52 protein-coding genes (2 of these 52 only partly in view) are annotated in these 56887 nt (G+C 61.2%); 36 read left to right on the top strand and 16 right to left on the bottom strand.

The features are described from left to right. The 4 genes from ACYQ1Z_RS14480 to ACYQ1Z_RS14465 form a co-directional block, all read left to right on the top strand. Positions 1–279: the final stretch of a CPBP family intramembrane glutamic endopeptidase gene (locus ACYQ1Z_RS14480; RefSeq protein ID WP_459793239.1), read on the top strand. It extends 534 nt beyond the left edge of the window; only the last 279 of its 813 coding nucleotides appear in the window; the start codon falls outside the window, past its left edge; the stop codon is at positions 277–279. Between the two features lie 276 nt (positions 280–555). Continuing rightward, positions 556–870, top strand: coding sequence for a hypothetical protein (locus ACYQ1Z_RS14475; protein ID WP_459793238.1), 315 nt, complete (start codon positions 556–558; stop codon positions 868–870). Between the two features lie 333 nt (positions 871–1203). Beyond that, the gene (locus ACYQ1Z_RS14470; RefSeq protein WP_459793237.1) at positions 1204–1806 is read left to right on the top strand and encodes a thermonuclease family protein; all 603 of its coding nucleotides are present in this window, start codon (positions 1204–1206) and stop codon (positions 1804–1806) included. A 34-nt stretch (positions 1807–1840) separates the two neighbouring features. Further along, complete coding sequence (locus ACYQ1Z_RS14465; protein ID WP_459793236.1) at positions 1841–2119, top strand: hypothetical protein; 279 nt, start codon at positions 1841–1843, stop codon at positions 2117–2119. 342 nt (positions 2120–2461) lie between these two features. On the opposite strand, the gene ACYQ1Z_RS14460 is transcribed toward ACYQ1Z_RS14465, so the two are convergent. After that, complete coding sequence (locus ACYQ1Z_RS14460; RefSeq protein WP_459793235.1) at positions 2462–2863, bottom strand: hypothetical protein; 402 nt, start codon at positions 2861–2863, stop codon at positions 2462–2464. An 854-nt stretch (positions 2864–3717) separates the two neighbouring features. On the opposite strand from ACYQ1Z_RS14460, the gene ACYQ1Z_RS14455 reads away from it, so the two are divergent. From ACYQ1Z_RS14455 to ACYQ1Z_RS14430, 6 genes are all read left to right on the top strand, one after another. Continuing rightward, positions 3718–5472 carry a DNA primase family protein gene (locus ACYQ1Z_RS14455; RefSeq protein WP_459793234.1) on the top strand — a complete coding sequence of 585 codons (1755 nt, stop codon included), beginning with the start codon at positions 3718–3720 and terminating at the stop codon, positions 5470–5472. Positions 5473–5512: 40 nt separating this feature from the next. Next, the gene (locus ACYQ1Z_RS14450) at positions 5513–8806 is read left to right on the top strand and encodes a hypothetical protein (RefSeq protein ID WP_459793233.1); all 3294 of its coding nucleotides are present in this window, start codon (positions 5513–5515) and stop codon (positions 8804–8806) included. Positions 8807–8949: 143 nt separating this feature from the next. Then, positions 8950–9252, top strand: coding sequence for a PDDEXK family nuclease (locus tag ACYQ1Z_RS14445; protein WP_459793232.1), 303 nt, complete (start codon positions 8950–8952; stop codon positions 9250–9252). A 68-nt stretch (positions 9253–9320) separates the two neighbouring features. Then, a complete protein-coding gene (locus tag ACYQ1Z_RS14440; RefSeq protein WP_459793231.1) occupies positions 9321–10025 on the top strand; it encodes an SOS response-associated peptidase in 705 nt (234 codons plus the stop codon). A gap of 50 nt (positions 10026–10075) precedes the next feature. Then, positions 10076–10417 carry a hypothetical protein gene (locus ACYQ1Z_RS14435; protein ID WP_459793230.1) on the top strand — a complete coding sequence of 114 codons (342 nt, stop codon included), beginning with the start codon at positions 10076–10078 and terminating at the stop codon, positions 10415–10417. Beyond that, the gene (locus ACYQ1Z_RS14430; RefSeq protein WP_459793229.1) at positions 10414–11028 is read left to right on the top strand and encodes a suppressor of fused domain protein; all 615 of its coding nucleotides are present in this window, start codon (positions 10414–10416) and stop codon (positions 11026–11028) included. Before ACYQ1Z_RS14435 ends, ACYQ1Z_RS14430 begins: the two co-directional genes overlap by 4 nt. A 37-nt stretch (positions 11029–11065) precedes the next feature. Here ACYQ1Z_RS14430 and ACYQ1Z_RS14425 read toward each other — a convergent pair whose 3' ends face one another. Both ACYQ1Z_RS14425 and ACYQ1Z_RS14420 read right to left on the bottom strand, forming a co-directional pair. Further along, the gene (locus ACYQ1Z_RS14425) at positions 11066–11374 is read right to left on the bottom strand and encodes a hypothetical protein (protein ID WP_459793228.1); all 309 of its coding nucleotides are present in this window, start codon (positions 11372–11374) and stop codon (positions 11066–11068) included. A gap of 665 nt (positions 11375–12039) precedes the next feature. Further along, positions 12040–12267: a DUF2188 domain-containing protein gene (locus ACYQ1Z_RS14420; protein WP_459793227.1), complete on the bottom strand. Its 228-nt coding sequence runs from the start codon at positions 12265–12267 to the stop codon at positions 12040–12042. Between the two features lie 404 nt (positions 12268–12671). Between ACYQ1Z_RS14420 and ACYQ1Z_RS14415 the strand changes: the two genes are divergently transcribed. From ACYQ1Z_RS14415 to ACYQ1Z_RS14400, 4 genes are all read left to right on the top strand, one after another. Beyond that, positions 12672–13100 (top strand): hypothetical protein, encoded by a 429-nt coding sequence (locus tag ACYQ1Z_RS14415; RefSeq protein ID WP_459793226.1) that lies wholly within the window; start codon positions 12672–12674, stop codon positions 13098–13100. After that, a complete protein-coding gene (locus ACYQ1Z_RS14410; RefSeq protein WP_459793225.1) occupies positions 13097–13405 on the top strand; it encodes a hypothetical protein in 309 nt (102 codons plus the stop codon). The genes ACYQ1Z_RS14415 and ACYQ1Z_RS14410 overlap by 4 nt, the downstream gene beginning before the upstream one ends. Then, complete coding sequence (locus tag ACYQ1Z_RS14405) at positions 13402–13791, top strand: glutaredoxin family protein (RefSeq protein WP_459793224.1); 390 nt, start codon at positions 13402–13404, stop codon at positions 13789–13791. The genes ACYQ1Z_RS14410 and ACYQ1Z_RS14405 overlap by 4 nt, the downstream gene beginning before the upstream one ends. A gap of 103 nt (positions 13792–13894) precedes the next feature. Continuing rightward, the gene (locus ACYQ1Z_RS14400; RefSeq protein ID WP_459793223.1) at positions 13895–15406 is read left to right on the top strand and encodes an SNF2-related protein; all 1512 of its coding nucleotides are present in this window, start codon (positions 13895–13897) and stop codon (positions 15404–15406) included. 51 nt (positions 15407–15457) lie between these two features. On the opposite strand, the gene ACYQ1Z_RS14395 is transcribed toward ACYQ1Z_RS14400, so the two are convergent. Together ACYQ1Z_RS14395 and ACYQ1Z_RS14390 are read right to left on the bottom strand one after the other, a co-directional pair. Further along, the gene (locus tag ACYQ1Z_RS14395) at positions 15458–16837 is read right to left on the bottom strand and encodes a hypothetical protein (protein WP_459793222.1); all 1380 of its coding nucleotides are present in this window, start codon (positions 16835–16837) and stop codon (positions 15458–15460) included. Between the two features lie 163 nt (positions 16838–17000). Then, the gene (locus ACYQ1Z_RS14390; protein ID WP_459793220.1) at positions 17001–17474 is read right to left on the bottom strand and encodes a LysM peptidoglycan-binding domain-containing protein; all 474 of its coding nucleotides are present in this window, start codon (positions 17472–17474) and stop codon (positions 17001–17003) included. Between the two features lie 200 nt (positions 17475–17674). Here ACYQ1Z_RS14390 and ACYQ1Z_RS14385 point away from each other — a divergent pair, with 200 nt between their 5' ends. The 5 genes from ACYQ1Z_RS14385 (at position 17675) to ACYQ1Z_RS14365 (ending at position 21120) form a co-directional block, all read left to right on the top strand. Continuing rightward, positions 17675–18574: a hypothetical protein gene (locus ACYQ1Z_RS14385; protein ID WP_459793219.1), complete on the top strand. Its 900-nt coding sequence runs from the start codon at positions 17675–17677 to the stop codon at positions 18572–18574. Positions 18575–18753: 179 nt separating this feature from the next. Then, a complete protein-coding gene (locus ACYQ1Z_RS14380; protein ID WP_459793218.1) occupies positions 18754–19755 on the top strand; it encodes a hypothetical protein in 1002 nt (333 codons plus the stop codon). Between the two features lie 2 nt (positions 19756–19757). After that, entirely contained in the window at positions 19758–20045 is a 288-nt protein-coding gene (gene nrdH / locus ACYQ1Z_RS14375) for a glutaredoxin-like protein NrdH (RefSeq protein WP_459793216.1), read from the top strand. Positions 20046–20099: 54 nt separating this feature from the next. Then, positions 20100–20645 (top strand): single-stranded DNA-binding protein, encoded by a 546-nt coding sequence (locus tag ACYQ1Z_RS14370; protein WP_459793215.1) that lies wholly within the window; start codon positions 20100–20102, stop codon positions 20643–20645. 124 nt (positions 20646–20769) lie between these two features. Next, positions 20770–21120 carry a hypothetical protein gene (locus ACYQ1Z_RS14365; protein WP_459793214.1) on the top strand — a complete coding sequence of 117 codons (351 nt, stop codon included), beginning with the start codon at positions 20770–20772 and terminating at the stop codon, positions 21118–21120. Positions 21121–21168: 48 nt separating this feature from the next. Here the strand turns inward: ACYQ1Z_RS14365 and ACYQ1Z_RS14360 are convergent, their stop codons facing one another. The 4 genes from ACYQ1Z_RS14360 to ACYQ1Z_RS14345 form a co-directional block, all read right to left on the bottom strand. Further along, positions 21169–21621: a hypothetical protein gene (locus tag ACYQ1Z_RS14360; RefSeq protein WP_459793213.1), complete on the bottom strand. Its 453-nt coding sequence runs from the start codon at positions 21619–21621 to the stop codon at positions 21169–21171. 78 nt (positions 21622–21699) lie between these two features. Further along, on the bottom strand, positions 21700–22878 hold the full coding sequence (locus ACYQ1Z_RS14355; RefSeq protein WP_459793212.1) for an alpha/beta hydrolase: 1179 nt from the start codon (positions 22876–22878) through the stop codon (positions 21700–21702). Then, complete coding sequence (locus ACYQ1Z_RS14350) at positions 22875–23837, bottom strand: hypothetical protein (protein ID WP_459793211.1); 963 nt, start codon at positions 23835–23837, stop codon at positions 22875–22877. Before ACYQ1Z_RS14350 ends, ACYQ1Z_RS14355 begins: the two co-directional genes overlap by 4 nt. Beyond that, on the bottom strand, positions 23834–24388 hold the full coding sequence (locus ACYQ1Z_RS14345) for a hypothetical protein (protein ID WP_459793209.1): 555 nt from the start codon (positions 24386–24388) through the stop codon (positions 23834–23836). Before ACYQ1Z_RS14345 ends, ACYQ1Z_RS14350 begins: the two co-directional genes overlap by 4 nt. Positions 24389–24760: 372 nt before the next feature. Between ACYQ1Z_RS14345 and ACYQ1Z_RS14340 the strand changes: the two genes are divergently transcribed. From ACYQ1Z_RS14340 to ACYQ1Z_RS14305, 8 genes are all read left to right on the top strand, one after another. Further along, positions 24761–24994 carry a hypothetical protein gene (locus tag ACYQ1Z_RS14340; RefSeq protein WP_459793208.1) on the top strand — a complete coding sequence of 78 codons (234 nt, stop codon included), beginning with the start codon at positions 24761–24763 and terminating at the stop codon, positions 24992–24994. Continuing rightward, positions 24991–25323: a hypothetical protein gene (locus ACYQ1Z_RS14335; protein WP_459793207.1), complete on the top strand. Its 333-nt coding sequence runs from the start codon at positions 24991–24993 to the stop codon at positions 25321–25323. The genes ACYQ1Z_RS14340 and ACYQ1Z_RS14335 overlap by 4 nt, the downstream gene beginning before the upstream one ends. Positions 25324–25444: 121 nt before the next feature. Continuing rightward, the gene (locus ACYQ1Z_RS14330) at positions 25445–26677 is read left to right on the top strand and encodes an AAA family ATPase (protein ID WP_459793205.1); all 1233 of its coding nucleotides are present in this window, start codon (positions 25445–25447) and stop codon (positions 26675–26677) included. Between the two features lie 155 nt (positions 26678–26832). Further along, positions 26833–28527 (top strand): hypothetical protein, encoded by a 1695-nt coding sequence (locus ACYQ1Z_RS14325; protein WP_459793204.1) that lies wholly within the window; start codon positions 26833–26835, stop codon positions 28525–28527. A gap of 153 nt (positions 28528–28680) precedes the next feature. Beyond that, positions 28681–30687: an AAA family ATPase gene (locus ACYQ1Z_RS14320; protein WP_459793203.1), complete on the top strand. Its 2007-nt coding sequence runs from the start codon at positions 28681–28683 to the stop codon at positions 30685–30687. 118 nt (positions 30688–30805) lie between these two features. Next, positions 30806–33703, top strand: a complete 2898-nt coding sequence (locus ACYQ1Z_RS14315) for a UvrD-helicase domain-containing protein (protein WP_459793202.1) — start codon at positions 30806–30808, stop codon at positions 33701–33703. Positions 33704–33909: 206 nt separating this feature from the next. Continuing rightward, a complete protein-coding gene (locus ACYQ1Z_RS14310; protein ID WP_459793201.1) occupies positions 33910–34467 on the top strand; it encodes a hypothetical protein in 558 nt (185 codons plus the stop codon). A gap of 98 nt (positions 34468–34565) precedes the next feature. Further along, positions 34566–35348, top strand: coding sequence for a type II toxin-antitoxin system PemK/MazF family toxin (locus tag ACYQ1Z_RS14305; RefSeq protein WP_459793200.1), 783 nt, complete (start codon positions 34566–34568; stop codon positions 35346–35348). Between the two features lie 358 nt (positions 35349–35706). Here the strand turns inward: ACYQ1Z_RS14305 and ACYQ1Z_RS14300 are convergent, their stop codons facing one another. Then, on the bottom strand, positions 35707–36438 hold the full coding sequence (locus tag ACYQ1Z_RS14300; RefSeq protein WP_459793199.1) for a hypothetical protein: 732 nt from the start codon (positions 36436–36438) through the stop codon (positions 35707–35709). Between the two features lie 847 nt (positions 36439–37285). Here ACYQ1Z_RS14300 and ACYQ1Z_RS14295 point away from each other — a divergent pair. The 9 genes from ACYQ1Z_RS14295 (at position 37286) to ACYQ1Z_RS14255 (ending at position 43469) form a co-directional block, all read left to right on the top strand. After that, a complete protein-coding gene (locus ACYQ1Z_RS14295; RefSeq protein WP_459793198.1) occupies positions 37286–37513 on the top strand; it encodes a hypothetical protein in 228 nt (75 codons plus the stop codon). Between the two features lie 289 nt (positions 37514–37802). Beyond that, positions 37803–39581: a hypothetical protein gene (locus tag ACYQ1Z_RS14290; protein ID WP_459793197.1), complete on the top strand. Its 1779-nt coding sequence runs from the start codon at positions 37803–37805 to the stop codon at positions 39579–39581. A gap of 197 nt (positions 39582–39778) precedes the next feature. Then, positions 39779–40351 (top strand): hypothetical protein, encoded by a 573-nt coding sequence (locus ACYQ1Z_RS14285; protein ID WP_459793196.1) that lies wholly within the window; start codon positions 39779–39781, stop codon positions 40349–40351. A 63-nt stretch (positions 40352–40414) separates the two neighbouring features. Next, complete coding sequence (locus ACYQ1Z_RS14280; protein WP_459793194.1) at positions 40415–40723, top strand: hypothetical protein; 309 nt, start codon at positions 40415–40417, stop codon at positions 40721–40723. A gap of 149 nt (positions 40724–40872) precedes the next feature. Beyond that, the gene (locus ACYQ1Z_RS14275) at positions 40873–41538 is read left to right on the top strand and encodes a hypothetical protein (RefSeq protein ID WP_459793193.1); all 666 of its coding nucleotides are present in this window, start codon (positions 40873–40875) and stop codon (positions 41536–41538) included. Further along, on the top strand, positions 41535–42017 hold the full coding sequence (locus ACYQ1Z_RS14270; protein ID WP_459793192.1) for a hypothetical protein: 483 nt from the start codon (positions 41535–41537) through the stop codon (positions 42015–42017). The genes ACYQ1Z_RS14275 and ACYQ1Z_RS14270 overlap by 4 nt, the downstream gene beginning before the upstream one ends. A gap of 94 nt (positions 42018–42111) precedes the next feature. Then, positions 42112–42435, top strand: coding sequence for a hypothetical protein (locus ACYQ1Z_RS14265; RefSeq protein WP_459793191.1), 324 nt, complete (start codon positions 42112–42114; stop codon positions 42433–42435). A gap of 201 nt (positions 42436–42636) precedes the next feature. Continuing rightward, on the top strand, positions 42637–43143 hold the full coding sequence (locus ACYQ1Z_RS14260) for a hypothetical protein (RefSeq protein WP_459793190.1): 507 nt from the start codon (positions 42637–42639) through the stop codon (positions 43141–43143). A 65-nt stretch (positions 43144–43208) separates the two neighbouring features. Next, positions 43209–43469, top strand: a complete 261-nt coding sequence (locus ACYQ1Z_RS14255) for a hypothetical protein (protein ID WP_459793189.1) — start codon at positions 43209–43211, stop codon at positions 43467–43469. Between the two features lie 77 nt (positions 43470–43546). Here ACYQ1Z_RS14255 and ACYQ1Z_RS14250 read toward each other — a convergent pair whose 3' ends face one another. The 6 genes from ACYQ1Z_RS14250 to ACYQ1Z_RS14225 all read right to left on the bottom strand — a co-directional run. Next, the gene (locus tag ACYQ1Z_RS14250; protein ID WP_459793188.1) at positions 43547–44140 is read right to left on the bottom strand and encodes an HU family DNA-binding protein; all 594 of its coding nucleotides are present in this window, start codon (positions 44138–44140) and stop codon (positions 43547–43549) included. Positions 44141–44245: 105 nt separating this feature from the next. Further along, positions 44246–44572: a hypothetical protein gene (locus tag ACYQ1Z_RS14245; protein WP_459793187.1), complete on the bottom strand. Its 327-nt coding sequence runs from the start codon at positions 44570–44572 to the stop codon at positions 44246–44248. A gap of 131 nt (positions 44573–44703) precedes the next feature. After that, positions 44704–46494 carry a hypothetical protein gene (locus ACYQ1Z_RS14240; RefSeq protein ID WP_459793185.1) on the bottom strand — a complete coding sequence of 597 codons (1791 nt, stop codon included), beginning with the start codon at positions 46492–46494 and terminating at the stop codon, positions 44704–44706. Positions 46495–46593: 99 nt separating this feature from the next. Beyond that, the gene (locus ACYQ1Z_RS14235) at positions 46594–52200 is read right to left on the bottom strand and encodes a hypothetical protein (protein WP_459793184.1); all 5607 of its coding nucleotides are present in this window, start codon (positions 52198–52200) and stop codon (positions 46594–46596) included. 163 nt (positions 52201–52363) lie between these two features. Further along, positions 52364–56413: a type IV secretory system conjugative DNA transfer family protein gene (locus ACYQ1Z_RS14230; protein WP_459793183.1), complete on the bottom strand. Its 4050-nt coding sequence runs from the start codon at positions 56411–56413 to the stop codon at positions 52364–52366. A 153-nt stretch (positions 56414–56566) separates the two neighbouring features. Beyond that, positions 56567–56887: the end of a hypothetical protein gene (locus ACYQ1Z_RS14225; RefSeq protein ID WP_459793182.1), read on the bottom strand. The gene runs 1821 nt beyond the window's last position; only the last 321 of its 2142 coding nucleotides appear in the window; its start codon lies beyond the right edge, outside the window — the gene reads right to left on this strand; it ends in the stop codon at positions 56567–56569.

The following is a 56887-nucleotide window of genomic DNA, read 5'->3' as shown; positions in this document are numbered from 1 at the left end:
GCGGCCACGGTGCCGCTGGGGTTCCTGCTGGCGGCGGTCTATGAACAGACCGGCCGGCTGACCCCCGGGGTCTTGATGCATGCCGCCTTCAACGTGGTGTCAATGGTCGTTCCGCCGGCCTTCGTGTCCGGGTTCAGCTCACTGACCTTTGTGATGTTGGGAGGCGCGGTGCTGGTTTTGCTCCTGATCCGCCTGTACACGCCCCTTGGAGGGGCCGGTACGGCGATCATGACGTCCGGTGCTGCGGGATCCGGTTCTGGATCCCTGGCGGGTAAATAAGCATGTGCTGTCACAGCACAGGGCCTGAGTGCGTTCCGACGCACTCAGGCCCTCTTTTTTTGGGCTCGAAAAGCAGCCTGGGGGAGTGCCAAATGGCTGATGGCTCAAATACCCGGCCAGGGTGTTGGCTTCGGGTATTTGAGCATCAAAAAAGCAGGGGATGCCGGGGTGGTGACCTGATCCAGGTCACCGGGGGTGGGATTGAACAGTTCCTGGTCAATGCCGGGACAACAAGAGCTGCCGAAACACGAGGCCCCAAACAAGGAGGTGAGAGCTATGCGAGTCAGCCACACCAGGTACAACAACGACGGCCAGCTGCTGGCTCCGCGGACCTCTGACCTGAGGGGCGCGCAGCTCCACGTCGGCGGCCAACCGACCACCGAGGCCGGCTTCTACCATCGGTTCAAGTTCGAGGCCTATGACACTGCCGGACTGCTTCGTAAGACAAGGCGTTTCTTCGACCTCATGTCCGAGGTGCCGGGGTTCAGCACCCTGAGCCTCCGGCCGTACGAGGTTCGCTTCGGCGCCTACTACCGGGCCGGGCTGGAGATCGTCTACGTCGTCGAGTCGCCCTGTGTCGGCGTGCGGTAACACCAAACACTCCCGAGTCTCCAGACTGTGAGACTGGTTCACTACAATTTGGGCCGTCGCGGCTTCTCGACTGCACCGGCAGCGAAGTCGCGGCGGCCCATATTTTTTAATCCCGACCGCAAATGACCCTTACCGACCACTGCCGGACGGACATTAAAAGGTCGGAGGGTCTCCCTCCCACAGGAAACCCTCCGACAAAGATTGCTATGCAATCCCACACTCACACATACACTGGCCCGAAAGCAGCGTGAACCCCAGAATAGCTGGTGTAATGAAACCGATGCAACACTGGAGTAGCCATAAACCAACGAATTACACAGGAGAACAACCCGCATGAAGAAGCTTCTTGAGAACGAAGGCACGACGAGGTTCATCGGGGTCAGTATCCTGGCCGGATCGCTGCTTTTGGGACTGGCCGGCTGCGGCTCCGGTGAAGCCGAGGACGCGTCGCCGCAAACGACGACGAGCACCGCTGAAGCCTCCGCAGAGCCCGAGGTCAAGGAGTTCCCCGCGCGGTTCGTGCGTGCCGTCGATGGAGACACCGCCGAGGTCCAGCCTGTGAGTGAAAAAACCGGCGATCCTGAGGGAGAACCTGTCACCGTGCGTCTGCTGGGCATCGACGCTCCCGAGATGGATCAGTGCGGTGGCCCGGAAGCCAAGGCCGAGTTTGAGCGGATTATCAGCCCTGATGCGGCTGTGGTGGTCAGGTACGACGAGAAGGCCGACCGCAAAGACCAGCATGACCGCACGCTGGCCTACATGTACTTCGGTCCCTCGGATCTGGGCACCAGGCTGGTCAGTGCGGGATTCGCCGGAGCCTGGTACCCCAGCGGCGAACCCGAGCCAAAGGCCTTCGCCACCTACAAGACGTCCGCTGACGCCGCCAAGGCACAGGGCAAGGCGTCATGGGCCGCGTGTGGCACCCTGGGGCGCTGATAGCCCCTATTGGCACACCCTGTACCGTTTCTTAGTGAAAAACGGTACAACCCGAAAAACCCGTCCTGACATGGGAAAACAGCCGTTTCGACCGGCCCTCACCAATAGCCTGTACCGTTTTTTTCCTGGAAACGGTACAGGCTTTTTTGTTGCTAAACCAGGGGAATCGACACCCAAAACAACCATGTACCGCGTGTACCGGATTTTTTTCGGTTCAATGCGTGTGCGCGCATGCGTGCGCATGTACGTGGAAAAGTACGAGTTTGGCGGTACAAACGGTACAACCCAGTACTCAAGGGCCGATATTGCTTGAAATGGCGGGCTTTTTGGCCTGTACCGTATTTTTTTGAAGTTGATCTTAAATAAATACACATACCACCCCTGCGAACCCATGATTCCCGGCCTGAACAACGCTTTGCCAGCTGTACCGTATTTTTTTCCTGAAAACGGTACAAGCGGTACAAGTGTTGTTGTTGCCCGCGCAGTCCGGCCGCCCCAATCCCCGGAGACATCGGTCGCTTTCATCAGGACCAATCGTCTGAGCCCGGGCGTCCCACATCGCGTCGAAGCGCAACTGCACCTGCTCACGACCATGCGCCCTAACTACGTGAAGAATTTCGCCGCGCGTTAGCTGGCCGGTATTGCGCCGGAGACCCTACCGGAACATTTCCAGGCCAGGGTGATCCTCGAAATCCGGATCCAGAGTGCCCGTGCCTTCGATGTCGGTGATCTCCCTCGCCTCAGTGACGGAGTAGACGTATCCGATGCCCTCTTCCCGTCCGGACCAGCCGAGTTCATCCTCGTAACGGGCAACGATGAGATTTTCCGGCGCGTCAAGGCTCTCATTCCCGATCCGTTCACCGTCCTTGTCCAGCAGTACTGCAACATAGGCCCGGGGTCTGTCCAGGTTCGCAAAGGCGGGGGGCTTGTCAAAGTTCAAAAACATGTCGGGATCGAGGACGTGCCATTGGAACACCGAGGCGTCCGGGAACTTTTCCAGAATCTCGTCGGACATCTTGCGCATGATGGGGGCGTGCTCGGGCGACGGCTGCGGCATGGGTTTCCTTCCGGTGTGAGACCAATTGAAGGCAATCTAACAGGGGCCAGGCAGCGGCGCCTTGCCGCCGCACACACCTGAGCATGAGCACTTCCACTACACGCCAGCGCGGTCCAGCGACCGGCAGAGGAGCTTTGGTTTGCCTACACGGGCTGGAGGCGACCCTCCAGAAAACCGCACGAGGCTTTAGCTGCGCCTCCCCGGGAAGCTGGCGGGTCCTGCTGACGGGGCTGGTCCCGGTGGGCTCTGAGGTTTGGCTGCCCGAAGGTCAGCGCGCGATGCGCGCTCGGGGGCCTGGTTGGAACCCGGGTGCCCATGGCACCCGATCCGTCTTCCACGCCTGCCCACCCCTTCCGCAGATAGGACCACCTGCCGTGAACCAGCGATTTCTTTTCTGGTCCCTGCTCCTTCTCCCAGAGAACTGGATCCGGAGCGGGGGCCCTGTTCCGGCTCGGAACCAACACCCTGTCCTTTGTTGCCGCCATATACGCTGCGCTTGGCTTCGTTACCGTGGCGGGCTTCGCCGGAGGGATCATCTTCGGACATATCGCCCTGGTGCAATTCGAACGCAGCAACGGCCAGTAGGCCGGCCGGCGACTGACACTGGCCGCAGTTGCCTGCTCGGTCTGGCGGCGTCTGCAAAGCAGTAAACGAACGTGCTGGAAAACCAGCCGAAACGTCGCACTTCTCATCGCCGTAAGATCGACACGCTTTGCCTACGTCGGGTTGTCTAATCCAGAAGATGTACTAAACTCGAACGTACCTGTTTTACTGCAATACGAGCCGATTCGCACTCCCACAACGTGACTCGGTCCGGCAGTTGAACGGGACTCACACACCCGAAAGGTACCGCTATGGCTGTCCCGCAGAACGAGATCATTCGGTCGGTCACATACGAATACCTTGCCGACATTGATCCCAAAAACCCTCCGGCACCCCCGATCATCGAGCGGGATCTCATCGACAAAGTGAACGCCTCATTCACCCTCGAAAACACCGGACGTGCACCCGGCAACAAAATCGTCCTGCTCAAGAAGCTCACCTGCACCCAGATCGCCCAGGTCATGCTGAAGCTGAACCGCGTAGTGCGGATCGCGCCGGCCGGAAAGAACACCGATCCTGATTACGACCTGCTGGCCGTCTACTGCGATGAGGGTGAGGACGAAGGAATCTACCTCACCAGTGACAGCAGCTTCAGCAGGATCGCCCGCAGCTACAACTACGACCTCACAACCAACGATTTCAAAGAAGTCCGGGCAGCCCTGATGGACGGCGCACCGCGGACCTACCGCTGCGACGACAAGGACCTGATCGCCGTCAAGAACGGCGTCTTCGACTACCACAGCAAAACGCTGCGTCCCTTCAACCCCAACCTGGTGTTCCTGTGCAAGTCGCAGGTGGAGTACGACGCGAACGCAATCAACCCGGTGATCACCCACCCCGGTGACAAGACCGTCTGGGACGTGGAGTCCTGGATGAGCTCGCTGTCAGACGACCAGGAGATCGTGGAGCTGCTCTGGGAAATCCTCGGGGCCATCATTCGCCCTCATGTCCGCTGGAACAAGTCCGCCTGGTTCTACGCCGAGCAGGGCAACAACGGCAAGGGCACCCTGTGCGAACTCATGCGCAACCTGACCGGTCCGGCAGCCTATGCCTCGATCCCCATCAACGATTTCGGCAAGGAATTCCTGCTGGAGCCGCTGACCCGGGCCAGCGCGATCATCGTGGACGAAAACGATGTCGGCACATTCGTGGACAAGGCCGCGAACCTGAAGGCGATCATCACCAACGACGTCATCTCGATGAACCGCAAGCACAAGACGCCAATTGCGTTCCAGTTCTGGGGGTTCATGGTGCAATGCCTGAACGAGTTCCCCAGGATCAAGGACAAGTCCGACTCCTTCTACCGCCGGCAGCTGTTCGTGCCCTTCACCAAGTGCTTCACCGGTGTCGAGCGCAAATACATCAAGAACGATTACCTGCGCCGGGACGACGTGCTGCAATACGTGCTCAAGCGCGTGCTGCACATGGATTACTACTCGCTGTCCGAGCCGGAGGCCACGCAGCTGGTGCTTGCCGAATACAAGCAGTTCAACGATCCGGTTCGGGCCTTCTTCCAGGAATTCGAGGACCAGTTCACCTGGGACCTGCTGCCATTCCCGTTTCTATACGACCTGTACCGCGCCTGGTTTTCCCAGACGTCGCCCTCGGGCTCGCCGGTCGGCAGGAATATCTTCATCAAGGACCTGGTCAGCATCGTCAAGCAGTCACAGACCTGGTACTGCACGGACAAGGAATTGAAGATCCGGCCCTCCACCAAGCTTTCCAAGCCGGAACCGCTGGTCATCGAGTACGACCTCAAGGACTGGACCAACAAGACCTACACCGGAACCACGGTGGCGCAGCGGGCCCTGCCCTACCCCCTGAAGGCGAACTACAGGGGACTGCTGCGGCGGGTGCCCCAATCCGGCCCGGACAGCAACAGTCCTGAGGAACCCGGTGATGGCGCCAGTGCCTTCACCGACAGCTCCGTAACACCATTCACCGCCGGTGAAGCCGACCCTGCAACCGCAGACCAGGCATCCGAACTGGCAACGTCATCCCCTTGATTCCATCCACCTACGTCACCTCACAAAGGAGGTCACCATCATGTCCGCCCAGATCCAGAAAACACCGGTGACATCGAGCAATGCCCTCTTCACCTACTACGACATTGAGTCGTTGAACAACGTCTTCACCCTTTGTACCTTCACTCCGCACACCAACGCCGTGGAGGTCTTCTATCTGGTGGACCCATCAGAGAATGAACTCTCGACCACGCTGCGGTCCGGGGGAATCAACATTCCCCGGACCTGGCAGGCCATCGTGGAGAAGAATCCGGCCTACACCGGAGGCCCCGGACAGCGGCCCATGACCTTCTGGGACCTGAGCACGCTGGCCGCCAACGAACGCCTGGCCTCGGTCTTCGGCCTTTCCGATGCCGAGCATGTGAACAACCCGGCATCGGCCTCGACTTATCCGGACCGGTTCAGAATCACCTGTGACACGGATCCGGACTATGACCCGTTGACCAAGCACCCCTTCCTGGCCGGCTACAACTCCTTTGCCTACGACACCGTCATGCTCGCGCTCTACCTGATGGAGGCCTTCGGCCACGTCGGGCCCGGGACGGAGTTCGTGCCGGTGAAGGCATCGGCCATGCGCGAGCACAACAACCAGCTGTTCAGCGATGAGTTCCGGTCCTACATGCCCGGCTACCTCACCAAGGGGGCCGTCGCTGACGGCGATGGATGGAACTCGCATGTCCACAAGATCCGCCAGAACATGCTCAACACCGGCCGGCACATCGACATCGCCCGGCTGAACGAGTCCCAGCAGCGGGTGGGCCTCAAGCGCCTGCTGGGAATGCTTGGCCGCCAGATCCTCGAATCCGACCGTCTCGGCGGCCACAACGCCGGCCTGGACACGGTCGAGGATCTGATGGACCTGCTCGCCTACAACGTCTCCGACGTCGTGGGCCTGGCCAAACTCTTTGCACACCCCACCTACGCCAGTGCCTTTGACCTGAAAAAGGCCCTGCTGGATGAATACCCGGAAACGATCTACGAGCAGAAGTACGGCAACTACGCACCGGATATCCGACCCAACAAGGTCCGGCGCAGCCGGTTGACGCCGGATGCCTCCTCAGCGAAGTTTGTGGGCCTCATCCTGAGTCCCTACGGGAACCTGAACGACATCGAGACCGTCAGCTTCCTGTACCCCTCTGAATCAGTTGCCAGGGAGCAGAACATCCCCCGGGTGAACGTGCTGGAGTCCTCCAGGGAGTTCTTCTTCGAGAACATCGCGGATCCGGCCGCCCGTGCCGAATTCATGAAGGTCTACGACTACTACAAGTCGATCGAGGGGAAGAATTTCAACGACTCCGAGGAGTACGCCAAGGTCTACCCGCTGAGCCGGCGTCCGGTGTCCTCCCTGGCAGCCATCCCCAAGGCGCCGAACAACCTGCCGTACTTCATGGCCGACGGGACTCCGTCAACCTGCTTCGCGACGTTCTCCACCGGCGGCATTCACGGGGCAGAAGCCAACGTGGCTGCCTACAGTACGGACATCATCGAGTACCAGGAAGCCCAGCTGGCGCTGAAGGAGACGCAGGAGTTCTTCCCCGACCCCTGCGACCTGATCGCCGAGGCCAAGCGTCAGGCAGCACTGGTTGTGCTGCCTGACGGCACGGAGATCAATTACAAGGCTGTTCTGCTGGGCAGCGACCCCGAGAAGGTCCACTACCGCAAGACGGCGCCCAAAGCGGAACCGGATTCGGAATGGATGATCGCCAAGGCCAAGCAGTTCTACCCCAACCCGGCGGACCTGCTGGCACTGGCCAAGGATGAACCGCACAAGCTCACGCTTCCCAACGGCCGCGTGGTCGATTACCGCAGGGTACTCGCCAACACGACCCAGAAGGGGGCTGCTTACAGTGAGGTTCCACAGGGGAAGAGCCCGGAGCTGTTCGTTGCCAAGACGGACGGGTCCACCAAGCTCAACCCGAAGTACACCTTCACGTCCGCGGCCGCTGCCATCCACGAGGACTTCACCAGCTACTACCCGAACATGCTCCGCAACATGAGCGCGTTCTACAACGAGGAGCTGGGGCAGGACCGCTACGCGAAGATCTTCTTCGACAAGGAACGCTACGGGCGCGAGATGAAGCAGCCGGGCATCAGTGCTGCCGAGAAAGCCCATCTCGCGGCGCTGCGCAACGGAACCAAGCTGATCCTGAACACTGCATCGGGCGCCGGCGACACCACGCACAAGACGCCCATCAGAATGAACAACCAGATCATCTCCATGCGGATCATCGGCCAGCTGTTCTCGTGGCGGATCGGGCAGGCCCAGACCCTGGCGGGGGCAAGAATCATCTCCACCAACACCGATGGCCTGTACTCGGTCCTGGACGAGGAAACCAACAACCGGGTGCTGGCCGAACAGGCTGCGCTGATCCACGTCGACATCGAGCCGGAACCGCTGCTGCTGGTCAGCAAGGACTCCAACAACCGCCTGGAGCTCGAAGTCCCCAAGGATCCGTCCAGGAAGTGGGACACGAAGATCATCTCCGCCTCGGGGGCTTCTCTGTCCTGCCACGCAGGGCCACAGCCGACCAAGTCCTTGGCTCATCCGGCGGTGCTCGACCACGGCCTGGCGCAGTATCTGCGTCTGATCATCGGCGAGTACCAGCCGCAGTGGCGGAACGCACCGCTGTCACTGAATGAACCCATGGACCGGGTGATTGGGCGGAAGATCCTTACCGCTGTCATCGAGAAAGATGATCCCGTTCACGCAGCCCAGCTGTTCCAGAACGTGATCGCCGCCTCGATGGGTTCCATCACTTACCCCTTCGCAGCCGATGCCTGGGCAGAAGGTGATGACCCGGAGGAGATCCGGAACCCGCGTGCGCTTCAGCACTTCAACCGGATCTTCATCGTCAAGCGGGGAACCCCCGGCGCCGTTAGCCTCAGGGCAGCCGGCGCCTGGGCAGTGACCGCGGCCTCGGCCGCCCGGCGCCGGCGGGACGGGGCGAGCCCTGTTTCCACAGATCCGATCGCCAGGAACATCCTGCGCCAGCAGGGCCTGGCCAAGGACCACATGGATGCGGCCCTGAATAACCTGAAGCTGCTGCCTGAGAACCAGGACGTAGCGGTCAGGAAAATCTCCGGGATTGATCCGAAGTGGAGCGTGCTGATCATCAACGATGATCTGCACTGCCTGCCGGCGGACAGAATGCGCAGCCTGCTTGAGTATCTGGACCTGGACATCTACACCCAGATGCTGGCCGAGTCCTTCGAGGGCAACTGGATGAACAGGACCGAGAACGATCAGGTCCTGAACGGACCCCTCGCTCAGGAGGACGAAGAACCGGCAGAGGACCTGGTGTCTGCCCTCGCATAGCGCCTCTCCCGGGATCCAGCACGGACGGCAGTTACGGACCCATACGGGCCCGTGGCTGCCGTTCGTTGCGTCCGCACCTGCACAGACACTGCACATCGAACGCATCTTTACTGCACCCCAACTGCATAGACAGGAGCCCCACCATGCCCACGCCCGAAGGCGTCGTCGAGAAGTACTTCCTCAAGCGGTGCAAGGCCCTGGGGTTCATGTGCCTCAAATTCACGTCACCCGGCACCCGCGGCGTTCCCGACCGGGTCATCATCGGCCACGGATGGACCGTCTTTGTGGAACTCAAAGCCCCCAGTGAGGGGCTGCGGCGGCTCCAGCAGGAAGTCATCAAAGACATGCGCAGCCACGGAGCAATCGTCCACGTCGCCAACTCCAAAGAACTGGTCGATGAACTGCTCGCCGAGCTTATCCGACCACCCGCGCAACTCACCCAATGACAGAAACCAAAATTGCTTTCACGCCTCCTCAGCGGCCGCCCGACGTGCCATTCAGGCAGAATGGGCGCATGTGCGGCAGATACGTGATGTCCAAGGCCACCGGTGACCTTCTGAGCTACTTTGACGCCAAGGAGGTGGAAGGCACGCCGCCGCCGCCCAGTTGGAACGTGGCACCCACTCAGAGCGTGCCCATTGTGGCTGAGCGGATTGACGAAGGCAGCATCGAGCGGCATCTGCTCGTGGCCCACTGGGGCCTGGTGCCGTCCTGGGCGAAGGACATCAAGATCGGTAACAAGCTCATCAATGCCAGGAGCGAGAGCATCCTGGAGAAGCCGTCGTTTCGCAAAGCCGCCGTGAAGAGACGCGGGATTTTGCCTGCGGACGGCTATTTTGAATGGCAGAAGACCGAGGACGGGAAGAAGATCCCCAACTACCTGTACTCCGAAGAGGAGCCGATGCTCGGATTCGCCGGCCTGTACGAGTGGTGGGCGGATCCGGCTGTCCCTGAAGATGACCCGGGCAAATGGCTGCTCAGCTGCACAGTGCTGACTACAACCACGCAGGACGCGTTGGGGCACGTCCACGATCGGAGCCCGGTCATCATCCCCAGGGACCGCTTTGCCGAATGGCTGGACCCGGATCTGACCGACAAGGACGACATCCAGCATCTGCTGGACTCTCTTCCGGAGCCGACCCTGGTGCCCAGGATCGTCAGTACCCGCGTCAACAGCGTCCGAAACAACGGGCCGGAACTGATTGAGCCAGCAGCGTGAGCGCCGACTTTAGGGCCACCGTTGCATTTCCCAACGCACTGCTATGGCTGATGGCTGAGAACGACCTGGAGCTCGTCATCCCCGATGTAGACGGCATCGGAAGCAGGTGGACCAGCGGAAACGCTTGGGGTGTGGCTGTCCAGCACGACGCCGACGGCCCCGTGACCCTGACGATCGGGACAGGGGCGCCGGCCAATCCTGCCCTGGCACTGCTGCACGAGGGCGTCCTGCGCTCCAGCAGGCGGCTCATCGAGGTCCAGACTGTCTACCTGGACAGCGTTATCACTTTCCGGACCGGGACAGAGGACGCCGCCATCAGCATTTGGGGTGATCACCCTGACCAGGCGGAGTGCGTCCACATCCAATGCCAGGACATCGAGGAGATGCTGTGATCGACGAACTGCGGCAGCACTATACAAAGGCCATCGGCGCAGAGCCGATCCTTCATGAGATGAACACCCGGACTGGAAAGCAGATGGGCGTTTTCGAGTGGCCGGCCGGCAGCTCACGGCTGGGTGTCCACTTCTACGCCTCAGCAGGCGCCGGGCACTACTGGAAGGACGTCCACCGCCACGCCGTGGAGCTGTTCACCGGAGTCAGCCACGGCGGCCAGGAAGTCCTCGACGCTTTTGCCACCATGGCCTTGAACGTCCACGTGTCCGGCACGATTCCGCAACACGGTGTCTTCGTCGCAGGCGACTGGAAGGTCATCAAAGGCCGCAAATTCACCGGCTGGCTCCTGACGGAAAGACTGGACAACTTCATGCCCAATTTGGAGGTTCCCGACGGCGGCCACGTGGCCTTCCTGGACACCATACCCGTCTTCCCCGAAGAAGCCGACTACAGACACGGTAACCGGTCCGATGACCTCTTCGACATCTGGGAGGCCGAAGGCGTCAGATCCTGGGACCTCGACCGTGAACTGCCGGCTGGCATCGTCCCACGGCTCTCGGGTGCCGGCGCGTTGCTGAGAAGTGCGCTGGACAAAGTCAGGAAGCTCTAGTCCATCCGGCAGAGCTACGCTCTGCCAGATTTCCGCATCAGACGATGGTGCAGCTTCGGCACGCCTGACGGCCACCAACGTCTTCCAGCCTTGTGACCAGGATGCCTTTGCCTTCGCTGTCCCATTTCGCGGCAATGATCTCGCACCAGTAGGGGTGATATTTCGTCCCTGCCTTGGTGACGTAGACCTGACCCTCCTGAAGCGCCGGAGAACCGTCAACGCGCAGCTGGGCCGGTTTGATCAGCTTTAGTTCGCCCAGATCGGCGGCCTCCTTGTAGGCCTTCCGGGCATATCCAAGATTCTTGGGCTTCGCCTTCGTCCGCGGTCCATATTTCTTAGTGGGCATGCCCACGATTGAACCACGACCGCGCGGGCATTTGTGTCCGTTGTCAGTGAATCTGGCAGTGCTGACGTGGTTAAATGCCAGTTCTCCTGACAGGGATCCGGGGTTTTGGCTGTCACTTGATCTGGCAGTTCCGAAGGTGCGTCCTGAAAACGCGAGCCGAATCCCTTGGGTCACCGGCAAAGGCCTAGGAGTACCCAGGAATGTGACGCTGCCACCTCCGCTGACAAGATCGCCCAAAACCCGTGGGCTGCCGTGTCTTCTGACAAAACTGCCAACTCAACTGACAGCGGACAATTTGGACCTGTTTTCCGTCTAAGTCCAGTCCAAAATAAAGAGCCGATAACCGTGATTATGACAACCTAAATCGGTTGATATTGCATCTGATGCATCAATTCCGGTGTCCGGTCTCAGTATTTTTGGCAAGATTCTCAGTGAACCTGGCAATCTACGGATCAGGCTCAATTTTCTCACTCAAGTTGGCGTTGCTGGATCCTTGCTGAACCGGGACTGCACGTTCGTTGGCGGGAAATCCGACGTCGCGATGGCTACTGAATTGCCAACTCAAGTGAGACGACCAATGCAAGTTTTGTCTCACTCAAATTGGCAAAAGCCCACGTCGGCGTTGCCAACTAAACTTAGACCGGACATCCGGCCCGCCGCGCCCATCAGCCCGGAACGTTCCGAGGGTCGTGGCCGTAGCTGTTCTTCTCGGCGATCTGGCCGTCCTGGTTCTTGATGACGTGCTCGACATTGTCGGCCTGGGCGGCATCCCGGCCGGCGGCTACCGCCTGGTCTTTGGTGCTGTAGCCGGCTCCAAACGCCCGGTCGGTGCCTTCGCGCCTGTTCTTCCACTGGCCGTCTTCGTGGTACGTCTCGATGTCACCCTGTGCCATTGCATTACTCCTCTGCGGTCCTTGGTCATGGCCAGCTGCTGCGCAAGTGCAGGTAGCGAAAAACCCCGCAGCAACTTGGAACCGCGGGGCCTTTCTGGCAACCACTTCGCCTGATGGGGGCCAAGCGAAGAAGCTGAAACCAAGCTAATAGCAAGCATGCTTACTTTTCAAGTTTGGTCAGGCTGGGCGTGCCGCGGCCACTCAACGAACTCATCAAGGAGCACAACCATGTCCACAAACACCCGGCCCGAGATGGCGGAACCAGCCGTCGGACCCCCATGCGAAGAGAGCTGCCGACACCGGTGCCCGGAGTGCCGCATGGGACTGGGCTCGCACCTCGAATGCGATCCGCTCTGCGATCACAGCTACCCCGGCGCCAACCCAAGGAACGGAGTGCCTTCACCATGCCCATAGCCACCAGACAGAAATCCGTCACCAAAACAGCCCTGATCGCCTTCGTGCATGAGAACAGTACCTTGAACCTCACCCAGTCCAAGGTCCTGGCAGACCACCTGCTCACCGAATACAGCGTCACGGCAAAACCACCTGCTGATCTGGGCAGTGTGGCTGTCGAGGTCGGCCAATTGTGGCAATACACCGGCACCCCACTCGTCGTGCGCATTACCGACGTCGAGATGGGACCGCAGTACATTCCCAACGACCCGGTCACCATCTGGAGCCCGGAGAACATCTCCTGGCAGAACACGGTTGACCCCGCATCACAGGGCGTTACGCACATCTCGACCTGGCTGAAGTGCATGCACCGGGTCGAAACAGGCTCTCAAACGCCGCCAGCTCCGGACGATTCCACAGAAAGCAGCGATCCCTCATGACCACACCAACCCGCCCTCACCCCGCAGCAGCAGAAACCGAGCCTGACCTGATGATTCTGGCCCACTACATCGACCATGCCCGTCTGCGGGCCAACAGCGTCGAAAGCGCAGCGTCCCAGGACGGCGTCTATGGGGACCTGTCCCGTGCGCTGGTCAAGACTCTGGCGTTGATCGTCGGCGAAAACCAGGCAGAGGCCGCCTACCAGGCTCTACTGGACGGCTCATCGGTCACCGATGCACTCAAGCACGCGCGCGACAGCTCCCCCGCCCACTCCCCCATCACAGAAAGCGAGGTGCTCCCATGAGCATCACCATCAACGACACCGTTTCCCACAACACCGCAACAACGAACGCCGAACCCGTTCCAGTCGTCACCGTCTTCAGTAAGAACGAGTGCTCCGCCTGCGACCACACCAAGGCCAAACTCACCGAATACGGCATCCCCTACCGGGAGTTCAACGTCCAGGAAGACTCCAAGACCCACGCCGAGTTCGGCAACAGGACGGCCTTTGATCACGTCGTGGAGCGCTACGGCCGCCAGATGCCCGTTGTGGTCGTTCAGGACGGCACCTGGGGCGACCACTGGGCCGGACGCCGTCCCGACAAGCTGGTCGAGCTCAAGCAGATCTTCGGGAACCTTCATGCCGCCGGCGTGCGCGAAGGATGCCCAGCACAGACTGTGGCGCTGTAGGACGTCCTCCTGAACAGCCGGGCAGCATCTCCTCCCACCTGCTGCTGCCGGCCGCTATAAGCCCACACACATACTCCGAAGCCAGAAGAAGGACGGTTGCACCATGGCAGTCTCCCCTATGTCCCCGCCGGCATTGCTGCCGCACCAGGCACTCATCAAGCAATACATCATCGACCATCCCCACTGCGGAATCTTTCTCGGCGTCGGCGGCGGCAAGACCTACACGGTGCTGCAAGCTCTGGCCTCGATCCGGCCTTCGGGGCACATCCTCGTCATTGCGCCGGTCAACATTGCCCGTTCCACCTGGGTGGACGAGATCGAGAAATGGAACATCCCGATCCGGACCCGGTCACTGATCGTGAACGACAACGACAAAAAGCTCTCCCGCGCCAAGCGCCTGCAACGCTACGCGGAAGTCTTCACGGATCCGCCCACGATGTATTTCATCAACCAGGAACTCGTCAAAGACCTGGTGGACAACATGCCCGTGGTCGACACCGGCGGGAACAAGGTCTTCCAGTGGCCTTTCCCCACGGTGATCGTTGACGAATCCCAAGGGGTGAAGAACCCTTCCTCCCAGCGCTTTCACGCCCTGAGACAGGCCCGCCCTGCCATCATCCGGCTGATCGAGCTCACCGGCACCCCGACACCCAACGGACTGCTGGACCTCTGGGCGCAGGTCTACCTGCTGGACCAGGGCCTGGCACTGGGCGAGACCATCACCGCCTACACCAACCGGTACTTCCTCCCCACAAAGTTCGCCAACAACCGGCCCATTGAGTGGGAACCGCGGGAAGGCGCCACCGAGGAGATCTACGCGCGGGTGGCGCACCTGGTGATGAGCACCGAAAACACCAGCATCACCCTGCCCAAGGCCACCATCGAGGACGTCAACATCTCGATGACCAAGGATGAGCTGGAAGCGTACCGTGACTTCAAGCGGGACCTGGTTCTGGACCTGGCAGCCGAGAACCCCGGCGAGCCGCTCATCACCGTAGTGGCCAAGAACCAGGCGGTACTGACCAACAAGCTCGTCCAGTTCGCCGCCGGCACGATGTACACCGATGACAACCACAATTACCGGGTCATCCACGACCACAAGATCCAGATGACCGATTACCTGATCCGGAACACCGACGGGCCCGTCATCGTGACCTATATGTTCCGCTCTGACAGGGCGGAACTGATCCGGAAGCTGTCAGCACTGGGCCACGATGTACGGCCCTTCGACGGCTCCCGCGCCATGGTCAAGGAGTGGAACCGGGGCAAGGTGCCCGTGATGCTGCTGCATCCGGCCAGCGCCGGTCACGGACTGAACTTCCAGGACGGCGGCAACACCCTGATCTGGTACACAGTGCCGTATTCACTGGAGCACTACATCCAGACCAACGGGCGGCTGGACCGGATGGGACAGAAGAACCCCGTCACGATCTACCGCCTGATCACCAAGGGCACCCACGACATGCGGCTGCCGGTGAACCTGGAGAAGAAGCACTTGGTCCAGGAAGGGCTAATCAGCGCCGTGCACGTCGATGCAGCGCAGGTCACCGAGCTGGCCGAGGAGTTCAGCGACCTCTACGACGTGGACGCCTCGCTGTTCTCGACAGTGGTCTGATCGCCAGGGGCCTCATGGGCTTTGCAGCTCACGAGGCCCCTGGCGGTGCCTTTAGTCGCTGCCGGGAATGGCGAAGCGCGACCCCATACGTTCACCCGCGAAGGCAGCGCGGGCCGCATTGATCGTTTCAAGGTCGTAGTAGCGCACCAGCAAATTCAGGCTGGCCATCGCCGCTGTAAAGGCGTGCTCTTCGGGCATTGATTCAAGGCATGCGGCGTGGACCATGCGGGCACCTTCGAGGATCTCTTCGGGCGCCGCCGGCGGTTCGGGCTCGGTGCCCAGCACGGCTGCCACGTCGGTCGCCAGTGCCGAGAGCGGATCGAGATCCAGTGCGATGCGAAAGAGCGTGACCGTCCTGGAATCCAGCGGAAGATCGTAAGGCTGGTCGAAGCTCTTTGGGACCAGCCGTCCTGAACGGAAGTCATCCAGGCCTTTCACAATCGCGTTTACCGCAGAGCCGGTTACTGCGTCGCGGCCCATGTAACTGTGCCGGGCTTTGGCGTCCACCGCTTTGGCGCACGCGGGCCAAATCGCATAGTAGAACTGGGCGAGGCCGAAGTCCGTCCATGCGTCAGCAATCGAGTCCCGGAAGCGTGCCATTTGTGCTTCCGTAGGGACGTCAATCCCGCGGTTGGAGAGCTGTTGCATGAGGTACCGTTCGGCTTCCATCACGATCAGCCTGCCGGCCAGCGTTTCCACTTCCCGGGGATACTTGTCCGCCGCCCCGTGGATCTCCTGGGACGAAAGCCGCTCGATTGCTCCAAAGCGGTCTTCCAGCCTTCCTTCACCGGCAGGCTGCCAGTCCATTTCAAAGGGGTAATACGTCGTGCCCTCGTCGCCGAACACGATCTTGGAGGGGCGGGAAACAGCTGTTGGGACGATGATGCCAAGCTCAAAGAGACGGCCGATGTCGTCATTGGAGAAGTGAGCGCGGTCGAGAAGGTTGCCCCGCAGCCGCCGGTCCTTGAAGGGATCGGACTGAGTGAGCTTGTCCAGGAGCAGGATTTCGTCGAGGCTTTCCAGCTCATCCGGAGGCAGGTTTCCCTGGAAAGACGCCAGCCACTCCTGAACTCGCGTGCCGTGCTCGTTCGCGGCGTCGAGTTTCGCTTCCTGGCAAGAAGCACACAGAGTTCCTGAGCTCCTTGACAGCTTGGCGGTGGCCGCGGCCCGGGAAGGCACCGTGATCCCCTCGGGAGTCTCACCGCATTCGGCGCAGGGGGCTCCCACAAAAGTGGCGACGACAAATGCGCCAGCAAGAGATGCCGCTTCAGCCGGAGTGACCGCGCCAAAGAGTTCGGAAGGCTTATGCTCCCAGTCAATTTTTCCGAAGCGGCCGGGGCGGCATGCCCAGTATTTAGCGGCATTGTCGGCATCTTCTCCGTCGAGCAGCCGCTCGACATCAATCCGCCAGGTCTCTTTGACCGCGTTCACGGGTCCTCCCCCACTACATATAAACCAGGTGTCCCGGGATCACCGAGAATCCCGCAGACACTCTACCGGCGACGGCCGGCTTCCCATCTGCCGGGGCAACCCGTGGAAACAAAGAAGCGCCCCTGCTGGATGCAGGGGCGCTGCCACACCTCAGCTGTGACGTCTATTTTGTCGGCGCGGCCGCGTTTCCGTCACCGGGGATCAGGATGTACGGGATCCGCAGGAGTGCTCCGGCATAAATGAGGTCGACGTCTTCGATCGAGTTGTACTCCGCCAGGCGCTCCACGCTGACTCCGGTGCCCAGCGAAATCTGCGAGAGAGTGTCGCCCCACTTGATGAGGTAGATCGTGTCGGCGGGTGCGACTTCTGCGGGAGCGCTTCCGCGCTCCGGGGGTGTGGTGGGTCCCGCGGTATCGGTGCCGGTTCCGCTGGCATTGTTCAGGTCGGCTTCCACGGGAGCCGGGGCGGCGTGGACTCCGGTGGGCGTCTGTGGTGCGAGAGCATTCGCGACTACACCAAAGCCTCCGCCCAACAGACCAAGAGCACACAGCAGCGTGATCCCTCCGGCGACGGCCACCGGAGCCATGCCGTATCCCAATGGACCCGCCTTGGGTGCCCTGCTCTCTTCAGTTCCCATAATTGCCAACCTTTTCTTCTTACATAGGGAGCACGCTGTCACTCATATAATCACTAGATTCTACTCATAACTCAGGGCTTACTGCTACCGTTGAGGTAAGCCGGAACACTCAACAACGTTCACCGGAAAACAGTGCCGAGAAGGCTCGTTTTCCAATGACACAACCCACTTCTCCCCCACACATTGAAAGAAGGCCCACTGTGCCGAACTACCAGGTCAACGCCACCCAGCTCACGCCGAACGCAACTGTCCACATTCGTGGCAAGCTCACCTATTCCCGCCTGGCCAAGCTGGTCGACGGCGAGGATCTCGTCAAGGCTGACGCGCAGCGCGTGAAGAACGGGATGAGCCCTGTCGGGCGTGCCCACACATCGGTGAACCTCGCCCAGGCCGAAGTCGTCTTTGCTTACCCGGCCAATCCAACTCCCGAAGAAATCTTCGTGAGCGAACGCCGGTTCACCTCGGCCAAGCACCCCGAACACGGCATGTCCTACTCGATGGACAACAAGTCCACCAACCTGCCGATCGTCGGTACCTTGAACGACGCAGGGGAAGTCGAGCAGGTCGTCCTGGAAAGCGATCTTGCCGCCGGCCTCGACGTGACGCTCGTGCTTCGCGTCTACAAGCCCAAGGGCTACGCCAACTGTGGTCTGTCCCTGGACCTAGTTTTGCTGCACGAGCCGATCCGCTATTACAACCCGGGTGTGAACACCGGCGAGCTTGCTGCCCGTGGCATCATCTTCGCGGCTCCCCCGAAGCAGATCTCCGGTGCTGACGCAGCTCCCGTTGCAGCAGGTGCCGGCCTTCCGGCCAACACCGACGCAGCGACGGGTCTTCCTGCTCCGGCGGCCGCAACCCCCGCTCCAACCCTGCCTGTCGTTCAGCCTGCGCCGGCGGCACAGGCCGTACAGCCGGTGCAGCAGGTGCAGGAAACTCCTGAGCAGGAACTGGCACGGCTCCGCGCCGAACTGGCTGCCCGCAATGCGGCCAGTGCAGCCTCCGGTGGGGAATCTGCCTTCGGCCCGGGACCGGTCACCGAGGATCCCTGGGTTACTCCGGGCCAGCAGCCCGTTGCCCAGGGCATCTCCTACTCCGGCTGAAACCTATCCGCGCAACAGGAACAGAGCATCAACACCATGAAAAGACCCGGAGTGCAACGAGTGTCCCTCGCCTTGCACTCCGGGTCTTTTTTTCCTGCTTCCAACAACACATCCCCCGACGCATCCCCCAATCTCGCCCACTGACTTCGCCACCTACATCACCAGAGAAGTGACTCCCTATGAATCAGCCCCAGCCACACGATCAGTGGCCGCCCGCACTCACCCCGGACATGCTCTTTCCGGACTTTTATGTCAACCCCGCCGTGCAGCTGCTGGCTGACCGCTCACGATGGTCTGTTTCGGACAACGAGAAAATGCCCATCGACATGCGCGAACTCATGAAGACTGGCCGGATCCGCGGCGCCTGGGACATCAGTGATGCCTGCCTGATGACGCTCAACGAGCTCACCAAAGCGCTGCCCAACGCCGCCAACAACGCCTTCTACCTCCAGGCACAGACCGACGGAGTGCTGGTACTGGACATCGAGAAAACCTGTCCGCCGAACGTGGCAGCCGAATTGCTGGGCATGTCCGAAACGCTGTATAGCGAACTGTCGATGTCCGGCCGCGGCTACCACCTGCTGATGCCGCTGCCTCCGAACTTCTGGGACTACCCGCTGGCAACGAGCAAGAAGGTGCTCAAGGAAGAACATGGTTGGTACGAAATCCTGCTGGATCACTGGGTGACGTTCACTCGTACCGGCGTACCGGCGGAACGGTACGTGGGGCCTGATGAGGACGCTCTCCCCCAAGCCCCTGCATGGGCAGACCTGTATGCCAGCCTGGCTGAGCTTGCTGTAGAGACGCCGACCGTCCAGGTGGATGTCAACGCGGACAAGCCGGAGATCCCGCGCGAAGCCGAGATTATCGAGCTCATGACGCGCCAGCCGCACAAACGCGAGCTGGGGAAGTTCCACAACGACTATTCCCGCTGGGAGTTCTCCATCCTGGGTGTGCTCTACAACCGCCTGGCGGCGATCCTGGTGGCCATCAAGGACGTCGTGGACCACCCCTATGACGAGAACGACCAGGCGTGGCTCGTCTACACGGCTGCGCAGAAGGTCATCCCACACCGGACCAAGCACGAGGAATACCGGAACAACATGCCCCTGCTGATGAACGCCACGGTGTCGCTGATCGCCCGCAGGGCAGCCACCAGCAACGACGGTGAAAAGGAGTAGTCATGGACGAGGAACGCAACACCGAAGACGCTTTTCATCTCACTCTCTACAGCAAGCCCGCCTGCGTTCAATGCGATGCCACCAAGCGGGCGCTGGACAAGAAGGGCCTGACCTACCGCGAGGTCGATCTCACCCAATCAGCCCCGGCGCTTGAGTACGTCATGGACGAGCTTGGCTACAGCATGGCGCCCATCGTCGTCGTCGATGAGCACAACCACTGGTCCGGTTTCCGGCCGGACCGCATTGAAGCAACCGTGGCTGCCCTCGGGCTGACAGGAACCCCTAGCTGACCAGCAGCCCCACCAAAAAGACCCAGCACCAACAACAGAAGCAGGAGCACCACCATGGCAGGCGAGACCACCATTACCGTGATCGGAAACCTCACAAATGATCCCGAGCTGAGATTCACACCCTCAGGCTCGGCGGTAGCGAACTTCACCATCGCTTCCACTCCCCGGACCTTCGACCGGCAGAGCAACGAGTGGAAGGACGGCGAAACCCTTTTCCTGCGGGCCGGCGTCTGGCGCGAGGCTGCCGAAAACGCTGCTGAAACCCTCACCAAGGGTATGCGGGTCATCGTCACCGGCCGACTGAAAAGTCGATCCTATGAAACCAAGGAAGGCGAAAAGCGCACCGTAATCGAACTGGAGGTCGACGAAATCGGACCAAGCCTTCGGTGGGCCAGCGCCAAGGTCAACCGCACTCAACGCTCAAGCGGCCAGGGCGGCTTCGGCGGCGGAAACGGTGGCGGCAACGGGGGATCTCAGGGTGGGAACTCCGGCGGCGGCTGGGGCGGCAACCAACCTGCACAGAATGACCCTTGGGCTACACCCGGTGTCAGCAACGCCGGCGGCTGGGGCAACGGACCCGACAGCGAACCACCCTTCTAAAGAAGCTCGCAGGAGCAAAAACTACCGTACAGAAGCCTCCACACCCGCCCCGACCAAGGGCTGTAGGTGGGGGCTTTCTGTTGCCTAACAACAATCACACCCGAAAAAAGGAGCAACAACCACCATGGGCGAGACCATGCACCCCGAAGATGCGCTGTGGGAAGCCGGCGCCAGCGATGGCTACTACGAAATCGTCGGAGCCAGCTACGCACCGAGCGACCCCGCAACCGGAACCCCCGCAACAGCCACCATCGACCTGAGCACCGTGGACCGAACCGGCTGCCTGCTTACGCACGACTACAGCACCGGGATAACCACCTTGAAGTGGGATTCGGACGCTCAGGAAAACCTCTACGGAACACCCGACGATGTCCAGACAGCCGTGGAAGACATCACCCGCGGTGCCCTGGACTCAAAAGCACTGTTCGATGCATTCCAAGGTCTGATGACGACGGGTGGGGTTCTCACCGCGTGAACCACACCGGGCGGGAAAATCGGTGCTTGGTGCAACGAGTCGGCAGAATCAGGAGACCCGGTATGCCTCCAGCTCCGAGATCTGGGCGTAGAGATTCATTCCGCTGGGCTTGCCGGCACGGTTCAGGCCCTGTGCGAACACTTCCTCCACGGCCTGGGCGGGCATCAGATAGATCCCGTCGTGCTGCGGGAATTCGAGCCGGTCTCCGAATAGCCGCGAGGACTCATCGCGGGTATGAACGACCAACGCAAGATAATCAGCGCGGATTTTGATGCCGGTGCGTCGACCCATGAAGCCGATTCCCCGGTCCGGCCAGGGGAAGCCAGCCTTCACATCGACGGTGCTTTCATCCCCTTCGAGGGTGATGACCACATCTTTGCTGCTGTGGTGGCCGCCGAAATACTTAGGGCTGTATCCCTTGGACTGTGCGAAAGCCAGGAACTGAGCTTCTGCCGCAAGTCCATATTCTTTGGCCGACCAGTAGAGCTCTTCTGCTGTCATTGTGTTCTCCCCCAAAAACCGATGAGTATGTTCAGCGCCAGCGTACAGCCCCGCTCTGACACCAGTCCTTGAACACATTCACGACTGGTTTCCCATACCCAAAAGCAGCATCGGAGCCTGCCGTCCTGTGGGTGTGTGGCCACTGAAGCTGCGCTGCCACCAACGCCGAACCGCATCGGCACAACCTGCCTGGTCAACGCTCCACTCCAGCGTGTGCCCAGGGGCATCAACGGCCACGAACTCCAGATCCGCTTCCGCAGAATATCGCTGGCTGTGATCGAACGACGCCAGCGGATCGCCAACTGCGTGCAAAATCAGCGTTGGCGGAAGATCAGTGGGTGGGTTATCGAACCAGGATCCGGCCTTCACATCCAAGGGCGTGGCGAGCCCGGTGAGCCGGTGGAGCCACCCGGAAGCCATAAGGCGCAACCCGGCTCGTGCAACAAAATGCGGCAGTCCGGCCTGCCGGCCTTGCTCGAGCAGGGTTTGCTCCCAGTCCATGACCGGGGACGTCATCACCAGGCCCTTGATGATGTTCCGGTGCCGGGAATGGTTCAGCAGTTGCAGGGCAATGGTGGATCCCATGGACCAGGTGGCCAGGACAACAGTTCGGGCGCCGGCGGACACAGCAAAGTCCAGCGCCGCTTCGACATCGCGCCATTCATCAAGCCCGAAGTGGTGCCGGCCGTCAGCGAGCCGGGGAGCGTCCCTGTCGCCAGCATAGGAGACGACCAGCTGTGTAGGGCCCAGCTCCCTGAAAACAGGAGCGGCGCGGAGGCAGGCTGCCCTGCGGCCACCCAGACCATGGACGTGGATGACCCAAGTGTCCGTTGTTTCGCCAGCCAGGAGCCAGGCAGGAGCACTTCCCCGCTCCACTGGAATCAGCACCTCCTCAGCCTTCAGGTCGAGGTCTCCGGGGCTCTCGAAGCCGTAACCGGACCAGTAGCCGCGGGTCGCCGGCGAGGGCCTGTAAACAGCTTCAATTTCCCGCACTACCGTTGCAGCGGTCGCGGAAAGGACCCTGCCGATGCGGGCGTGGCCGGTTCCCTGGTTCGTATAGAGACTGAAAGTGCCGGGCGCCGTCGTTGATGGCGTGGCCGCCAACTCCACGGAGTCCTCATTCCAGGCAATGATGGGCAAAGTATCGGCCCGGCGGTGACTGTTGCGTGTCGCCCTGCGGGCGAACGCCGTTCCGGCTGCCAAGGTGGCTGCTCCAACTGCGGCCGCCACAGACATGCCGATAGAGACAGCGGTCATACGTGGTGCCCGGCAAGGAACCGCTCGGAGTCTTCAATCGTCTGTTCAACCTGATAGTCGAAACGCTCTTGCAGCCGCCGGGCAACCTCGGGGTCAACACGGCTTGCGTCACGGATTTCCACGACCATGCGGTGCAGCTGCTGGCTGGGTGGGGTTGATTCATCCAGATCAATGGTCTGACGGCCCAGCGTTGCTTCTTCCCAGATCGGACGAAGGGCTACAAGCTTTGCCCGGGCCTCGTGGTGACGGAACCAGCGCCGCACCCATCCCGCAACGGAAGGTACGGCGAATCCTGTCACCAGTGTGAGGGCAGCCAGGGCGAACAGCAGGTCGTGTTGCAGGGCAAACCAGGAGAGCGCCCCGATAGTTCCGCTGTGGATCCGGAGCACATATTCGATGCCCGTGATCTCGGTGGCTGTTGCCAGGACGCAGCCGATGGCCGTCAGGAGCATGCCGACCCGATAGCGGCCCGCCCGGAACTTTCCCAGGTGAACCATCGCCACCAGGGCCGTGATGCCGAGAACGAGGATCGTGTAGACGATCTCGACCATGGCGTACCAGAGGGCGGCGTCCTGCGTTCCGTAAGTAACCGAGAAGCGGTCTGTAGAGCCAGTGGTCTCGACCGTGGAGAAGGTTGCAAGCTGGGCCAGGAGAACAACACCGAGCAAACCGCGGTTCCAGCGCTCAACGCGCTCAGCCTTGTGCGGAAGAGCCGCAGTGATCACCGACCGGGACAGCAGGTACACCCCGGTGGAGAAGAGCAGGTGGCCGGCGATGTTGGTGATGTTCCATCCGCCCAGAAAACGGTCAAGAGGCTGGAACAGCTCACCGATGTCGGTCGAGAACGAGAGGGCGAAGACGACGGCACACCACAGCATGACGTTGCTGGCGTGAGGCCGCCGTGTGATCGTCTTCGCGACGACCAGCGCCCAGAGAAGTCCTGCGATGACCCAGCTCATCCGAAGACCTCCGAAAACCGGCCGGGCTCGCGATCCGAGGCCGCTATGGCGGCCGAGAAGAGATCCGCGAGCAGTTCCGCCACAACTTCGTGTTCATGGTCGAAACTTTCCCGGGCCAGAACCGCCCGGACCCGTTCGCCGTTCAGGTGCGGAAAAAGAGTAGAGGCGTAATCCGCGCTGACCACCGTCTCGTCATGGCGGAGAACCATGTGGGCCAGTTCGTGAAGGATGAACTGCTGACGGTGGAGTTCGCTGCGCGGTGTTCCGTGGAAGACGAGCTCCACCGTGTCTTTGGCGAGCCAAAGTCCACACACCTTGGTGGTCCCGAGCTCATCGCGCTGTTCAATGACGATCCGGCGGCCGCGAACCCCTTCCACCGTTGCAATCAACGTTTCCAGTCTTACTTCGGCCCCAAGTCTCAACCCGTCAAAAGCAGCGCGTGCCTGCTGATGGGGTTTGAGAGCACGGGATGACGCTTTCCTGAAGAGGCGAACCCGGCGACTCTCGGCTCCGGCAGCACCCGCGATTGAGCCTGCTTCCTTCGGACTCACAGCATCCCTCCCCAGTCTGCTTCCAAACCAGTGTAGGCACTACCCACTGACAGTCCGGCATGGCTTGGCTGTCCTACGACGAGAAATCAACCACTGCGTGGCGCATGTGTGTGTCATCCAGCCTGCGGCTGGTTGCTACGCGCTGCGTAGCCGGGAGATGCGATGGCGGGGAGCGCCACTGAGCGCCTCACCCGCCCCGAGACGACGGTTTCGGGGACTCCGCTTCCGGAATGCAGGTACATGAGCTTGAGCTTCGGCTGCTGCACCAACAGCGATGTTGCGATTGCCGTGATTTCTGCCTGCCGGCCTGGGAGCGGAGTCCTTTCCTTTCCACGCTCTCTTCGCGTCAGCACACGAGAAAAGACCATAGCCATGTCGAAAATCAGCATGACCAAGAACTCCGACCTGAAGTCGGGCATGAAAATCGTCATCCCTGCCGGTGACACGCTCATGATCCGCGAAGAGGTCTACCCCAGCAGAATCAGCCCCGGATTCCTGGTGGCTGAAACCGAAATCGGCCCGCTCTACCTGGCCGGAGACCTCAGCACCAAAGTCGTGGTTACCGACGAGACGGCGGCCGCCGACACCTTCGTGGTGAAGCAATGAGCGCGGCGCCCGACGAGGTCCGAGAACCCGGCACCGAGCCTCCCCAGCCCGATGTCAGCGGCAGCGACCTGGAGGGCCTGGACGAAGTCCACGGCCGCATCTGCACTGATTGCCGGCTCGTCTGGATCGGCGGTTTCGACCAGACGGAACTCGGCCTGGACCCGGAGACCAGCTCCACCTTGAGCGACAGTGCCCGCGCCTTCGCCGAATCCGCCCGGCACATCAGCTGCGCCGAGGGGGAAGACACCGGCCACGGCTACTTCGAATGCCTGATCTGCGACACCACCAGCATCGGCGGCTACAAGGTCATCGCCTACCTGGTGCCGTGACGGCCGGGCGCACGTAACCGCTCCGCCTCCGATTCACACCACCCGAAAAAGCACGTCCAAACAGCTTCACCAGCACGACCCTCCCACCGTTTCCACACCACACAAGCCAAAGGAAATCATCGTGAAATTCACCCAGACCCTCACCGATGTCATCGCGATCGACCTCGACATGGAAATCGTTCCGGCCCTCATGGGAGAACCGGGTATCGGCAAGTCCTCCTTCGTGGAGGAACTGGCCCGCAGCATGAACACCAAGGCCTTCGTCCTTCCCTGCAACCAGTTGGCCGACAAGGCGGACCTCACCGGTGCACGCCTGGTGCCCACCGATGATGGCAAGAGCTACTCGCAGGTCTTCTACCCGCACCACGTCGTGCAGGAAGCCATCGAGTACGCCCTGGCGAACCCGCGGGAAAACCCCATCCTCTTCCTGGATGAGATCAACCGGACCACGCCGGACGTCACCTCGGCCGCACTGACTTTGGTGACCCTGCGCCGGCTGGGCTCTGTTGCATTGCCGGACAACCTCCGCCTGATGATCGCCGGCAACAACAAAGGCAACGTCACCACCCTGGACGAGGCTTCGCTTTCACGCTTCGCGCTGTACAACGTCGAGCCCGACGCGGCCACCCTGGTGAACATCCTCGGTGACGACCTGAACCCCTGGGTTGCCAAGGTGCTCACCCAGTACCCGGCCCTGGTCTTCCAGAAGTCGGCACCCAACGCCCTCGTGGTCGACGGGGACGCCGACGACGATGACAAGACCGCCCAGGCTTCGGTGGCCGATCTGTTCGACTCCGGCGAGGAGATGCTCCAGCTGACCACTCCGCGCACGATCGACGCCGTGAGCCGCTGGCTGAACAAGGTCAAGCCCGAGACGCTCCAGGAGTACCTCCAGACCCCTGCCTCGATTGAGGGCCGCGACACGACCCTGCTCAACGAGATCCTGGAAGGCAAGGTCGGCAACACCGACTTCACCACCCACCTGGTCTCCAACATCTCCGAGACCCTGGCCAACGGCGCCTCGGGCAAGCCTGCCGCCCACACCGCGCCCCGTCCGAAGGTCTACTCCCAGCTGAAGAACGCCCAAACGGCCTCTGACCTGGCAGACCTGCTCACGGGCCTCAGCGACCGGGAAAAGAGCGGCAGCCTGCTCTACGCCCTCTACGAGAAGACGGATAACGCCCGGCTGATCGGAGAACTGGCACCGGTGACGGTGAAGCTAGAACCCGAGCACGCCCAGGATCTGGTGAAGCTCGCTGCCAGCCAGCAGCTCGATGAGGGCAACGTCAATGCCTTCCTGGACACCGGTGCGCCCATCGCCGAGTCCATGCGCGTGGTCCTGGGCATCTTCTAGGCCGGAACCCTGGCGCCTCGTGCGGGGTCCCGCTCGAGGAGCCCGGGCAGCCACCGGAGTTCCCAGACTGCACCCGCACAGAGCAACACGCCGGAGCCGGTTCATCAGAGCCGGCTCCGGCGTTCCGCTCCCCTAAATCAGAAAGAAGGCCCACCATGGCTCTGACCATCACCAATCAGAAGCCCGCACAGTTCAGCCCTGTGCACAAGCTCCCCGTATCGGGCGATTACGATCCCGTGGCGGGCATCACCGCGACCATCGTCGATCCGCTGTTCACCCCGCTCAACCAGAACCACCCCGTCACGATCACCGATTCCAAGGGCAACACCCTGGACAAGGACGACACCACCGGGCTTCTCCTGCGATGCCTCGGGGACACTGTCGACGCGCAAGCTGAGTCCTCCGTCAAGAATCTGGTCGCCCAAGGCAGCGTCTACTACGACCCCAAGTCCCCGCTGCTGGTCAATGAACTCTTTGCCGTCCAGGCCGGAGTGCAGTACAAACTCCCTGCACCGACCCCTACGATCATCTACAGCGCCCAGGGGGACGTGATTCCGGCCGCCAAGAAGCTGCTGGCCGGGCAGGTCAACGACGCAGGGGAGTTCTTCGCCTCGATCGCCTACGCATTTCACCCGGAGACCATGGGCTTCTGGTTCCAGTCCAGCGCTGCGTTCGACGATTTCAAGACCTGGCTCACCGGAACCACGGCCGCACTCAGTTCCGTGCTGCCGGCCGATACCACCAACCTGCTGAACCAGTTCAGCAATATCTCCCTGAAGGGCCTCACCGAATCGCTGCTGCTGCGCAAGGACGACTCCGACGAGAACGAGGAATACTCGTTCGCCCGGGTCATCGTCCACATGCTGATGGACTACGTCCATCAGAAGGAAGCGGCGGCTGCGCAGGCACAGTCGACTCCGGAGACCGGCGCCTTGCCGTTCCTGCTCTCGGAGTTGTACTCCCCTCGCACGCTGGTCATCGTCAACGTGGAGGCACACGCGCGGGCAAGCGGTAACAAGGTCGCTTCCGAGTGGAAGATGATCAATGCCTCGATCGCCTCGCCGGTAAAGATCCTGTCCAACAAGTCGCTGTCCAAGCTGACCGCACTCCCCCGTGCGGCGGCCAAGGCCCAGGCGGCTGCCTCGAACATGGTCAAGGGGCATACCCAGACCGGCCGTTCGGCGCAGGTGAAGTTCCGCAAACAGGCACCGAGCAAGGTCGAGCTGGTCAGGGACCTGACGCGTGCGCTCAAGCGCATGGGGCAGGTCAACCGGTCCCAGAACGTCTTCCGGAAGTCCAAGTCGACGTTTGTGAAGGCCAACCGGCGCGATCCGGATGACTGGAACAAGCCCGGCAGGATCGTCTCCACCCACTACATGCCCGACATCCACGTCTACGTGGACACCTCGGGCTCGATCAGTGAGGAGAACTACCAGCAGTCAGTGATCATGCTGATCTCGATGGCCAAGAAACTCAACGTGAACCTGTACTTCAACTCCTTCTCGCACATGCTCTCTCAGGAGGTGCTGCTGCGCACGGCCAACAAGTCCGTGGCCCAGATCTGGAATGAGTTCAGGAAGATCCCCAAGGTTTCCGGCGGCACCGAGTACAAGCAGATCTGGGACTACATCAACCAGTCCCCTGTCCGGAAACGCCGGCTGTCGCTGGTCATCACGGACTTCGAGTGGTACCCGCCCACGACTCGTGAAGAGCACCCGAAAAACCTGTACTACGCGCCGTGTTCCTCCATGGACTGGGCAACGATCACGCACTACGCCCGGAACTACACGACCAACATGCAGCACATCGAGCCGGCTATCGCCCAGCGAATGCTGGGCCTGATCCTCTAGCCGGGCGGCTCTTCACCACGCCCTACCGCTCCACCCACCACCGAAAGTCCTGCGGGGCGGCTGTCTGAATTCCAGGCAGCCGCCCCGCAGACGTTTACAGCCCCTTCCCGTCCCGGGCAGGGGCTCCATAAATCATCAGGAAGGAGCCCCGTCATGGGTCTCAGCAACTTCACCCCCGGCGGCGCAGGCGGTAACACCCCTCCCGCAAGCTCAGGTCCCACCCCGCCGATGCCGTCGATGGCCAGCATGACGGGTTCGCTCGATGACATCACCGACCTCCTGCTCAACTACAACGAGAGGTTCAAAAACGCCGGTCCCACGCTGTTCCGGGACGACGTCATCACCCAGACGATCTCGGTGATCATTGGCAAGAACAAGCCCAATGCGCTGCTTGTCGGAGCCGCGGGCGTGGGCAAGACCAAGATCGTCGAAGACATTGCCCGGCGCATCGCCAACGATGATCCCCTGATCCCGAAGAGCCTGAAGGACCACACGATCTATGAACTTCCGCTGTCGTCCCTGGTAGCCGGCGCGGGAATTGTCGGCCAGCTCGAAGAGCGGGTCACCTCGCTCGTTGACTTCATCTGCGATCCCAAGAACAAGGCGATCCTGTTCATCGACGAGATCCACCAGCTGACCTCGGACCGCAGCTCCACCTACGAGAAGATCGCGCAGATCATCAAGCCGGCACTTGCCAGGGGCGACATGCACGTCATCGGAGCCACGACCCTTCAGGAGTCGCGGTCCTTCGACGACGATCCGGCTTTCAACCGCCGGTTCTCCCGGCTCATCGTGGACGAACTGAACCGTGAGCAAACCCTGGAAATCCTGCGGGCGGCCCGTCCGGGCCTCGTCGCCCATTACAAGCACCAGATCACCGTCACCGATGGGGTGCTGGAGACGGTCACCGCAGTAGCCGACGAGTACGCCAAGGCGGGGCACCACCGTCCGGACAACGCCCTCACCCTGCTGGACCGGGCCATGGCCGACACCGTGCTGGACTACAACAAGCGCCTTGCCAGGGCCATGGAGAACAACGACGCCACGGCGCTGGCAATGCTCCAGGCGGCCCCGACCGTTCCGACCACAGAGCGCCGTGTCCGTCAGGTCGCCATGCGCCTGATGACCGGTCACGCGCAGAAGGAAAGCCTGAATGTGCAGCGGCTCCGCGAGGAGCTCTCGCGCATCCAGGGCCAGGACACGATCACAGCAAAGTTGGTGGAGACCCTCCACCGGGATGACCTGGGTGTCTTCCCGCGCACGACGCCGATCGCGTGGCTGTTTGCGGGAGCCTCCGGTGTCGGCAAGACCGAGGTGGCCAAGATCATCGCCCAGGAACTGACGGAGCAGCCTCCGATCATCCTGAACATGACCGAGTTCCACTCACCTGCCTCGATCAACCGGATCATTGGCTCTCCGGCCGGCTACGTCGGTTCGACCTCCAACGCGGAGCTGCCCTTCGACTGCCTGGAGTCCAACCCCTACCGGGTGATCCTTCTGGACGAGATCGAGAAGAGCGACAAATCGGTCCAGCGTCTGTTCCTGTCCGCCTTCGACGAGGGACGGATTCGGACCAGCCAGGGCAAGGAGGTCGACTTCTCCAAGGCGATCGTGATCGCCACGACCAACGCGGCGAAGGAGACCATGAGCAAGAAGCCCGTGGGCTTCGGGATCCAGACGCCCCCGACCTACAACAACCTGGTGCGTGACCTGGAGCAGCACTTCGACACCGAGTTCCTTGCCCGGTTCAGCGAGATCCTCGGCTTCAACCCGCTCAACTCCGACACCTACCGCGAGATCCTCCAGGGCAGCTACGTGCGGGAGCGTGAACGGATCCTGAAGGACCAGCCGCGCAAGGCTGCCCTGCTGCCGGCCACCATCCCCGATGACGAGCTGCACACCCTGTCGGACAACACGTACCTGGAATCCCAGGGCGCCCGCCCGGCCGAACGTGCAGCCCGCCGCCACATCGAGGACATCCTGATCGCCGCCGCAGCACAAAACGCCGCGGCAGCCTTGCAGCCCTGGGCTGCCGGGTCCGACGGGGATGCGGAGGACGCCAGCGACACCGGAGATGCAGGGGAATCCCTGGACGCCGGGGAAGCGCCGGCAGAAGCAGAGCCCCTCGCCCCCGGGGACTACAGCGAGTCCCACCCGTAGTCCCACCTTCGTTTGACCATGTCGCAGCGCAGCTGCGGACGACTCCCACAGCCACAGCTTCAGCTGCGCTGCGACATGCCACCACACACACTCATCACGAGAAAATCAAGGACCCATCATGCCCATCGACCTCGATAAACTGACCGCGGCCGCCTCCAAGCCCTCCACCACCGCAGGTCCGAAGTTCTTCAGCAAGGACCTGACCGGCAGCGGCAAGAGCGTCGGTCTGATCAACCAGAACGTCCGTCCCGGACGGGACACCGTGAGCGTCAGCGCCTTCACGTCCCCGCACGACGAAATCGTCCGCAAAGCCAAGACCACGTCGGGTGCCATCACCACTCACATGATCCCGATGGCGCCGCTGCTCGTCCGCTCCCTGCGTGACAACCGCGACAAGGGCCTGAAGATGGCTGTGCCGCATGCAGATGACCGGTTCCATGTCACCGCCAACGCACCGAAGCTGAACTTCGATGTCTTCGTGGACCTGACGCCGCAGGGCATCATATTTTACGAGGATGCCGCCGGCGACAAGATCACCAAGGAACTCAACGTGCAGTACCGCATGGAGGTCTACGTCGTCGACAAGGCAGCCCCTTCGGAGACTGTGACGCTGATCGAATACGGCCAGCGGAGCCAACACAAGGAAGTCGCCGTCGTGGACTGGAGCTACACGCCCCTGGACCACATCGAGGACCTCATCCGGAAGGCAACCGCCGGCCGCGGCGTTTCCGGGCACTCCGTGTCCGTCAACATCGACGACCTGGCCGAGTGGATGAGCGAGTACGACGTGTACGAGCGCATCTGCCGCCTTGCCGACTACTGGGCCAGCGATGAGCTCGCCGACACCATCTGCGCGCACATCCAGGAGCTCTTCGCCAACGGCACCCCCGGCAGCACGACCCTAGACGGCCTGGCCTTCCAGCTGCGCTACCTGGAGACCTACAACGTCTCCCTGGAGGCCTACCGGCAGATCCACGCGGCCCTGGCGAACACCTGCCCCGCGGACATCGCCCTGGTGTTCTCCAAGCAGAACCTGTCGCTGCTGATGAGCCACACGCTGGAGCAGCTGAGCCAGCTGAAGCCGCAGCTCACTTCGCCGCCTCCGGCGGCCCTGGGTGCCGTCGTGGCCGGGCACTTCTCCAACCAGCAGCGCAACGCAGTCACTACCGACGATCCGCTGGTGCTGGTGCAGGCCGGTGCGGGTACCGGCAAGTCCACGGTCATCCTGGGAAGGATCGATCACCTGGCGTCGCGCGGCGTGAACCCCAGGGACATCACTGTCCTGTCGTTCACCAACGCGGCCGCGGACAACATCATCGCCAAGAACCCGAACGTGGGCTCCATGACGATCGCCCGGATGATCCACGACATCTACACCGCCAACTACACCAAGCACGAGCTGTCCAGCATCGACACCATCATCAACAGCCTGGACATCTTCTACCCAAAGTCGGATCTGGCTGCGGCGTTCCGGAAGCGTCTGCTCGACGTGGCCAAGAACGCCAGTGGTGCCTTCACCTCGATGAACACCTTCATCGAGTCCCACTTCGATGACGTCATGGCTGTGCTGGACCGGATTGGCCAGACTTCTCTGGAGCTGGAGATCATCGTGTGCTACCAGAAGATCGACGAGATGATCGAGCCGGCCCATGTACAGTCCCGCTACCTGATCATCGACGAGGTCCAAGACAACTCGATCTTCGAGTTCATCTACGTGCTCAAGTACGTCGCGAAGCACCAGGAGAACCTGTTCATCGTCGGCGACTCCTCGCAGACCCTGTACGAGTTCCGGTCATCCAACCCCAAGGCGTTGAACGCGCTGGAAGGGTCCGGGGTATTCACCACCTTCAAGCTGACCACTAACTACCGCTCCAACCAGGAGATCCTGGATTTCGCCAATGTGTCCCTGTCGGACATCGAAGCGAACCAGTACGCCAACATCCAGCTTCAGGCCAACAGCCTGGCGCTGCCGACCGCGGCGTCATTCCAGGAAAAGGTCACCGTCGATTACCGGCCGTACCCGCGCCTTACGGCGTTCGGTGCGGATCTTCCCGGCATCATCCGGGTGGACGTGAAGGCGTACATCGACAAGTGCCTGGCGCGCGGTGAGAAGGTTGCTTTCCTGGCCTTCAGCCGCCGCGAGGTCACGGCGATGGAGGAAGTCCTGAAGGTTATGTACCCAGGCCGAAACGTGGCAAACCTTGTCTCGGGCAGAACTTACTCGACCACGGTCTTCAGCCAGTTCATCAAACTGTTCTGGAACGACGTGTGCCAGGTAGGGCCGGCCAACGCTGCATTCACCGTGACGCAGGAGATCCTGAAGAAGCTCGATCAGATCACCCGTGTCCCGGCCGATCCCGTTATGGCGGACAAAGCCGAGAAGGCGATCGTCAAGATGATGCAGGACTGGTGGCTTGCCAGCAGCTCCGCCATCAACGGCTGGGTAGCGCTCTGCGTCGCCGGTCAAATGACCAACGACGTGTTCTTCGATAACCTGCGCGGAAGCCTCCTCGACTACGAGATCCGCCACAACTCCATCAAGCAGTCGCTGATGAATCAAAAGAACAAGGAGCGCAAGGAGCAGAACCTCGCGTCGAACGCCGACCTGATCGTGAGCACCATCCACGGTTGCAAAGGTCTGGAATTCGACAACGTGGTTGTCATCCACAAGTACGACTCCCAGATGGATGAGGCAGCCAAGCGCATGTACTACGTGGCCTTCACTCGGGCCATGAACACCGAGTACATCCTGTCCTACGGCACAGTGAAGAACGCGCGGATCGAAACCGATTACAAGCTTCTTCTCACTGCGCTGGAGGAGCGTGACGCACAGAACGCCGCGCGCGTCTCTGCCGCGGCCACTGGCGGTAACCCCGATGCTGAGCCCGTCGTTGACGGCGACCGTGAGGTCGAAACGATCGGTCTCGTCCATGGTGCAGCCGGCGCTGATCCTGATGCTGAGGGAGCCGCCGAAGCCGACGAAAAGGAAGGTGTCCTGACCGGGGCCACAGCCTGACCAGCACCACCGCAAACAGCCAATGGGCGAGCCTGGCATCACGCCAGTCTCGCCCATTGGCTTTGATGCATCCCACTGCCCTGATCCACAGAGCCCGGACCTGGGCAAAGAAATCCAAAACGATCATTTCCGCGTGATTTTCGGGCCACATCGGCTCGCCCCTGGTCGCATCCACAAGTCCACAAATTCCTTGAAAGTAGACCGCCATGACTGCCATGCCGCACCAAACACAGGACTCAATCTGCTACGCCCTCGTCATCACCAACGACGGCCAACTGCTCAACAACACGGTCCACACCACCCGGGCCGACCGCAGAGATGCCTGCGTCGAAATCCTGACGGAAACCTGCCCCGACGTCACCAAGGCAGAGGTTACCGACATCCTGCTCACCTTCGGCGGCGCCGATCCGGACGCTGCCGTTAGTTCGATCTCGGAGCTGTACGCGGAGTATGGGGTCGACATCTACCTCGAAGACCAGCCTGTTCCCGAGGAGCCGGTCGCCGGCGTCCCGGTGGCAATGCACTCAGTGGTCCAGAGCTACGAGAACAGCGCCATGAACGCCATCGTTCACTTTCCGACAAAGGATGCCCGGGCGGATCACCTGCGCCGGCAACTGAACAACATGAACGCCGCGGTGTCGCCCGAGGAACCCCTCTCCGACACCGAGCTGGCCGCCAGGATCGAAAAGACTCTGCAAGGACTGATTGACCAGAAGGTCACCGTCCACCTGGTCAGCTCGTTCGCACCGGCCTGGACGCAATAGCGCCGACGCGTCCTTCACTCCTTTTGCCGGGCTGACCGCCCCGCCCCGCACAGGCCGGATGGCCCGTCCCCTATCCCCCGAAAGGACACCGTGTTCGCATGGCTTCCCCCACTCACACAGCCCGTCATTCCCGGCCGGCACCCACCGCACCGCTGCCCAGCGCCGTCCACTCACACCTTCACAGCGTCCCGGCTGCACCCAGGGACCCGAGCCACAACCAGACCCAGGACGCCCTTCCGGCCGAGAAGCGCTACCAAAGGGGCGACATCTGGATGGTTGCCGAGAATCCAGCCCAGCCGCCGGTGGGCACAGAACTATGGAGCAACCGTCCGGCACTCATCGTCTCCAATAACGTCACCGGCAACCACTCGGGCTTTGTGCAGGTCGTCTACCTGACGACATCGGCGCGCAAACGCTCGGGCCCGACGCACATTATGGTGCCTGCCCCCATGACGGGAAAGAACCAGAGCCAGACCGAAGTCATGGCACTGTGCGAACAAATCCATACCGTCGACGTCTCCCGGCTCAGGAAACCCCTAGGCTCACTGAGCCGGAACAGGATGCACGAGATCGACCAGGCTCTCGCACTCACCCTGTCCATTGGCCGGAATCCAGACAGCTACTCACTCTTCAAGAAGTGGGAGAAGTACATCCAGCTGCATGGCATCGACATGGCCGGCGAGATCCAGGCACTGGCCGGACACACAACGGATCAGCGCGTCGAGGCCCTCTCCCGCGCCCTCGCTTTGGTCAGCGCCGAACGGGACTCCTACAAGCGGCTCTACGAAACGGGGCAGGAGATGCCAGGCGTCCTGGATCTCGTGCACGAGATCGTCACCGGACCCATGGACATCATCAGCAAGGAAGACCAACCCACGTAACTGCGGCGCGCAGCGGGCGCCGGCGATGGAACAAGTTCTACCGCGCCGGCACCCGGCTCGTGACCGTCAGTCTTGGAGCCAGCCTCGCTGGCTTCTTCGAGACATGTGCAGGGCACACAAGACCGATCCCGCCATTAGCAGGCGTTGTACCAGCGTCAGCTCAGGGAAAGCAGCGGTGACCGCGTTCAGCACTTCAAGGACAAGGAGCATATTCGTCTTCATGGGCCCAGTCAGCCGCACCTGAAGAAGCGTGTGTGGGAAGGCTGGTGTAAAGACGTACAGGAACGCTCAAACAGTCAGGCCAGTGCCGTTACTCGCCACTGGCACAGCCGGCTCCAGCTGTATGCGGAACCTCGGCCTATGAAGTATTCTCCTTGGCCAGGCGCTCCCGTTCTTCACGTTCATGCCTGTCATACATCTCATTTTCTTCAACTTTTTCGGCATGATAGACGCTCATCAATTTTTGCAAGTCTGAATAGTTGTCAGGCCTTGCTTCGCTGACGTCGACATCCGGGTCCAGCGACACCAGGCGACCGAACCAGGTGGCGGCAGTACGAAGACGGGTCGCTCTGCCTGCCACCGTGTAGTCGAGCTTCTCATCCCTGCCTGTGAGACTATCGATAAATCCGGCTTCCTCCCTCAGGGCATCGTTTGCAATCAGGGAAACCGCCTGGGAGATTCTCAGTCCCATGAAGTACTTCTCCCGCGAAGTGCTGGAGCGATTTTCATTCAGGACCGAATAGTCCAAGGCCCGGAGCTGATTGACCGCCACAAGGCATTCCCGAAGCTGGCTCTTATCATTGCGTTCCATCTCGCTGCGGCGAGCATCCGCGCGGTCCTGGGCACGTTCGGCTACAAGAACCGAGCGCTCGATGCGCCATAGGACGACAGCCAACAAAAACGCAAGGATGCTGCCTGCGAAGCTGCCAATCACGCCAGACAGGAATGACTGGTGGGCGGCTGAGAAGGATGGAACGACCGTGAACGCCACCAGAATCAGGACAAGCATAAACACGGTCGCAACGCCCGCAGCGTCCCTCAGGGCAGAAGGAAACGCACCGTTATCGCCAGAAGCAGGAGTCTTACTCATAGGGAAAGTGTTCCAGTATCGCGGACGAGTCGCGATCTGATCCAGACCAAGTTGGAGGTGCGCTAACTACTGCCCCGGGGCAGTAGTCCCAACACCATTCGGGTACGCCCGAACCGCCAGAGGAGCCCAACCGATGTGGGAACGCCGAACGACGTCATACTGTTCATCCCGCGTCCTTGCCGTCAGGAGCCCACTGACGTCTCCCACATAGATCAGGAGCTGGCCGTTTGAGTGGACGGCGTCCCACCAAGGATCCGGGTGGCGATCCTCGAAAACGAACCCGCCAACCCTGTTGAACTTGCCATCGAGGAAGTCCACGTCGAAGCGTGAACTCAGGTCCGCACCCAACGTCAGTTTAGGGATCGGTGCCTTCGAATCACGGTTGGCAACTGACTCGAACGCCCAGTTCTCCAACGGTTCGGGCGGAAGCTGTGAACGATCAACCATGATCGCCTCCAGTGGTGCGAACTCGGATCTCAACAGGCGTACGGCCTGGGAACCGGGGCTATTGCGACCGATGTGTCCTGTATTTGGTGATTGCGTGAAAGACATGTCTGTTTCCCCCATATTCGCTCGAAGTCAGCAGTCTACAAGGCTCTGACCTGCGGGGGGACTGTCCGGGAGCTTGTCTTCAGGACGCAAGAAGACCCCAGAAATAGCAATGGCGGCGGCTGTCCGAAAACAACCACCGCCAGAGCGTCACTCGCAGCTCTAAGAGCTGCCGGGTTAGTAACGAGACTAAACGCCATTGCCGGAGAAGGCAAACTCATGCCTCACACATGCGCGACACGCCGCGCCGTGAGGGAAATGCGGAGTTTCGTTTCCTGAAAGGCTAATACTTGGTCCCATGGCACCAGTCAGGAATGCGCGTATCGGCCGCCCCTCGAAGGGACAGCGGCATTCGTTCACCGTAAAGCTCGACATGGAGCGGACGGAAAAACTGACCGAGATCCTCCGGATCCTCGGTACCAATGGAATCGACTACCTCGGACCCATCGTCGAAGCACACCTCGACGCCATCAATATCGAGAAACTACGCAACCAGGAGGCCTTGCCTATCTTGAGAGCGTCTTAACGGCAAAAGGCCCGCATTTCTGCGGGCCCTGCCTTGAATCATATTCAGTAGCTTGAAACCCCGATTCCGCCAAGACTCTACGGTTTCGCGCTACATGTAACTGCCTGGTTAGACAGTCCCGACGATGGGTTTTCTCATGCCCGTCGTCATCACGTTAGGTCCCATCATACACGCGCACCCTTTTTCGGACAGAAGTTTTGGAGCTGACACGCACAGCGTGTCGGCTGATAAATCAGTTCATGTTCAGGCATGGGCCGCTCTGGCGCCCCTGATTGCAGGCTCGCCCTTCATGCGGTTTGCCAACCGCGAGGGCAAGTACCCGGCGCCGCGCTCGGCCCCTTACCGCATCACCAAGACGCTTCCCTCGCGTGCAGCAGCAGTGATGGTCCACGGATCCGACGGCTCCGTCGCAACCTTGTGCCTGGACCTCGACACATCCAGGGCGCTGCAAGGAGTAGTCGACTCCGACGCCGCTGCGATCAGTGAACTGCTTACCTCCTGCGGTCTTCGTTTCGTCGCTGACCACTCCCCCAGCGGCGGCCGGCACATCTACGTTCCCCTCGCTGACCGGCTCAAGGCTGAAGATGCGCGCGAGCTCGTAGAAGCCCTGGCAACCCGCTTCGTAAGCCTGGACGCCGGTCCACACCGAAGCGTCACCAGCGGGTGCATCCGACCGCCCGGTTCCTGGCACAAATCCATGACCGGACACCAGGTGCTGGACACGCCCCTGACCGAGGCGTACGACGTGATGCGCCGGCGCAACCACGCATCTGCCGTGGAAGCGCTGCGGCGGGCCCTCGCCGCCTCCCTTCACCAGCTGCGCAGCGCCAGAAAAGTTCGGAATACATCTCTGACGGCCGCGCCCTCCCTGAACCAGGAGAAACAGGACACCGGAGTCTCCACAGCACCGGCAGATGCCCCGCCACTGAAGCGGTCGGCGCTGAGGCAGGTCGCCAGGACCGGCGTCTATGACACCTCGCGCTACCGGAGTGCCTCGGAGGCGCGTCTGGGTGTCCTCACGCACCTGGCGAACTCCACCATCACCTTGGCTGAGATCCAGCGACGATTCTCCACCGACCTTGCCGGGCTCGCTGCCCTGTATGGCACCGGCAACAAAGCGGACCGCCTGCTGCATACGGAATGGGCCAAAGCCCAGATCCGCGTAGCCAAAAATCCGGCACCCGGAGCACGAGGAAGGAACAGTTCCCTTAACTCCGACACAGGGCCAGCCTTAACCCACAGCGGGGGCACACAACCTGCTCGATCCGAGGCATCGGTGATGGCTGAAATCAACGATCTCGAAAATGTCCTTTACGCGGTCCTAGACCAGCGACTGGCCAGGACCGGCCGTGAAGGGATTACCCTGCGTATGCTGCTCCGGGCTGTGATTGGCTTCGCACGTACCAAAAAGTCGCTGGTCATTGACGTCGGATGCAGGTCCTTTGCGCTGGAGATGGGCAGACACCACAGCACTATCGCTCGACTTCTTCCACGGCTGGAAAAGCTCACCGAAGGTCTCGTTGAACGCATCGAACGTGCCCGCGGAAAGAAAGCTGACACTTACCTGCTGACCCTTCCCCGGCAGTGGCGGGAAACGGCCGATGCCCTGTCCTGGCGCAAAGGAAAAATCTATGGTGTCCGCCCTGTCTTCTGGGCCCTGGGAGACGTGGCTGCACTCGTCTATGAAGCCATCGAGCGGTCCAGGACGTCACCGACCGCCGCTGAAATCGTAAGGTCCACAGGCATCGGACGAACTGCTGTGGACCAGGCCCTGACAACAATGGCTGAAATGTCCATGATTCAGCGACGCCACGGAGCCTGGGAGCTGCTGTACGTCACTAGCCTGACCCAGATTGCTGAATGGCTTGGGGTTCGGGATGAATACGAGTACCGCAAGCGCCGAATTCGGGATGAGCGCAGGAAATGGCACGCCCGGCTGGAACGCTTCCAGGAGTCGGCCATCTACCCGGAGGACATGTACGACCCTGAGAAAGAGGAATGGGACCCCGGGGATCCCACCGTAGATGACGACGAGTCTGCTGCACGAAGACGCCTGCCAGCAGCGTGAAATAGACGCATCCCTTTTGCGCCAGAACTTGCTATCCAGCAGATTTTTATACGCATCCCTTAGATAGACGAACCGCTTGAAAACGAGCTAATAACGAGTGGGATATACAAGCATGGTACGTGTCTGCTCATGGAAGTAGTGCAAAGAAGCGAATAATGTCGCTTCCATCGCTATTCTTCCCCGCTGAAAGGCAACCCATGGCTGAGCACACCGAAAATCAACAAGCCCCCGCCAAAGGAATCGACCACCGCCTCGAAGCGCTCGTGCTCCTTGGGGGTATCCGCCCGCCGGCCGGTTCTGATGAGGCCATTGCCTCGGCTCAAGTCCACGCCATGCTCGCAATGGCTGAAGCCCAGGTCGATGTCGCCCGTCTTCTCAGCATGGCCACCCGCGAGTTGAACGCTGCCAACATGTTCAAGCTCGCCTCGGTGTTGGAGGAGGACAATCCACTGCGCACCGTTATCCAGAACGGCCTGCTGCACCACCTGACCCGGGACGGCGCCGTGCACACGGACATCACGCTGTCAGCCCGCATCAAAGAACTCGGCCTGGAGGTCAAGGCCGGTGATGACATCGTCGTGACCAGCAGCGACGGGAAAGAATCCCACGAGCTACTGGTAGTAGATCCTGCCGGTGATCAATGGCTTCTGCTCGGCCGCGAGGACCTCGACCCCGAGAACGCCATGATGACAAGTCCACGCATCCACGCGATGTTTGACGCAGACATCCGCAGCCTGATGGTGACCGTGAAGAAAATCCCCAAAGAATAAGGTGCCGCTGGGTGCTGAAGCCGTAGCCCGGAACACCAACAGCCCACCCGAAGGAGTGCATCAATGCCTGACATCAGAAGGATTGAGGACGAAGACGGGCGCTACGTCCGGCACCGCCGGAACCTTAGAATCCGGCGTCTCATCGGCGTGACGATCATCCTGACAGCTCTGTGGGGTGCCATATGGTTATGTTTCCTGTCGGGGCTTGCAGACCCGCTGATCGCTGTCGCGGCACCGGCATTCAACGCCGCCGCGGCGTTGATCAACAACCCTCTCGGCGTTGACTGGGGAGGCTGGCTCGTAGGGGCCGCGGCCATCATAATTCCCCACATCGCCCTACTGCTGTTCCTCTTCGACGACTCAACCCGCTAAGTACTCACTCAACGCCCTGACCAAAGCAGCATCCAAGGTGCGGCTGGATCTACGGATCCGGCCGCACCTTTGTCGTATTCGGCATACGTCCCCACCGTGCGGCTTCACCTCCACTCGCCCCACCTCCCAGATCAGGAGACCCGAAAATCATGACCGCAACCAAACCCACCAACCCAGCTGCCGATGCCTGGGCCGCCTTCCAAAAGAACGCGGCCGGCCATCAGCTCACCGTCCTCCATGAACAGGGGCTGTACCGGCACCTGCGTATGGCGGAACCCGGAACCCGCATGTGGTCCTGGGACATTGTGACCTGGCCCGGACATCTGGCCACCAGCGGCGACATTGCCGATGGGCTGACGTTCTCCCGCGAGGAGGACATGGTGCCGTTTTTCGGTACGGCAGCCCGCAGCAAGGCCTATTACTCCGACGGCGCACCATGCATCGACTTCCGATACTGGGCCGAAAAGCTCCAAGGCGACCAGCGCCAGACCACCCAGGCCTACCGGCACGAAAACTTCGTCCGGTTCGTCAGGGAGACCCTGACAGAGCGTCTAGAAGACGGCTACGACTCCGACCTGACGCCGAGCAAGGTCAAGAGGCTCATCGACGAAGTCAACACCCTGGAGCACTACGAGTCCGAAGCCCGTGCGTGGCTCGATGACCACCAGGAAGAATTCCCTGACTCTTGGGAAAACACTTTCAAGGACTACACCTTCCACTTCCAACTGGCCTGCTACGCCATCAACGCCGCCGTCCACGCCTACTTGGACCACCCCGCCCTCGCCGGCCAAACCAAGAAAGAAACCAGACCATGACCAGGAAAAAATCCACCCCCAGCATTGAAGCGCTCGACCAGGTGTTCACCTCCGTTGACCGCGTCACCGGAACCATCAGGCGTGTACTCGTGAAGTATCCGGAAAACACGCTTCCAGCCCCGCTTCTGCCCTTCGTGAGGCGTCTGTGGCCCGTCTCGGTACGCCGGTCCGGCAAAGGCGACGAAATCGTCATCGTAGTCACCTCGATATTCAACAGCCAGACCATCGTGCGGTTCCCTGTGACCCTGCTCGATGCCCAGGAATCGGAGATCACCAGGTGGGCGCGCGACCAGTACTGGTCCGGGATCCGTGCCGCCAAGTTTCGTGAAAAGCAGAACGCCGAGGCAAACCTCGCAAAGGCGAAACGTGCTGTCGATAAAGCCCAGGCTGAGCTCACTGCCGCACAAGGGCAACTCACGCGGGCCACATCGGTGGTGATGGGAAAGAACCCTGTCCGCCGGAAAAGCATGAACCCCTGAACAGCAGAGCTGGTTCCGGGTGACGGTGGCGTTCCCACCCATCGTCACCCAGGCCTCTCCTTCCTTTCACATTTGTCAGAAAGAAGAAATCACCATGTCTGATACAGCGAGCCGTAGCGACCGGTCGGTAGAGCCAAATGGCACCAATACAGTCCAAGAAGGCGAAAACGCGACGAGCCTGAGAATGGCGGTTGAGGTCACTCTCAAACCGGGCAGCAACCAGAGCCAGGCAGAAGCAGAAGCAGAGTTCATCAAACTCTTCCGCGAATACCTGACCAACGAGGAGGGTGCCTTCCAGTGCGACTACGGGCCCGATGCCTGGGGTGGCTACGACGGCCCTACGGTCACATCTGTGGAGGTCAGAGATCCTGAAGAACCAGCAGGAAGCGGTCCCAGCGGACCTGCTGAAAGGACGTAGAATCAACTCGATCGTCCAAATGCTGTCTGAGTATGCGTAGAGCCATATTGGCTGGGAACATAGAGGGTATTGGTGGGTCTCCACGTAACAGCTCACAAAACGGGCTGTTACATGCACCAGACTGCGGTGTCGGATTGAGTTCTTCGGTCCAGCGCCGGAGGATCAACTCGTAAACCAATAGACCAAGGAGACATCCCTCTTATGGGCAAACGACTTCAGATGGCGGCTACCGGTGAATACATTCTCTGGGCCGTCATCCCGGAAACACCGAAAAGCTCGTTCAACCGAGCCTACGGTCCGTTTACCTCACGCAGTGCGGCCTACTCTGCCAAGACGGCACTGATCAACAACAAGCGCGCCTCCATGCGGGAGCAGGGATACACCCCGGAGGAGATCGAAGAAGCCGTCAACGGTATCGAGTGGGCAACTACGGGTCTCTGGCGCAAAGTCGAAGACGACCTTCTTATCGACCCTGTTGACGTCATTCCTGACACGCCCGAGGAACGTGCCGCTGAAGCCATGTGGAACAGGTCCGCACCGGTTGTCCGGGGCGTGCGGCCCAAGTGGAACGAAGTGCGCAACGACCCTGAATGGCGCCGCGGTGTCAAGGAAACCCGGGCCAATGCCCAAGCTGCCCTTGCCGCCATGGACAGCAGCGCCGGCGCGCCATCGTCGTCGGACGAACCACCCGCAGAAGAAAACATCTAGGGCCCTTCGCCGATGCCCGCGCACATACATATCTCCCACTCCCACGTAAGAGAAAGAAGCCGGGCATGGCACGAAAGACCAAAGCAGAGAAGGAGCGTGAAGCCCTTCATCAAGAAGCTGCGCTGAACACCACCCGGGACGGAATCCTCGTCCGTCCCGGGCAGATCTGGAAAGACATGAACCCGCGCAGCAACGGCCGCATGATCTCTGTATCTTCAGTCAGCGCAGGAACGGCTACCGTCTATGACGGCAAACGCTCCCCCACAGTCGCCATCACCAGGATGTACCCGCACTCACGCGGCTACTCCATCGTCGGCAGCGCCTGAATAACAGGCCCCCGACCACAAAGAAGCCCCATCCGGTGATCCGGATGGGGCTTCTTTTTTTGCTCAAACTTACGATGCTAGATGGCCCTGTCAGAGGGTCCCTTCACGATCTTCACAGCGGCATTGCGCTTGGCACGGTTGACCGCACGCGTGCTCTGAACGGCTGCGGCCGCTAGGGTCACCGCCGGCGGTGCAACCGGCTTCCGCGCAGCTTTACCTTTCGCCCTAGACTTGGCGACCTTCGGCTCCTCGTCAGCTTCGGGTTCATCAACTTCGGAGGACTCGTACCCAAGATACGGCTCCGCCTCGAAGAACTCCTCACGGGCTTCCAGGTCCTGTTCCGAAGGTTTTTGAGCGAGAGCTTTGTTTACGTTGCGGGTGGCGGAGAACTTCAGCACGAAGTAGTCGTCAATGGCACGGGCCCCGTTGTCCGCGAACTGTACCCGGTGGCCTTTGTGAGCCTGCGGGTAGAACTTGCCGAATCCGGTGAGCATCAGCTGGTCGCCGCGCTGCATGGTATTCATCAGCTCAGCAATGATCGTGTCGTAAACGCGGTTGACCGTCCTGGGGGGAATCTGCGAACGATTCGACACTTTGGCGAGAAATTCACGCTTGCTGACCCGATTGGGTCCGCCCGAATCCTGCTGGTCCTGCGGATCTTTGTCGCTCACTTGGAACCTCCATTTATTCTCGAATACGAGTCTATCCGGCATTGTCCTGAGCGGTCAAAGCACTTGAATCGACTACATAACCATGTCCGAAAACCGGACTTTGAACTAAAAGTCCGGTTCGTACCCCGGGTCATCAACGGCATCAACATTCCGGCTCTGCTCGGTCACGGTCTGGTGGATCACACGCGACCTCTGCTTGGGCTGGGCACCGCGTTGAGCTTCATACTGCGCGCCGTGCATCTGAGCCTGAACACCGTGCTGTGCCATCTCCAGCGCCGGAGCGATCGACCGGTTTGCCATCTCCTGCGCTGTGCCCGGAGTGTTCTCCTTTTTGCTCGCCTCGCGCTGCTGCTCCCACTTCGTCCGATCCTCATCCGTGACGTAGCCGAACATCTCGACAAGATCCTTGCCACTCGGGAAACCCAGTACCATGACTCGCTCCTCTCATTTGTACGTAACCGAAAAAGCATCTTTGAACTGATCTATGAATCGATTCTAGCCCAAATAAGCACACCGGCACCTACGGGACCGGTGTGCTTTTTGGAATTTAGACCCGGAGGCTCCTAGCCGCCCATTTCAAAGTCCGGGTCGCGGAAATCAGAAGAATCAGAGCCAATACCCAGCACTCCGGTCTTGGCAGTCTCGATGTAGTTCTGATTGATCCTTGCGTTGCGGTACTTGCGGGACGCTTCTGTACCGGTCGCTCCTGCGGGCTGTGACTGATGCCCAGGACGGGTGGCAGCTCCCCCGGGGTACGAACCGGAAGGCCCAGGGCCGGCTTCCCAGGCCGAGGGACTTGTCTCCCACTCGTCATGTCGGTCGGCATCCGCAGAATTGCCGTTGTCCTGGTCCATGTAACTCCGGGGATTGCTGACGAAGTCACGCATGTTCTTGCGCCAGTTCGCCCCGAATTTCGCAGCCCATTCCTGCTCAACTTCGGGATACAGTGCGCTGATGTTTTCCATGGCGTCGACGTAGGCGTTGGAGTAGACCCGCTGCTGTCCCGACAGATCGATGCCGTCGGCGGTCATGCTGTGCATCATGACCCGGGAGGTGCGCAGCCGCTGTCCCAGGGGATTGTCCATGGCAACCATGCCGTCGTAGTCCGGCCGGTCCTTGAGACCCCAAGCGGAGGCATAGCTGACCACGCCCATGTTCAGGCCATCCACGCCGTGCTGACGGGTCAGGGCGATCATGTCCGCCGTCATCGTGTCGGCGATGGCTGCCTGGTGCTCCTTTTCGTCCATCGGCGGGCGAACCCCGAAGGAGCCGGACTCGATCCTCTGCCCCAAACGCGATTCGAACTCCCCGGTCCACACCCTGGCTGTGTCACCAGTTCCGCTCATCCTGACCTCGCGGGGATCACTCCTGGCGAATTGGCCGTGAGACAGCTCTCCGAAGACGGAGGCGAGCCCAGGCTCATCCTCCAGGCGCAGGCCGACGACGACGCGGGCGGCTGTGGCGATTTCTCCGGCATCGACACCATCCTCTTGAGCCTGCTCGTAAAGCCCCTTCAGCATCGAGGAAAGCCTGTCCTGGATCCCGTCAACGTCGGCACCTTCCGTCCGCATGGCTGCGTACGCGTTCTCGGTCAGGGCGACCTCCGTCATCGCCGCAGACTGGACCGTGTAGGCGTCGCGGCCGCCGCGCTCAGCACGTTCGGCGCGATCCAACTTTCTCTGCCAGCGCTGGGACAGGGGCCGGCCGGACTCGGTTTTGGCTTCGGCCTTGGCCAGGACCCTTTCTATCTGACCGTTCCTGCGCTCTCCGATCTTTTGCTCGATCGTGTTCTTCAGCTGCACACCGAAATCGCCGACCTGGTTCCGGAAGTTGGGTGACATCATCCACATGGCCGTGCCCATGCCCACCGTGCTCAGGACAGACTTGGCGCTAATGCCTTCGCCCAGCGGCCGAAGGCATGACAGGACCATCATGGAGACATACCCCTTGTGGATGCCGTTCAGCTGGGAGGTGCGCTCCTGCGGGGTCTTCTTCGCAGCCAAGAGCTCGGCCCTGCGCACCTCGGCCATGTACTTCCTCCCGGCCTCTTCGACATCCCGGCGCAGCTGGGCGATCGGATCAGAGGACTTTTGCGGGCTGCCGGCTGACCCAGCCGGAGCCGACGGTGGCAGGTTCTCGCGCCGACGGCGCTCATCCCATGCCTGATTGCGCTTTTGTTCACGAGAGGCAGAGCGTTGTCCGGCCTGTCCGGAACCGCGCTGGCGGCCCTGATCCGTATCTTCGTCGATGAGTTCGCCGTCGATGACTTCCTCCGGAGAGTACCCGTGCTGAGGAGCTTCATGTGTCTTGAGCGGAAGGGTCCTCCGCTTACGGTCCTGGTCGGTGCTGGCCATGTTTATGCTCCTGATCTCTCGGGTGGCGTGGATTTGATGCCTATTGATGTGGCCGGGTCCTGACACAGAACCCGGCCACACGGAAACCTGCTCTGGGCGCTAGAGCTGGTAGTCGTCAGCGCCGGCGTCGACGGACGGGTCCTTGAAGAGCTCGCTGTGCTTGGGAACAACCGGCGCGAAACGGCGTGCAGGAGCGGAGGCGGTGACAGCCGCTGCACTGCGCGGCGCACCTCCCCGTGCCCTTGCCTGCTGATGGTGTTCCGGGAGCACGTCGCGCTTTGACAGCGGAATCAGGTCAGGCAGCGGGGCTTGGACGCCGGCCAGGATCTGTTCATCGAATGCAGCCAATGCCTGTTGGTTCTTGCGGAGCGCATACGGGGCGAAGTGGCTGTTCTGCTTGCCCTCGAAGACGTTCTCGCGGTTGGCGGCGGCCGCCAGAACATCATCAAAGGTTCCGCCGTAAGCCAGCCGGTCCATGGTCGACCCGAGGTTCTGTGCCTCGGAACCGGCAGAGGGTGCTTCCTCCATGTCGATCATCACGCCATTCCGGGACAGGGCCGCGGCAACCTTCTCAACGTTTTCGTCATTGATCGAGACGTTCAGCCCATCCTTGGAGGTGTACAGGTCCAGGAACTGCTTCTTCCAGGTCGCTGTATCGGCCTGGATCTCCTTGCCGGACTCATCGCGCGCTGCTGTCCACCGGCGGTTGCCGTCAGGACCCGATGCCGTCTCCAGCTTGCGGCCCTTCCACAGCGCGCGGGCCGGGCCCATGAGCATCTCGTACTTCTGGCGGGCTTCCTTGGGATCGTGCTTGGCCTGGAGCACCGACTGCGTCACCGGATAAGTCAGCTCCAGCACAGCCTTGAGTTCTTCGTTGCGCAGCGCCTTCACGCCGCGCTGGGAGAACGTGCCGGCGACGCCGGTGCCGAAAGACTTGATCGCGGTGGCATACATGACGCCCTCGTGATCCTCCTGCGTCGCCTGGGTCTGGCCCAGATCTGCGAATGTCTCGGAATTTGCACCGAGATAGTGTGCATAGTCGCGCACCTTCTTCTCCGAACCCTTGGCGCCTGTTTCGACACAGGCGGTCATGACTGACTTCAGGTGCGTCGGGACATCGGAAAAACTCAGCGTCGCATCGCCGTACTGGGTGCTGAGCGCGTCGCGGTAATACGCACTGAGCTCACTGGTCAGGTCGGCATTGCGCTGGGCTGCCTCCCGTGCGGTGATCTGTCCTTCGTCGAGATCGAACTTGACGTCGTTGGCGCGCAGCCGCAGTTCCTCGAAGCGGTCGGCCAGAGCGGGATCCACATGCTGGGACACTTTGGTGTCCAGCGAGTTCTGCATCGCCAGCGGGTACGTGCCGTCTTCGAGCCGGGTGCCCAGGTCGAGCAGGTTCGCCTCCACGCTCAGCTTCTGCCGGGCCTCGTTCCTTGCTGCCTCGGAGGTGAGGCGGACTACGGCCACAGCGTCGCCGTCGAAGTCCCCGTCAAAACTGGCGTCCATGACCGGGTTGATGGATACACCGGTCAGCCGGGGGTCGATGGCCACGCGCATGTAGCGTACGCCGCCGTCACGGAGGACTGGGTCACGCCAGATAAGTGCATGATCGTTCTCCTCGAACCCCAGGGCGTCGGCCATGGCCGGGCCCATGGCAACTTGGTCGATGTCCAGCCGCGGATCCGAGGTCCATACAGCCGTGGCCGAGTGCGGCAGCCGGGAAGCCATGAGCTGTTCCTTGAAGACGTTGTGCTTGCCGGCGAAACGCTTGTTCTTGAGGCTGTCGGTGATGGTGTCGAAGGCCGACTGGGCCAGGCGCGGAGCCTCTGTGAGCGTCTCTGCGTGCTTTCGGCGCTGATCGGCGGTCAGCGAGGGATCCCGGAGTTCCTCCTGGGCGAAGCGGTAGCGGCAGGCCTGCTCGTGGATCGTCAGATAGTGGTTGGTGTAGTCGTGCACGGTGGAGGAACCATCGTCGAGATCCTGTCCGGAACGCAGGTGCGAGCTCATGACCGGCAGCTTCCAGGAGGAATCGCTGGCCGCCGGCGTCAGCTGCTCGGTGGGCATCCGCAGCGGGAACGGCAGTTCCAGGTCACCGCCCTTGTCGCCGATCAGAACGCCGAAGTCGCGCTTCATCTGGTTGATGTTCAGGCCCGGACGGCTTTCGCCGCGGGCGCTCTTGCGGGCCGCGGTGCGGATGAGTTCGGGCATCTCAAAGAGCCGGCGCTCACTGGTCTCATCCAGTGGGTCCGAGCCGACGCGCAGTGTGCCGTCCGGCTCCATGTCCAGCCCCATGGTCACGAGCATCTCGCGGAAGTTCGCCACGGCCGTACTGTTGGGTCCGTAGCATTCGGCCATAACCTTCTCGGCGCCGTGGGAACCCAGCGCCCAGGCCAGCTGCGAGGAAGCCTTGCGGCCGCGCCCCTGGGCAAGTGCTTCGTCGTCGTAAACCCGCGTCTTGGCGTCGACGGCCATGTGGGTGACGATGAAACGCATCTCGCCCATTGAGCCTTCGTGGACTGTGCCGTCCGGAGAGCGCAGGTCGCCGGGGTTCTGCATCAGCTCGCGCGCGGAGCCACCGTTGAACCGGGAGACGGCCGAGAAGGGGCTCATCACCACGTCCAACTCGGGGTTCTGCCTGAACCACTCCACTGCTTCACTGAGGCCCTGAGCCTCCGCATCGTAGGAGTTCATATCGGGGTCGATGACCAGGGAGATGACGCCCTTGTTGCCGTGCAGGTCCGAGAGTTTGTCGCCCACCACCAGGTCGCGCATGGTGCCGTCGACACCCCGGATCCGGTGTTCCCGGGCAAAGCGCTGGCTGACGACCATGGGATCATCGGCCGTCCAACCGCCGAAGGTCATCATGGCGGTCTTCACCGGCGGCGTCACCGCCGCCGCCTGCATCAGGTTCGATGCGGTCATCTGCTGGCGGTCGAAGGGATTGAAGCGCATAGCGGACGTGTCAGGATGCTTCATGAGCGGGGTCCGGTCGTCCTTATCGCAAGGGGTAATGATTCCCTCTGGGCTCACCGTGGCACCTTCAACCAGGTAACGGGTCACGCCTTGGTTGATAGAACCGGAGGTGACGACCGGATCGAAGTAACCGTTGCCCTCCTCGGTCATGATGGCCATGTTCCGGTTGCCGGTCAGGATCCACGGATCCAGCGAGTTGTCGTTGGCGGGGTCCATCGCAGAGATACCCCGGCCGTTGTCGGCCTGGTACTCGGCGTTGATCGTCGATCCGTCACGAACCGTGTTGGGATAGCGCACCCGGCTGCCCTCAGTGGCCAGGATGGCGTCGCGCCATTCAGCGCTCAGACCTTCTTCGGCCGAACGCTCGATGAAGTCCACTTCGTGACGGACGTCGTACAGCCGGCGGTAGACACCGTTCAGGCTGGTCGGCTCCCCGGCCTGGGTACGCTGGCCCAGCAGGTCAGAGGCAACCCTGTACTGGATCTGGTCGGCCATGATCTGCTCGTAGCCGCGCAGCCGGGTCCGTTCCTCGACACTCTTGGTCTCCCCGGGCTTCTGCACGGCGATACCCGCCTCGTAGCCGGGTACGAAAAGGTAGTTGTCACCCCCGGCGAACCGGGTGACGATCTCGCCATGCTCGCCCCGCGAGAAGATCTGGCCGATTTGGCCCGTAACTGTCTCAGTCTCGCCCTTGAGTCCCTTGCGGCGATCGGCCGTCCACTTCAGGATGCCGTTGTCGTCCACGGCAAGGTCTGTGACGACGGCTCCGTTGCGCTCAATAGTCCCACGCGCCGTTTCGGCCATGCGCCTGACAAAGGGGTCTTCGATCGCGTCGATCCTGCGGGCTGTGGCCTCGTCGAACTTGATGAGGCGGTCACGGATGGTATTCGCATAGAAGCTTTCCCCCATCAGTTCATCCGCCGGAATATCGGCTGCCCGTAGTGCACCAACGATGTCGTCGTTGTTGCGCCAGGTGCCGTACTCACTGGTCATGTACTTGGCCAGGCGCACCGGATCGAAGCGCTGGCGGGTCCAGTTACCTTCAGCGTCGCGGACCTCGTGCAGGTCGTAACTGCCGATCAGAGCATCGAGGGTGTCGAGGGAGTGATCGCGCACCTTCTGCTCGGCGGTGCCCACATAGGCCAGGTCACCCACCAGCAGGTCGTGATCGCTGATTCCTGAGACTTCGTCCTGGCCCAGCTCGCCGATGGAGCTGAGCTTTTCCAGATATGCATCCTCGGTGGCGCCTGGCCGCAGCAGGGTCTCCTGCACGCCGCGCAGCACATCCCAGTAGCCGCGCTGGATTGCGGCGACCTCCGGGTTTCCATCAAACTCCGGAAACCATTCACCGGTCTCGGCATCATCGGCGTGCTCTTGGGCGGCACGAATGAGATCCTCTACGCCCAGTGCGGCTGTGAGGTTTGCCCGGGCGCTGCCCACTGCTGTCTTCAGGTATGCCTCAGCGGCTTCAGCGTCGGCAAAGAACTTCGACGCAGCGCTGCGCTGGGAGGCATCCCGCCGGACCATGACTTGGGAACCGGACGGGCGACCCGAATCATCGAGCACAAGGTCACCGACGACGAACATGGCCGAACCGGAGCTGTAGTAGCTCTCCTGGACATCCGTGGGTACGGCTTTGCCGGCTGGCTTGTTCCAGACCATCTCGGTGTGTGAACCAATGGCTCCGACGAGCCCCTTACCGTCCGCGCGCTGCACCGGCCGTCCCTGGGCAATGCGCAGCAGGTCCACGCTTTCCTGGGCCGTCGGAGTGTAATTGACGGTCTTGTCCGAGCCCTGGACCTTGTGGTTGGTGGTGTAGCGGGTCACCACGCCGTCGTCGTAGATCCGGCCGACGAAGTGTTCCTGGCTCCGGATGTCGGTCAGGCGCACGCTGATCTTGGTGCCCTCGATCTGGGCGCGAATCTGGCCGGGCCTGCGGTCACGCATCACCTTATAGGGGGTGCCTTGCTCGCCAAGCTCGTTCAGAATGGCTACCGAGCGGGCCAGCGCTTCGGCGCTCATGAACCGGTCGTAGTCCATCCGGCCGTCCTCGTTGATGCCGCCGTCAACGACCCACTGGCGCACGTCGCGGTACTCCTGGGCGCTCATCTTGTTCATCAGCTCGGTCAGGCCGGAAATATCGTCCAGCGTCATCGCCCGGCCGGCTTCGACATCTTTGCCCTGGTCGTCCGTGCCATGCAGGAACAGATCCCTGCTCCGGGTCTCTGCCAGCTGGGCAACCTTGCCGCCGGCAACCTCTTCGATGAGGTGGTCTGGGATGTTCAGCAGGCTCGATCCGGCCTGCTTCACGGTGCTCCGCACCGCCCACCGTGGATCGTAGGGGCTGATCGGCAACCGGGGCCCGCCGGGGCCGGCGCTTCCATTTGCCGAGAGGCCTGTCATGACCATGAACTCGTTGCTGAGCTGGGCGTAGCCCTTGGAGTCGGTCGTGAAGGGCACTCCCCCGTCGCGGGTCTGGGAGAAAAGCGGCTTGTATCCGGGGACGTTCTCCCGCAGCGTTTCCTCGATGGAGCGGAGAACCGGGGAGACCTTCAGGTCTGCGTCGGTCATGGAGAGGCCCTGGCCGGCGAGATTGTCGCCCACGATGCCCCGCAGATGCCGTGCCTGGGAAACCATGATCGTTGACCCGATGTTCTCCTGCGTCCGCTGCACGGCACGGTAGAACATGTACTCATACAGGTAACTGCGCAGGCCGGGTGTGGTGTTTTTCATCGTTTCTCCTGCTAAATCAGCCGTTTCATACAGCTACGGGTATGTGAATATTTCCCAATTATTGCACTGAGGTACCAAAAAGGCCACCAGTAGAGAGATCTACTGGTGGCCTTTTTATGTTGGTTTATGAGCGGATAGCGCCGCTCCGGCAGTTGTGTATCTGCTACACGTCCCGAACCCTCATCTGTACGCTCATTTCACGGTCGAATTCACCGCGCGCCAGCCCCAGCCAGGTATCGAGCGAACCCAGGAATTCGTAGAAGGCTCCGTGAACATGGAATGTGTTCATTGCCGCGAAATCGACATCAAGGTCATCCTCCGCGAAGACCCGGGAGCCTTCGTCCCGCGAGGCCTTCTGCGCCTCGCGCAGCGCCTCGGACTCGTCCAGCTTTGAGATGTAGGTAACGCTGCCGTCGCGGCTGCGCAGCGAGCCGTCAGCGCCGACGGAGAAGTGCTCGGTGTCCTTCTCCAGATGCGGGCGTGCCGCCTTGTAGGCTGCGACGATCTCCGCGTCCAAAGTGTTCTGCAACGCCCTGCCGTCCGGTTTTATCAGCATGTCTTTGCTGATGGAGCTGCCTGCATAGATCTTCTGGCGCATCTGGTCCATCGCTTCCATCCGTTGGGCCGTCGCTTCAATGACCTCGGTGTTTGGTTCGTATTCATCGTCGTCGATCATGAATGACGATTCATAGGCATCGGCGTCGAATTCCTCCATATTTTCAGGATCTATGCCCAGTTCCTCCCACGCCATCGACTCGATAAGGCCCATGACTTCGTCGGAGTAAACGTCGGGGTCCAGGCGCGAGATGTCGTACTCGGTGTACCCGTACGCGGTTTGGTACAGCTCCTTTGCTTCGGCTGCGCGCTCCGCCTGGGCCATCCGCTTGGCGAGCATCTTCGTGAAGTCCGGCTGGTTCAGCCGGACGTCGAAGTCCAGCGCCGAGGAGAGCGTCGGGATGGTTTGCAGCGTGTAATTGTGGCCGGCGTGCTCGATCGTGTCCTTGAACAGGCGCCAGGACATCGGCAGGATCGTCTCGTTGCGGTTCCAGACCGGAGAGTCGCCGGCGCGGAAGACGATGCTGTTGCGTTCGGAAATGAAGGCCATGTCGTTGTAGCTGATGACCGGCTCCTCCTTCACGCTCATGGTGTAGGAAACCTTGCCTTCGGTCTGCATGAGCAGCCGTTCCATGTCCTTGGTGACTGTCTTGGAGTCCGTGTAAGCGCGGTGCCTGGTGCCGGACATCTTCTGCAACGTGTCCAGCATCGAGTCATCCGTGGACTTCAGGAACACGATGTTCGAGGTATTGCCCTGCACGATCTTGTCCACGGACTCCCCGTACACGTCGCGCAGCTGCTGGAGAGTCTGAAGGATCAGTGTGAACTGCTGTTCCTGCCCCAGGCCGATTGAGAGCATAGTTTCGAAGCCCGAAATGCCGTGGCCCTCGGACTGGAGGTTGCCCAGCTCGTCGAGCATGAAGCGCGTCTTATAGAGAGGCTTCTGGTTGGACTTGGTCATATACGACTTGTCGAAGTTCAGGTCCACCAGCTGCTTGACCAGGATCAGGATCAGCTTGGCGTACTTCATCAGGTGCGGAGGGGTCACCAGGAAAACCATCTTCGGTGATTCCGAATACCGGACCATCGTGGAGATGATCGCCTGGGCCTTCCCCATGACCTTTTCAGGGCTCGATGTGGTGACGCTGTCCAGCCGCATCTGGGGGTAGGTCGTGTGCCCGGGTTCGTACCGGATGACCGTGCCGCTCTCATCCTTCACGGGCAGGAGTTCCAGCAGGATGCCGTTCTTGACGATCTTCTTCCCCGTCACCGGGTCGGTGATGTAGTAGCGGCCATTCAGCGAGGACTGGTAGTCCTTCCTGAAGTGGAAGTACATGGTGCGGATCAGCATTTGTGTCTGCGGGTTCACCAGGCGCAGCCGCAGGTAGGCATTGTCCGTGGGGAATTTGCCGGGGAAGAAGTACCGGGCCCAGCCTTCACGGGACACGATGTCCTCGTGCTCGAAGTCCTTGCCCAGGGACTCGGTGAACATGGGGTCGTTGTAGGCGTCCCACTTGGCCTGAGAGCCGATCAGGTGGTCGCGCTTGAGGTAGTTCATGCCGAACCGCACTCCCATGCGCCGCGGAAAGCTCAGGCCTCCCAGGTCCGTGTTTTGGCTGGGCGTCCCGGAGGTAAGCGTCGAGATCGTGGGATCGGTGAAGAAGCTCATCGCCGTGATCGCGATGCCGTAGACGCTGGCGAGCATCTTCTCGGCGCCGGCCATGGCCTTCAGCGCATTGTTCGCGTTGGCGATCAGGGTCCGCATGGTGTTCATCGGCATCGCCTCGGTGGCCGAGAAGTACAGCGTCAGCATGTCGGTCTCCGGCTTGTCCTCCCAGAGCGCCGCTTTGCGCCGAGCAATCTCGAACTCGGCATTGTAGATCTCCTGGCCGTTCTCCAGCCCATCGAACTCCCCGGCCTTGAAGCGTGCTTCCAGCTCCTTCTCCGGGTTCTTCATCTTCTTCGAGGTCAGCTGCACGAACAACTGGTAGCAGTTGTACAGGGTGACCTTGCCCCACATCTCATCGAGCTTGACCTCAAGCTGTTGCGGGTCCATGCCTGTCCTGGCTGCCATGGCGCGCAGCTCGCGCTCCTCCTCAAGGTAGAAGTCGATCAGACCGTACGCGGCGCGCTTGAAGGCGTTGTTCGCCGCATTGGGCCAGACCGGGTCCTCACCGCCGTCAGTCGGAAAGAACACGTCGGCGATGTTCTCGACGTAGATCGCGCATTTGGTCGCGTCACCTTCGCGGGCAGCGTCGGCGGCCATTCCGAGCGGGTTGTAGATGTCCGTCTTCATGGCGTTGATCAGGTTGAACTGAACGACCTGGAAGCCCCGCATGGTGGCCTTGACGTAGTTCTTGACCAGCAGTTCACCCTTGGGATCGTTGATCACCACGTTGTTGGGACGCTTTTCGCGCATCCACATATCGAGCATGGGCTCGATATAGGTCTGTCCCTTACCGGCACGGGTGATGGCCAGCACCATGGTGTTCACCGGCGCGGTATCGACGATGTACGCCCCTCCGGGGCGCTGGACCTCGTACTCAGGGAAGTCCCAGTCCTTATTGATCAGGTCACCGACAGTGTCGAAGCCCTTGAGCTTGTCCAGGTTCTTGTTGCCGGGGTTGTACGGAATCTTGGAGACGTCATAGAACTTCCGCAGACCCTTGTCCTGCGGAAGGCCGGAGGCATCAAAGAGCGCTGCGCCGAACTCCTCGTCGATGATCGGCTCCATCGTCGTGAGCGCACGGTCGTCGTTGTCGCGCAGGATCTCGCCTTTGAGGTATTCGATGTCGCCGTCTGCGTCGACGATGTCCTGCTGGGCCCGTTGGGACACCGCGACCTTCTTCAGGCCCTTGTTGGTCAGCATCATGTGGCTGATCATCGAGCTGGGCTGGACGCTGCTGTGGGCCCCCACGTCCGGAAACCAGTCGAACTTCCGCTGGATCTCCTCGGGAAGCGCGATGTGCTGGTCGTTGGCGTATTGGTTGATGTCGGTCGTGTCGTTCATCAGGTTCTGGGCCTGGAGATTGCGCATCAGATATGGATAGAGCAGCCCTACGGTCATGCCACCCAGTGCCAGGGAAAACAGCACCTTCCAGAGAGAAACTGTCAGCAGGCCTGCCTGGAAAGCCGCAACAGCCGGTTTCTGTCCGACTGCTTCGGCGTCACCCACCTGGTCGACGTACCACTGCGGGACGGGAATCTCGTCTTTGGACTTATGGCAGATCTTGTCGAGCATCTGGCCGGACTGGTCCAGGGCGAAGACACACTCCAGGGTGCCCCTACCGGGGTTATCAACCCCCAGCTTCCGCGCCTCAGCCGGCGTCAGAATCACGGATTCGACGTATTTGGGTGCCTCGGACTTGGAGTCACCCCCTGAACCAATGCCGCTGAGGGCTCCACCGAAACTGCTGAACAGCAAAACCCCCACGGTGAACAGGCACCAGGCCAGGGCAAACACGACCACGCCGGCGATAACCGACACCCAGGTGCGGCTGGTCGCGGACAGCATCGGATTGATCTTCGACCGGTCAAGCTGCTGGTCCTCATAAACGTCGCGGTTTGCCAGCGTCTCGCGGTGGTCTTTCGCCGAGACCTTCTCCCAGTTGGTCGCATCCGGACGGGACGCCCGCCTGTTGCTGCTCTTTCCGGCCATTCGGGCTCTCCTTGCTTAGACGCTATATGCAAATATGCAATTTATGCTGGTTTATCAGCGTATCTTATTGCGAGTCTACACGAACAAAGCGGGGCATGGCGGTCCTCCAATAGGAGAAACCACACCATGCCCCGCCTCGTTGCCTGTGCGGATCTACAGCGTCGGGAAGAATCCCTCGCCGCCGTGCCACACACCCGCGGCCGCCGCTGCCGGCGCAGCCTGCGAGCCACTCACCACAGCGCCGATAATGAAGCCGACCGCGAGAGCCGCGAGAGCCAGAACAACGATCAGGACGACCATGATCTTGTTAGCCCGCGACTGGATCTTTGATGCCCGCTCCAACTCCAGGGAATACGATTCCTTGTCTGTGCGAAGGGTGCGGATCTCGTTCTTGTATTGCTCTTCGATGGCCGGCCCAAGCGTCTCGAACTGCTTGAGCAGATCCGAGGCGCGGTTGTCGGCTGCAATGACCTT

It is taken from the genome of Arthrobacter sp. AD-310, from assembly GCF_054656615.1.
This window is presented reverse-complemented; position numbering and strand designations above follow the sequence as displayed.

What these genes read in the sequence shown, in the direction of transcription:
- ACYQ1Z_RS14420 (WP_459793227.1), bottom strand. Translation starts at nt 12,267, where the DNA reads ATGGCACAGGGTGACATCGAGACGTACCACGAAGACGGCCAGTGGAAG.
- ACYQ1Z_RS14295 (WP_459793198.1), top strand. Translation starts at nt 37,286, where the DNA reads ATGGCACCAGTCAGGAATGCGCGTATCGGCCGCCCCTCGAAGGGACAG.
- ACYQ1Z_RS14450 (WP_459793233.1), top strand. Translation starts at nt 5,513, where the DNA reads ATGTCCGCCCAGATCCAGAAAACACCGGTGACATCGAGCAATGCCCTC.
- ACYQ1Z_RS14475 (WP_459793238.1), top strand. Translation starts at nt 556, where the DNA reads ATGCGAGTCAGCCACACCAGGTACAACAACGACGGCCAGCTGCTGGCT.
- ACYQ1Z_RS14320 (WP_459793203.1), top strand. Translation starts at nt 28,681, where the DNA reads ATGGGTCTCAGCAACTTCACCCCCGGCGGCGCAGGCGGTAACACCCCT.
- ACYQ1Z_RS14310 (WP_459793201.1), top strand. Translation starts at nt 33,910, where the DNA reads ATGACTGCCATGCCGCACCAAACACAGGACTCAATCTGCTACGCCCTC.
- ACYQ1Z_RS14230 (WP_459793183.1), bottom strand. Translation starts at nt 56,413, where the DNA reads ATGGCCGGAAAGAGCAGCAACAGGCGGGCGTCCCGTCCGGATGCGACC.
- ACYQ1Z_RS14285 (WP_459793196.1), top strand. Translation starts at nt 39,779, where the DNA reads ATGGCTGAGCACACCGAAAATCAACAAGCCCCCGCCAAAGGAATCGAC.
- ACYQ1Z_RS14380 (WP_459793218.1), top strand. Translation starts at nt 18,754, where the DNA reads ATGAATCAGCCCCAGCCACACGATCAGTGGCCGCCCGCACTCACCCCG.
- ACYQ1Z_RS14240 (WP_459793185.1), bottom strand. Translation starts at nt 46,494, where the DNA reads ATGGCCAGCACCGACCAGGACCGTAAGCGGAGGACCCTTCCGCTCAAG.
- ACYQ1Z_RS14460 (WP_459793235.1), bottom strand. Translation starts at nt 2,863, where the DNA reads ATGCCGCAGCCGTCGCCCGAGCACGCCCCCATCATGCGCAAGATGTCC.
- ACYQ1Z_RS14305 (WP_459793200.1), top strand. Translation starts at nt 34,566, where the DNA reads ATGGCTTCCCCCACTCACACAGCCCGTCATTCCCGGCCGGCACCCACC.
- nrdH (WP_459793216.1), top strand. Translation starts at nt 19,758, where the DNA reads ATGGACGAGGAACGCAACACCGAAGACGCTTTTCATCTCACTCTCTAC.
- ACYQ1Z_RS14315 (WP_459793202.1), top strand. Translation starts at nt 30,806, where the DNA reads ATGCCCATCGACCTCGATAAACTGACCGCGGCCGCCTCCAAGCCCTCC.
- ACYQ1Z_RS14390 (WP_459793220.1), bottom strand. Translation starts at nt 17,474, where the DNA reads ATGGGAACTGAAGAGAGCAGGGCACCCAAGGCGGGTCCATTGGGATAC.
- ACYQ1Z_RS14270 (WP_459793192.1), top strand. Translation starts at nt 41,535, where the DNA reads ATGACCAGGAAAAAATCCACCCCCAGCATTGAAGCGCTCGACCAGGTG.
- ACYQ1Z_RS14335 (WP_459793207.1), top strand. Translation starts at nt 24,991, where the DNA reads ATGAGCGCGGCGCCCGACGAGGTCCGAGAACCCGGCACCGAGCCTCCC.
- ACYQ1Z_RS14265 (WP_459793191.1), top strand. Translation starts at nt 42,112, where the DNA reads ATGTCTGATACAGCGAGCCGTAGCGACCGGTCGGTAGAGCCAAATGGC.
- ACYQ1Z_RS14415 (WP_459793226.1), top strand. Translation starts at nt 12,672, where the DNA reads ATGCCCATAGCCACCAGACAGAAATCCGTCACCAAAACAGCCCTGATC.
- ACYQ1Z_RS14440 (WP_459793231.1), top strand. Translation starts at nt 9,321, where the DNA reads ATGTGCGGCAGATACGTGATGTCCAAGGCCACCGGTGACCTTCTGAGC.
- ACYQ1Z_RS14400 (WP_459793223.1), top strand. Translation starts at nt 13,895, where the DNA reads ATGGCAGTCTCCCCTATGTCCCCGCCGGCATTGCTGCCGCACCAGGCA.
- ACYQ1Z_RS14355 (WP_459793212.1), bottom strand. Translation starts at nt 22,878, where the DNA reads ATGACCGCTGTCTCTATCGGCATGTCTGTGGCGGCCGCAGTTGGAGCA.
- ACYQ1Z_RS14435 (WP_459793230.1), top strand. Translation starts at nt 10,076, where the DNA reads ATGGCTGAGAACGACCTGGAGCTCGTCATCCCCGATGTAGACGGCATC.
- ACYQ1Z_RS14425 (WP_459793228.1), bottom strand. Translation starts at nt 11,374, where the DNA reads ATGCCCACTAAGAAATATGGACCGCGGACGAAGGCGAAGCCCAAGAAT.
- ACYQ1Z_RS14405 (WP_459793224.1), top strand. Translation starts at nt 13,402, where the DNA reads ATGAGCATCACCATCAACGACACCGTTTCCCACAACACCGCAACAACG.
- ACYQ1Z_RS14340 (WP_459793208.1), top strand. Translation starts at nt 24,761, where the DNA reads ATGTCGAAAATCAGCATGACCAAGAACTCCGACCTGAAGTCGGGCATG.
- ACYQ1Z_RS14280 (WP_459793194.1), top strand. Translation starts at nt 40,415, where the DNA reads ATGCCTGACATCAGAAGGATTGAGGACGAAGACGGGCGCTACGTCCGG.
- ACYQ1Z_RS14370 (WP_459793215.1), top strand. Translation starts at nt 20,100, where the DNA reads ATGGCAGGCGAGACCACCATTACCGTGATCGGAAACCTCACAAATGAT.
- ACYQ1Z_RS14245 (WP_459793187.1), bottom strand. Translation starts at nt 44,572, where the DNA reads ATGGTACTGGGTTTCCCGAGTGGCAAGGATCTTGTCGAGATGTTCGGC.
- ACYQ1Z_RS14300 (WP_459793199.1), bottom strand. Translation starts at nt 36,438, where the DNA reads ATGAGTAAGACTCCTGCTTCTGGCGATAACGGTGCGTTTCCTTCTGCC.
- ACYQ1Z_RS14350 (WP_459793211.1), bottom strand. Translation starts at nt 23,837, where the DNA reads ATGAGCTGGGTCATCGCAGGACTTCTCTGGGCGCTGGTCGTCGCGAAG.
- ACYQ1Z_RS14445 (WP_459793232.1), top strand. Translation starts at nt 8,950, where the DNA reads ATGCCCACGCCCGAAGGCGTCGTCGAGAAGTACTTCCTCAAGCGGTGC.
- ACYQ1Z_RS14455 (WP_459793234.1), top strand. Translation starts at nt 3,718, where the DNA reads ATGGCTGTCCCGCAGAACGAGATCATTCGGTCGGTCACATACGAATAC.
- ACYQ1Z_RS14360 (WP_459793213.1), bottom strand. Translation starts at nt 21,621, where the DNA reads ATGACAGCAGAAGAGCTCTACTGGTCGGCCAAAGAATATGGACTTGCG.
- ACYQ1Z_RS14290 (WP_459793197.1), top strand. Translation starts at nt 37,803, where the DNA reads ATGCGGTTTGCCAACCGCGAGGGCAAGTACCCGGCGCCGCGCTCGGCC.
- ACYQ1Z_RS14260 (WP_459793190.1), top strand. Translation starts at nt 42,637, where the DNA reads ATGGGCAAACGACTTCAGATGGCGGCTACCGGTGAATACATTCTCTGG.
- ACYQ1Z_RS14410 (WP_459793225.1), top strand. Translation starts at nt 13,097, where the DNA reads ATGACCACACCAACCCGCCCTCACCCCGCAGCAGCAGAAACCGAGCCT.
- ACYQ1Z_RS14275 (WP_459793193.1), top strand. Translation starts at nt 40,873, where the DNA reads ATGACCGCAACCAAACCCACCAACCCAGCTGCCGATGCCTGGGCCGCC.
- ACYQ1Z_RS14255 (WP_459793189.1), top strand. Translation starts at nt 43,209, where the DNA reads ATGGCACGAAAGACCAAAGCAGAGAAGGAGCGTGAAGCCCTTCATCAA.
- ACYQ1Z_RS14470 (WP_459793237.1), top strand. Translation starts at nt 1,204, where the DNA reads ATGAAGAAGCTTCTTGAGAACGAAGGCACGACGAGGTTCATCGGGGTC.
- ACYQ1Z_RS14235 (WP_459793184.1), bottom strand. Translation starts at nt 52,200, where the DNA reads ATGAAAAACACCACACCCGGCCTGCGCAGTTACCTGTATGAGTACATG.
- ACYQ1Z_RS14325 (WP_459793204.1), top strand. Translation starts at nt 26,833, where the DNA reads ATGGCTCTGACCATCACCAATCAGAAGCCCGCACAGTTCAGCCCTGTG.
- ACYQ1Z_RS14365 (WP_459793214.1), top strand. Translation starts at nt 20,770, where the DNA reads ATGGGCGAGACCATGCACCCCGAAGATGCGCTGTGGGAAGCCGGCGCC.